Genomic DNA, 56,754 nt, shown 5'->3' with positions numbered 1-56,754 from the left:
TCCAGCAACGCACCCGCGGTATCGCCCGTGGTGCCGCCCAAGCGCTGCATCATCACCCGGCGCAGCCACACAAAGCCCAACGCCGCCAGCAGCAAGGCCCACACCCCGGCAGTACCGGCCATCACCACACAGGCCACTGCACTGAAGCCCAGCACCCACCAACCGGCCTTGCGCGGCAAGTGGTCGGCCAAGGCCTGGCCCAAGCCGCCCGCCCGAACGTAAGGCGTGGTCAGGAACACCGCCAGCAACGCACTGCGGCCAATCAGCGGCGCGATCAACAACACGGCCGTGTGCTGCTGCTCGATCAACGCCAGCAAGGCACAGAACTTGAGCAACAACACCAGCACCAGCGTGACCACGGCGATCGGGCCGCTGCGCGGGTCTTTCATGATGGTCAGGGTGCGCTCGCGATCCCCGAAGCCGCCCAGCCAGGCATCCGCGCTGTCGGCCAGACCGTCCAGGTGCAAGCCGCCACTGAGCAACACCCAGGCGCTCAGCAATAGTGCCGCATGCAACAGCAACGGCGCCCCGGCCAACAGACCGTTCAGCGACCACAACAGCACACCAAACAACAGCCCGACCAGCGGGTAGAACAACAACGAACGCCCAAGCTCCTGGGGTTGCGGCATGCCGGGCAAGCGGATCGGCAAGCTGCTCAGGAACTGCAAGGCAATCCAGAACGGCAACATGTTCAGCGCCCCTCGCTCAAAACGCCGTGTGCGTCGACCTGCAACTCGAATAGCGCCCCATTAACCACCTGAATGTTCAGCAACTGCTCACGGGGCAGACCACGGGCCTGCGCCAGCAGCAACTTCATCACGCCTCCATGGCACACCACCAGCACCCGCTCACCCGCGTGGGCCTGCTGCAAGCGCGTGACCGCCGCCAACACCCGCTGCGAGAACTCAAGCACCGGCTCGCCCTGAGGCGGGGTGAAGCGGTAAGGGTCTGCCCAAAACAGGCCCAGTGCCTGCTCATCGGTTTGCATCAGCGCGGCGGCGCTCTGCCCTTCCCACTCGCCAAAGTGCAGCTCTTGCAGGTCTTTGTCGAACGTCACTGGCAGCGCCAGTTGCCCGGCCAGTTCTTGGGCGAACAAAGCACAGCGCTGCAACGGCGAGCTGACAATCCGGTCCCACGGGCCCCGGCCCTGAACGGCTGCGCGCATTTGCTCCCAGCCCACGGGCGTCAGCGCATCATCAAGGCTGCCGCGCAGCCCGCCGCCCAGCTCGGTTTCACCGTGGCGCAGCAAGTCCAGAGTCACGCTCATGCCGGACGATCCGCGACAGCCGCCTCAGCAAACGTTGCCATCTGCCCGTGCAGGTCGCAGGCCAGACGCACCAACGGCACCGCCAATGCAGCGCCACTGCCTTCACCCAAACGCAAACCGAGGTCGAGCAACGGCTCAGCCTGCAAGCTTTGCAGGACACGGCGATGCCCGTGCTCAGCACCGCGATGGCCGAACACCAGCCATTCCCGGCACTCAGGGTTCAAGCGCACGGCAACCATGGCGGCAACGGTGCAAATAAAACCGTCGACCAATGCCACGATGCCCGCTTGCGCGCACGCCACATAGGCACCGGCCAGGGCCGCGATTTCAAAACCGCCCAAGCGGAACAAGGTTTGCAGCGGGTCGTCCAGGTAGCCGTCATGAAACGCCAGCGCTTGCTCAATCACCCGCGCCTTGTGGCTCACGCCCGCAGCGTCCAGCCCGGTCCCCGGCCCGGTCAGCTCAGACGCCGGGCATTGCAGCAGCGCACTGGCCACGGCACTGGCCGAGGCCGTGTTGCCAATGCCCATCTCGCCGCCCACGAACAACTCGCAGCCCAGCTCTTGTGCCCGCACCACGCTGTCACGACCGGCCGCCAGGGCTTTCAGGCCCTGAGCATCAGACATGGCAGGGCCTGCGGCGAAATTGGCGGTGCCCGCGCCCAGCTGTAAATGCCGCACACCCGGCAAGTTGAGCATCGGCGTTACCGTGCCCAGGTCGACGACATCCAGGTGCGCACCCAATTGACGGGCCAGCACGCTGATTGCCGCCCCACCGCTGACAAAGTTGGCCAGCATCTGCCCGGTCACTTCCTGCGGGTAGGCCGACACGCCCTCGGCGACCACGCCATGATCTCCGGCAAAAATCGCAATCCACAGCTGATCGACACGCGGTTTCAAGCGCCCCTGCAACCCGGCCAGTTGCACAGCCAGGGTTTCCAGTTGCCCCAGCGAACCCGCCGGTTTGGTCAACTGCTGCTGGCGCTCGGCCGCCGCCGCTTGCACCTCACGATCAACCGCTTTGCACGGGTTCAGCCACCACGGGGTATTCATAGCGCAGTTCCTTTCAATGTCAGGGGCAGGCCCGCCACGGTCAGTACGACTCGCTGGCAACGTTCGGCCAAGGCTTGATGCAACCAACCGGCTTCATCGACGTAACGGCGAGTCAATTCGCCCAGCGGCACGACACCCATTCCGGTTTCGTTGCTGACAAATACAATGTGCCCCGGCAATCCAGCCAGGCACTCAAGCAGCGCCTCACGCTCGGCGCTCAAGCGCTGCGGGTCTTCAAGCATCAGCAGATTGGTCAGCCACAAGGTCAGGCAATCCACCAGCAGGCAGGTCTCTGTACCGGCGTTTTCACGCAGCACGCGGGCAAGTTCAATCGGCTCTTCGATCAAGCCCCACTGTGCGGGGCGGCGCTCACGGTGCAGGCGAACCCGCTCGTTCATTTCGCCGTCCAGCGGCTGGCTGGTGGCGATGTAGATGACAGCGCAGCCAGAGTCGGCCGCGAGCTTCTCGGCCAAGCGGCTTTTACCCGAGCGGGCGCCACCCAAAATCAGTTGCTGCATGTTTAAAAACCTCTAAAGGGTGATCCCTGTAGGAGCGAGCTTGCCTCGCGATCTTTTAGAAGATCAAAAGATCGCGAGGCAAGCTCGCGCCTACAGTCAGATACCGCAAAGCTCGCGCAAGTACGCCGTGTCCAGGTGCTTCTCGACCAGATCGGCCAGGCGCTCGATGTCGCGCTCGCGCAGCGCGTGGTAGTCGACGTGCTGCACGTTCTGCAACCCGGCCCAGCGCAGCAACGCGCCGCAGGCCTCAGGCGACTCGAACAAGCCGTGCAGGTATGTGCCTAGAATGTGCCCGTCAGCACTCTGCGCGCCGTCATAACGGCCGTCATCCAGACGCACCGCCGGCTGCTCCAGCGCCGCCCCCGTGGTGACTCCGGCGTGGATCTCGTAGCCGTTGACCTCGGCGTCTTCCAGCAGCAAATGCCCGCGCACGTTGCGCAGTTGCTTCTCGGCGGCCAGTTCGGTGCTGAAGCCCAGCAAGCCGAAACCAGCGCTCGAACCGGGCGCCCCTTCCAGCCCCAACGGGTCATGCACCTGCTCACCGAGCATCTGCAAACCACCGCAAATACCCAGCACCTTGCCGCCGTAGCGCAGGTGGCGATTGATCGCCGTGTCCCAGCCATTGGCGCGCAAATACGCTAGGTCACTGCGCACGCTTTTTGAACCCGGCAGGATGATCAAGTCAGCCGGCGGGATCACTTGCCCCGGCCCGACAAACTGCAAATCCACCTGCGGGTGCAAGCGCAGCGGGTCGAAGTCGGTGTGGTTGCTGATGCGCGGCAATACCGGCACCACCACTTTGAGCACGTGTTCGACCTTGTCGGTCTGGCGCTGGTCGATGCCGTCTTCGGCCTCAAGGTGCAAATCCAGCACGTAGGGCAACACGCCAATCACCGGCTTGCCGGTGCGCTCTTCCAGCCAGTCGAGGCCCGGTTGCAGCAAGGCAATGTCACCGCGAAAACGGTTGATGATGAAGCCTTTGACCCGTGCCTGCTCCGTCTCGGAGAGCAACTCCAGGGTGCCGACCAAGTGCGCGAAAACGCCGCCCCGATTGATGTCGGCAATTAGCACCACCGGGCAATCCACCGCTTCGGCAAAACCCATGTTGGCGATGTCACCGGCGCGCAGGTTGATCTCGGCCGGAGAGCCCGCCCCTTCAACCATGACCACCGGGTACGCGGCACTCAGCCGTTGATGCGAGGCCAGCACCGCTTGCATGGCGATGGCCTTGTAGTCGTGATACGCCACCGCGTTCATGGTAGTGACGGCGCGGCCATGGATGATCACTTGGGCGCCGGTGTCGCTGTTGGGCTTGAGCAACACCGGATTCATGTCGGTATGCGGCGGCAAACCGGCGGCCTGCGCCTGTACGGCCTGGGCGCGGCCAATTTCGCCGCCTTCAGCGGTCACGGCACTGTTGAGCGCCATGTTCTGCGGCTTGAACGGCACCACGCGCACGCCCTCGCGGGTCAGCCAGCGGCACAACGCCGTTACCAGTGTGCTTTTGCCCGCATCGGAAGTGGTGCCCTGCACCATCAATGTGCTCATGAAACGTCCTTGGTTCGCGACTGGGTATAAGCCTGCAAAGCCTCTTGCAGCTTCAACCAGTCGGCTTCATCGGCAGGCAGGCCAAAACGCACGCTGCTGTTGCTGGTAAACAGGCGCAGCAAAATCCCGCGCCGGGCCATAAAGTCGTAAAGCTGCTCGGCCTCTGGGGTGATCAGCCACTGGAACAAGGCGCAGCCGCCCTGCGGGAGCAAGTCATGCTGGCCCAGCAAGTGCTGCAAGCGGGCACTGGCCAACTCACTGCGCTCACGCTGCCGGGCATGGCCTTGGGTATCGAGCAGGCACGCCTGGCCGACAATCCGCGTCGGGCCGCTGACGGCCCACGGGCCGACTTGCTCTGCCAGCAGCTTGAGCAATTTAAGCTCCGCCAGCACAAAGCCCAACCGCACCCCGGCCAGGCCGAAAAACTTGCCGAACGAACGCAGCACAATCAATCCGCTGCGCCCGCTCTCGGCAGCCAGGCTCAACTCGGGGGTGTTGTCCATAAAGGCTTCGTCCACCACCAGCCAGCCGCCGCGCTGGGCCAGCCGTGCGTGCCAGTCGAGCAAACGCTCGGGGGGCAGGTTAAGGCCCGTGGGGTTGTTGGGGTTAACCACCACCAGCACATCGAGGGTGTCGAGGTAGATGTCGACTTCCTGCTCCAGAACTTCACGCACGATGAAGCCATTGCGCCGCCATGATTCGGCATGTTCTGCGTAGCACGGTGACAGCACGCCGACCTTGCCACTGCGGCGCAGACGCGGCAGCAACTGGATCGCGCATTGCGAACCCGGCACCGGCAATACGTGGGGGGCGCCGTAATACTGGCAGGCCGCCTGCTCCAGCCCGTCATCGGTTTCGGGCAAACGCGCCCAGGCCCGCTCGGGGATCGCCGGGATTGCAAAAGGCCAGGGCGCGAGGCCACTGGACAAGTCCAGCCATTGCGACTCGGCGATGCCGTAGTCGAGGGCCGCCTGACGCAAACGTCCACCATGCTCAAGCAAAGAACTCACTCCCCACGCACAAGATCAGTAACCACAGCCACACACCGCGCTGCACCAACTGCCAGCCCCGGCCAATCGAATCGGCATCGGCGGGCACGCCTTCACCCAACTGCGGGCGCTCATGCACTTCACCGTGATAAATCGCTGCGCCACCCAACTCGACCCCCAGCGCACCGGCACCGGCCGCCATCACTGGCCCGGCATTGGGGCTGTCCCATTGCGGCGCCTGCTTGCGCCAGCAGGTCAACGCCAAGCGGGTTTTACCGAGCAAGGCGTAGGTCAGTGCCACCAGCCGTGCAGGAATGTAATTAAGCAGGTCGTCGATGCGGGCAGCAGCCCAGCCAAAACGCTCGAAGCGCTCGTTGCGATACCCCCACATCGCGTCCAGGGTGTTGCTCAAACGGTAGAGCACCACGCCCGGCGCACCGGCAACGGCAAACCAGAACAGCGCCGCGAACACTGCATCACTGCCGTTTTCCAGGACCGACTCAGTAGCGGCCCGGGCCACTTCGGTTGCATCCAGCTCGCTGGTTTGCCGGCTGACCAGATAACCGACCCGCGTACGCGCCTCGTCCAGATCATTGGCGCGCAGGGCCTCGGCCACCGGCTGCACGTGCTCACCGAGGCTGCGCATGCCCAGCGCGCAGTACAGCGCCAGTATCTCCACCAGCCAGCCGATATACGGCAGCCACGACAAGGCCGTGGCCAGAATCGTCAACGGCAACACCGCCAGTACCCAGGCGGTCACGCCATGGCTGCGCCAGCCACGGCCACCGGAATTGAAACGCTGTTCGATACGGTCAGCCATGCGGCCAAACGCAACCAGTGGATGCCAGCGTTTAGGCTCGCCGAGCAGCGCATCCAACGCCACACCGGCAACGCACAACAACGCCACACTCATGGCTTTACTCCCCAATAATTCTCGTACACCAACTCACTCAGCGGACGCGCCTGCGCCCACCCTTCCAGCACCAGCATCGGCGCCGGATAAAATTGCTCGACCGGCCCCAGGCACAACACCGCCAGCGGTTTGGCCCCGGTAGGCAGGCCCAGCAGATCGGCCAGCGCCTGAGGCTCGAACAACGACACCCAGCCCATGCCCAGGCCTTCGACCCGCGCTGCCAGCCAGAGGTTTTGAATCGCGCAGGACAGCGACGCCATGTCCATTTCCGGCAATGTCCGACGGCCGAAAATGTGCTTTTCGCGATCATCCATCAACGCGGCCACCAGCACTTCGGCGCAGTCATTAATGCCTTCGACCTTGAGCGTCATGAACTCGTCGGAGCGCTCGCCCAAGGCTTCAGCGGTGCGTACCCGCTCGGCCTCGACCACGGTTTGAATCTTGCCGCGCAGCTCACGGTCGGTGATGCGGATAAACCGCCACGGCTGCATCAGGCCCACGCTCGGCGCCTGATGCGCGGCTTCGAGCAAGCGGGCCAACAACTCGGGCGCCACTTCACCACCGCTGAAGTGGCGCATATCGCGGCGCTCAGCAATGGCGCGGTAAACAGCGGCCTTTTCTTCAGGGCTAAATGCGTTGTCGCTCATGGCACCTTCACGGCGCACGGCGCGAACAACGCGGCAATGGCCTGGGGATTGGACGGAAAGTAAAAGTGCACATAAGACGCCGTCATACGCCCTTCGCGATACACCGCTTCGGCACCGCGCCCGCCATTGGGGCTAAGGCCCCGCGCAATGGGCTCAAGTTCGGTGCTGGTCAGCGAGTGATGATAGGTGTGACCCCGCAGCAGGCCTTCGGGCATTTCGACGGCTTGCAAGGCCAGCGCAGCCAGGCGCTTTTGCATCGTCGCCTCGCCCTTGAGCAAGCCCACCAGCGCTTCACGCTGGCCCTCGACATCGGTCAAGGCGTCGAGCAGATAAAGCATGCCGCCGCACTCGGCCAACAGCGGTTTGCCCGCGTGATGGTGGGCACGAATCGCTTCAAGCATCGAGGTATTGCGCGCAAGGGCCTGGTGATGGAGTTCCGGGTAACCGCCGGGCAAATACACACTGTCGGCTTGCGGCAGATGCGTGTCGCGTATCGGCGAGAAAAACACCAGTTCAGCGCCCATATCACGCAATAGCGCCAGGCTCGCGCCATAGGTAAAGGCAAACGCTTCATCGCGCGCCACGGCAATCCGCACACCTGCCAGCAAGGGCTCAATGGCCACCGGCTCAGGCGCGGCGAATTCCACCGGCGGTGGCAGCGCTACCTCGCAGGTGCTGGCCAAGGCATTGGCGGCGGCGTCCAGACGCATATCGAGATCGTTCAACTCGCTGGCTTGCACCAGGCCCAAATGGCGGCTGGGCAGCTCGATCCCGGTTTCGCGGGACAACGCGCCGTACCAGCGCAAGCCTTCGGTCAGGCTGCCTTCCAGCAACTGCGCATGGCGCACAGTGCCCACCCGGTTGGCCAACACCCCGGCAAACGGCAGGTCCGGCTGATAGCGCGCCAGCCCCAACGCCAACGCGCCGAAGGTCTGGGCCATGGCCGTACCGTCAATCACACCCAATACCGGAACACCAAAATGACGGGCCAAATCGGCGCTGGACGGCGTGCCGTCAAACAGGCCCATGACCCCTTCGATGAGGATAAGGTCCGATTCACCCGCCGCTTCCCAGAGCAAGCGCCGGCTTTCGTCGGCGCCGACCATCCACAAGTCCACCTGATACACCGGCGCACCGCTGGCGCGCTCGAGGATCATGGGGTCGAGAAAATCGGGGCCACATTTAAAGACCCGCACCTTGCGCCCCTGATTGCGATGCAATCGGGCCAAGGCGGCGGTGACGGTGGTCTTGCCCTGACCGGAGGCCGGTGCGGCGATCAATACCGCCGGGCAATGACGCGACTCTCTCATGCTTCAACACTCACAATTCAATGCCTTTCTGGGCTTTGATACCGGCCTGGAAGGCATGTTTGATCACGCCCATTTCAGTCACGGTATCGGCCAGGTCAATCAGTTCAGGTTTAGCGCCTCGCCCGGTGACCAGCACATGCTGCATCGGCGGGCGGGCTTGCAGATCGCTCAACACTTGCTCCAGGTCGAGGTAGCCGTGCTTGAGCGCAATGTTCAATTCATCCAGCACCACCAGGCCAATGGCCGGGTCGCGCAGCATCTCGCGGGATACTTCCCAGGCGGCTTCGGCGGCGGCGATGTCACGCTGGCGGTCCTGAGTTTCCCAGGTAAAGCCTTCGCCCATCACGTGATAGCGCACTTGTTCAGGGAAACGACGGAAAAAGATCTCTTCGCCGGTGCTGTTACGCCCCTTGATGAACTGCACCACGCCGCACTGCATGCCGTGGCCCATGGCCCGGGCCAACATGCCGAAAGCCGAACTGCTCTTGCCTTTGCCATTGCCGGTCAACACCAGCAGCAAGCCGCACTCATTGGGAGCGCTGGCAATGCGTTCGTCCATAATCGCTTTTTTACGTTGCATGCGCGCCAGGTGACGTTCGTCGCGCTCGGGGGATTCATTCATGGCAGCTCTCCGTTGGGGCTAAAAAATGCAAACGGGAGGCGGGGGAATTCATTAACAATCGACACACCTTCGCCCGCCGCAAGGGTGCTGGATGGATCAGGCCGGTCTCCGGGCTCATGAGTGGGCGTTCCTGAATAAGGAACAGCACCGGGCCACGCGCCTTCCCGTGCAGTAAACACAGTGGCATTGAGCGTGAAGTTGACTCATTTACCGTTGCGGGGGCAGCCCCGGGATCAAAGCGGTTGTGTGGGTAAAACGCGCCCTCACCGGCTTCCCTGTTTCACTCTGCCAACCTGAGGTTGCAGAGCACCTGAAACACGCCGCGAAGGTTAGAGGGTTGGGGGTGGAGCGTCAATTAAAGGTGCCGGGCTGCGCAGCAAACAAACCCGTCGGCCTGAACCTTTGAACGGCTACGCTTCTCTATGACTACACGCCTACTGTTTTCATGGAGATCCCTATGTTCAAGCGCCAGCACGCTGTTGTCATCGTTTTAGCGGCAGGGTTGGCTGCCTGCGGTGAAAGCTCGACCCTGCAAGTCACCGACGGCACAGGCCCCACGCCTACTCTGCCAGCACCCAACAAAACGCTGATCCCCACCGTCAACATCGCCCCGGCAGTGGGCTGGGCGGAGGGCGCCAAGCCGGTTGCCGCGCAAGGTTTGCAGGTGCAAGCCTTTGCCGAAGGGCTCGACCACCCGCGCTGGCTCTATGTATTGCCCAATGGCGATGTGCTGGTGGCCGAAAGCAACGCACCGGCCAAACCGGATGGCAGCCAGGGGCTGCGCGAGTGGATCGCCAGCAAGGTCATGGGCCGCGCCGGTGCGGGCGCGCCGAGCGCCAACCGCATCACTTTGTTGCGCGACACCAACCACGATGGCAAAGCCGACACCCGCACAGTGTTTCTAGAAAACCTGAACTCGCCCTTCGGCATGACCCTGGTGGGCAATGACCTGTACGTGGCGGATGCCGACAAGTTGCTGCACTTCCCGTATCAACCGGGCGAAACCTCCATCAGCGCGCAGCCGACCAAGATCATTGATTTGCCCAGCGGCCTGAACCACCACTGGACGAAAAACGTCATCGCCAGCCCTGACGGCAAAAAACTCTACGTGAGTGTCGGCTCGAACAGTAACGTCGGCGAAAACGGCATGGACATCGAAGAAGGCCGCGCGGCGATCTGGGAAGTCGACCCGGCCACCGGCAGCCACCGCATTTTTGCCTCCGGGCTGCGTAACCCCAACGGCATGGACTGGGAACCCAAGACCGGCAAACTGTGGACCGCTGTGAACGAGCGTGACGAAATCGGCAGCGATTTAGTGCCCGACTACATCACCTCGGTAAAAGACGGCGGCTTCTATGGCTGGCCCTACAGCTACTACGGGCAACACGTCGACGTCCGGGTCAACCCGCAAAACGCCGAGCTGGTGGCCAAAGCCATTGCCCCGGACTATGCCGTCGGCCCGCACACCGCCTCACTGGGCCTGGCCTTTGCGCAAAACAGCACACTGCCGAACTTAACCGACGGCGTATTTATCGGCCAGCACGGCTCATGGAACCGCAAACCGCACAGTGGCTACAAAGTGATCTTCGTCCCGTTTGCCGACGGCAAGCCCAACGGCATGCCGATTGACGTGCTGACTGGCTTCCTCAACTCCGATGAAAAAGCCATGGGCCGCCCGGTGGGGGTCGTCATTGATAAACAGGGGGATTTGCTGGTGGCCGATGATGTCGGCAACAAAGTGTGGCGGGTGTCGGGGGAGTAAACCTTTAAATCCTGTCACGACAGAACTATGCGCTTTTCGAGCTGCCGCAGGCTGCGATCTTTTGATCTCTAAACCCTAAAGATCGCAGCCTGCGGCAGCTCCTACAGAGGCCTCATCAAATTAGAGAGATTAAGGCAACCGCGCCAAATGCTGCTCGGTTGGCAAGACGCGCTTGGCGTTCAGGTAGGCTTTCTGCCAATAGGCTTTGCTGAGACTGTCCAGCTTGACTGTGCCGCCGGTGGCAGGCGCATGCACAAAACGGCCTTCACCGACGTAGATGCCGGCATGGCTGACCTGGGTTCCACCATTAGTTGCGAAGAACAACAGGTCGCCGGTTTGCAGTTGGTCTTTGCCGACATTTTGCCCGCGCATCACGATCATTTCGCGGGTGGTGCGCGGCAACGAAATACCCGCCATGTCGTTGTAGACGTACTTGATCAAGCCGCTGCAATCAAAACCCGAGTCCGGTGTATTGCCGCCCCAGCGATACGGCGTGCCCACCAGGCCCAACGCACGAAACAGTACGTCTGCCGCCAATGGCGATCCATCGTCGATCGGACTTGACGACACAACCGGTTTGACTTCAACGGGAGCAGGTGCAGGACGGTTTGCGCAGGCACTGAGCAGTGCGGCGAAGGTGATGAGGGCAACGCGGGCCAGGGTCGACATAAACAGAACGTTCCTGATTCTGGATACGGCTACTGGGCCGCGAAACCCGAAGCCGCGACAGGGGGTACCTTCGCGGCTTCAGGAATTTAACATTGCGACTGAATTCTAGCGCTTAGAAGCCAAACTTCAAGTAAGACTTTAACTTTACTTACGGGCCACTACGCTGGTTGGCGCCATGGCCAAAGCACGCTTGGCTTCAATAAAGGTCTTGTTCCAGTAGGTGTCGCCCAGGCTATCAATCCTTACACCACCGCTGCGGCGGCTGCTGGAGTGAATAAACTGGTCATCGCCCAGGTAAATGCCAGCGTGGCTGACACGTCCGCGACCATTGGTGCTGAAGAACAGCAGGTCACCCGGCTTGAGGTTGTTTCGCGCGACCAACGGTGCATTTACGTTGATCATTTCGCGGGTGGAGCGCGGCAATTGCATGCCCGCTTCCTCTTTGAACAGATAGCCGATAAAGCCACTGCAATCGAAACCAGCTTCAGAGGTGCCGCCAAAACGGTAACGGGTACCGATCAGGGACATTCCGCGCTCAAGAATGCTGTCAGCCAGGGCCGGCAGTTCGTAAGGCTTGCTGTTTTCGGAAAATTGAGCCAGTTCTTTTTCAGTGGCCAGTTCTTCCTGATAAAGAGCGGAAGACTGCGACGAAGATGACTTTTGAACCTGTGAATCGACAACTTGCTGGGACACTGGCGAGTGAGCAGCGCAGCCGAAAAGCAGGGTAACGAGTGCGAGAGGCACGAGGGGTGCGAAGCGCTTTAGCATGGGCACGACCGTGGCTGTAGGAAAAGTTACCGCGACTATGCCCTCTATGATCCTCATTTGCAAATTCAATCGAATTAAATGTGACTTAGTCGATTTCACGTGACATCTAAGGTTTTACACCCCTGACAATCGATTTTGCGTAGACGCCCGTCTGACACGCAGGTTTTCTGGCGCCTGAATACTGCCTAAACCTTGTAGGAATGCGCTTTTACAGCAAAAGATCGCGAGGCAAGCTCGCTCCTGCATAAAAAGGGGATGGAGGGTATTTACCAGCCGAGGGTTTCTTTCAGGAAGGGGATGGTCAGCTTGCGTTGCGCCTGCAACGAGGCCTGATCGAGGCGCTCAAGCAATTCAAACAATGCGCTCATGCTGCGTGTACCGCGCGTGAGGATGAAATGCCCGACTTCGTCGGTCAGGTGCAGGCCACGGCGCGAGGCGCGTAACTGCAAGGCACGCAGTTTGTCTTCATCAGACAAGGGGCGCATTTGAAAAATCAGCGCCAGGGTGAGGCGTGATTTAAGGTCGGCCAGCTTGATCGGCAATTCACGCGGCGAGGCCGAGGCGGCAATCAGTAAGCGTCGACCGCTGTCACGCAGGCGATTAAACAGGTGAAACAGCGCTTCTTCCCAATCAGCCCGACCGGCCACGGCCTGCAGGTCGTCCAGACACACCAGCTCGTATTGCTCAAGGTTGTCGAGGATCTCGATACCGCGATCCAGCAACTCCGCCAACGGCAAATACACCGCAGGCTCGCCCAGTTGCTCGAAACGCAAGCACGCGGCCTGCAACAAATGCGTGCGCCCTACGCCGTGCTTGCCCCACAGATAAATCAGGCTTTCTGTCCACCCGGCGTCGGCTTCGCACAGACGTTCGACGTAGCCGAGTGCAGCGGCATTGGCGCCTGGATAGTAATTGATGAAGGTAGCGTCATCTCGCAGACGCACACCTAGGGGCAGCTGAATCGGTTTCATGCTGACTGAACAGTTCAAACGAACCGTTAGTGGCCTCTGTGTAAAGTTTGCAAAGTTTATACCCGTGTAGCCGGGCGCACAATGTAACAGACCACGAGCAAAATCAAAGGTTTGCGTTAACGCATTGGATTGAATCAAGTTTTTCTGACAGACACGCTCGCGCCCGGCCATAAAAAAAGGCCGGTTCATCGCCACATGAACCGGCCTCTCATTCATTCGCTCACCTGCCTACAACTCAGGTTCTTCATCACCTCTATAGGCCTGCGAATGTTTATACAAATCGTGCATATGGCGCACCAGCACCATGATCACGGCCGCGACCGGCAAGGCCAGCAGTACGCCGGTGAAGCCGAACAGCTCGCCGCCCGCCAGAATCGCAAAGATCACCGCCACCGGATGCAGGCCGATGCGGTCGCCCACCAACAGCGGGGTCAAGACCATGCCTTCCAGCGCCTGCCCGACCATAAACACCGCGACAATCCCCAGCATCGGGTACAAGTCACCGCCAAACTGGAACAGCCCCGCAATCAGCGCGGCGCCGATACCGATGATAAAGCCCATGTACGGCACGATAGCCGCCAGGCCTGCCATCAAACCGATCAACAGCCCCAGCTCCAGGCCCAGCAGCATCAAGCCGGCCGAATAGATGATGCCCAAAGCGACCATCACCAATAGCTGCCCACGAACAAAAGCGCCGAGCACGTCGTGACATTCCTTGGCCAGCGACACGATCCGCTCTTCGCGATCGCGCGGCAGCAGGCCACGAATCTTGGACAGCAACACATCCCAGTCGCGCAGCAAGTAAAAAGCCACCACTGGAATCAGCACCAGGTTCGCCAAAAAGCCAAACAGCGCCAGGCTTGAAGCGGTGGCCTGGGACAGCACCACCCCGGCGATATCCCCGGCCTGCCCCATGTGCTCGGTAATGGTGGCTTTGATCTTATTAAAGTTCCAGAAGCCATCCCCCAGACCGAACCGGGTTTGCACCCACGGCAAGGCGGTATTCTGCAACCAGTCCAGCACCAGCGGTGCCAATTGGTAGAGCTTGACCAACTGCTTGGCCAGCATCGGCACCAGCACCACCAGCAACGTCACCAGAATGACCGTAAACAGGGTAAAGACCGTGATCGTGCCCCAGGTTCTGGACAGGCCGATTTTTTCGAGGCGATCAACCACCGGGTCGAACATGTAAGCAAGAACAATCGCAATCAGAAAAGGCGTCAGTATCGCGTGCAAGAAATACACGAATAGCACCGCGGCCAGCGCTACACCCCACCAAACCCACCGTCGCGAATCCCGCATAAATGCCTGTCCTTATATATAGAAGAGAAAAACCTACCAGCTAAAGCGCAACTGCGCCGCCTGAGGTGTAGCCGACGCCTGATCTGCAGGCACTTCATGCATTTGCGCCAACGCCAACTGCGAACGCAATTGTTCAGCACTGCCGTTGACCTGATAAACGATTCGGTTGCCGTCGACGCTCACCAACTGACCGCCAAACGGTTCAAGCAAGCGGCTCAACTGAGCATAGCGCTCCAGGGTCATGCCCTGTACTTCAAGCAACTGATCGGTCGACACGCCCGGCTTGACGGCGTAGCGCGGAGCCAGACGCTGGCTGACTTGCAGCATCACGTCATCCGCCAGTGCCGCCTGATCAGCGCCGGCTGCGCTGCCTTGCTCTTGTTGATCGCCTATCCACAGGCGCCATTTGGCCTGCCACTGGCCGCTGTCTTCGTGGGCATGAACGGCCAGCAGCGCGTCTGCGCCGTAACGCTCGGACGCTTCTTTCAGGGGCGCTGGATTAGAGCCTTCAAGGTTTTCGGCAGTGCCCACCAACTGCTCGCTCAAGTCAGCCAGCGGCAAACGCAGCGGCAAACCACGGTGTTGGGCGGCGCGGCGCAATGGCTCGGCAACGGATTGACCGTCACCCACCAGGCTGGAGCCGTCTACCGAATCATTCAGCCACCAGCCCAGCAACGCCGGGCGGTTGCTGCCCCACAGAGACAAACCGGCTTGGCGCAAGGCGCGGTCGGTGCTCACCGGGTCGAAATCGACTTGCAGGGATTCTGGCGGGCCTGCGTCATAGCCATACTGGCTGATGATTTGCTGAGGGTCTTTGCGAATGGGCTCCAGCGCCGGGTTCTGTACCGCCTTGGCGTCCCCCGTCAGGCGCAACACCAGGGTTTCCAGGGCTTTTTGCGTGGCTTGTGCGCGCTCATCAGGCGACTGACTGGTGACCGGCTCACGTACTTGATACAGGCCCGTCAGGATTTCGGCATGACTCGCCAGGCTGAAAAAAGACAAACAGCCCACAGCTATTAATTGATGAAAACGCATGAAAGATTCCCAACGGCAAAAAAGGGCATTAAAAGGCCGTATAAACACACTCGATAACACCTCAGACAGGCGCGCAGCCAAATCATTCAGGTGCAGCTCGCAGATTTCACACGGTCATAAAAAATCAGAATTTAGCGGATATACCTTATACAGCGTCGCGCCAAGCAGCCAGTACGACTAAAAAAGGTTTTTTTCGACAGATATAACCCTGCCTGTCGGCCCGAGGATGGCCGCTGCCCTTCAAGCCTGATAAAATCGCGCGCCTTCGCAGACCGGCGACAGCCGGGCACTCTGCAAATGCTCTGTTTCACACCCTGAGCACTTGCAAGCAGGCCCGCTGAGATCGGTCGATACCCCCGAATCCCCCCTAAAGGCCTGGATTATGAGCAAGCAACCCTCCCTGAGCTACAAGGACGCCGGTGTAGACATCGACGCCGGTGAAGCATTGGTCGAACGCATCAAGAGCGTAGCCAAGCGCACTGCGCGCCCTGAAGTGATGGGCGGCCTCGGCGGTTTTGGTGCCCTCTGCGAAATCCCGGCCGGTTACAAGCAACCCGTTCTGGTTTCCGGCACCGACGGTGTGGGCACCAAGCTGCGTCTGGCGCTGAACCTGAACAAGCATGACAGCATCGGCATCGACCTGGTCGCCATGTGCGTTAACGACCTGATCGTGTGCGGCGCAGAGCCCCTGTTCTTCCTCGACTACTACGCCACTGGCAAGCTCAACGTAGAAACCGCAACCCAAGTGGTTACCGGTATCGGCGCTGGCTGCGAATTGTCCGGTTGCTCGCTGGTAGGCGGCGAAACCGCAGAAATGCCTGGTATGTACGAAGGCGAAGACTACGACCTGGCCGGCTTCTGCGTTGGCGTGGTCGAGAAAGCCGACATCATCGACGGCTCCAAAGTGGCTACCGGTGACGCCCTGCTCGCCCTGCCATCTTCGGGCCCGCACTCCAACGGTTACTCGCTGATCCGCAAGATCATCGAAGTATCCGGTGCCGACATCGAAAACACCCAGCTCGACGGCCAGCCGCTGACCGACCTGCTGATGGCGCCGACCCGTATCTACGTCAAGCCGCTGCTCAAGCTGATCAAAGACACCGGCGTAGTTAAAGCCATGGCCCACATCACCGGTGGTGGCCTGCTCGACAACATCCCGCGCGTGCTGCCAAAAGGCGCTCAAGCGGTGGTTGACGTGGCCAGCTGGCAGCGCCCTGCAGTCTTCAACTGGCTGCAAGAAAAAGGCAACGTGAACGAGACCGAAATGCACCGCGTGCTGAACTGCGGCGTGGGCATGGTGATCTGCGTGGCTCAGGCTGACGTTGACACCGCGCTGAACGTGCTGCGTGAAGCGGGCGAGCAACCTTGGGTGATCGGCCACATCGCCACGGCCGCCGAAGGCGCGCCGCAAGTTGAGCTGCAAAACCTCAAGGCGCACTAATGCCCGATACCTGTGATGTAGTGGTGCTGCTTTCCGGCACCGGCAGCAACTTGCAAGCCTTGATCGACAGTTGTGCGATCAAGGACAGCCCGGCCAGAATCCGCGCGGTGATCTCCAACCGCGCAGACGCCTACGGCCTGCAACGCGCCAAAGACGCGAGTATCGACACCCGCGTACTGGATCACACAGCATTCGAGGGCCGCGAGGCCTTCGATGCTGCACTGATCGACGTCATTGATACGTTCAACCCGCAACTGGTAGTCCTGGCCGGATTCATGCGCATCCTCAGCGCAGGCTTCGTGCGTCACTATCAGGGCCGCCTGCTCAACATCCACCCTTCCTTGCTGCCCAAATACAAAGGCCTGCACACGCATCAGCGTGCACTGGAAGCCGGTGACAGCGAGCATGGCTGCAGCGTGCACTTTGTCACCGAGGAACTCGATGGCGGGCCTCTGGTCGTACAAGCAATCATTGCGGTAGAGTCCGATGACTCGCCGCAGAGTCTGGCGCAACGGGTTCACGCCCAGGAGCACCAGATTTACCCGCTTGCAGTGCGCTGGTTTGCCGAAGGTCGCTTGTCACTTGACGAGCAAGGCGCATTATTAGACGGTCAATTACTCGCGGCCAGCGGCCACTTGATACGAACCTAGGAGACATTATGCGTCGTGCCCTGCTCCTCGCCTTGAGCCTGCTGGCTGTCCCAGCAGTGCAAGCGGCTGAACTTCATCCTTTCCAGGCCAGCTACACGGCCGACTGGAAACAGTTACCCATGAGCGGTTCTGCCGAGCGCAGTCTGGTCAAGAATGACAATGGCACCTGGACCTTGAACTTCAAGGCCTCGATGATGATCGCCAGCCTGTCCGAATCCAGCACCTTCGCGTTCAAGAACGACAGCCTGATCCCTCAGTCCTACCGTTTCGAACGTGGCGGCCTGGGCAAAGCCAAGAACATAAACCTGGACTTTGACTGGACCACCAACATGGTCACCGGCACGTTCAACAAAGAGCCGGTCAAGGTGACATTGCTCAGCGGCATGCTCGACAAGTCCACTTACCAACTGGCGTTGCAGCGCGATGTCGTGGCGGGCAAAAAGAGCATGAGCTACCAGGTCGTTGACGAAGATGGCGTAGACACCTACGACTTCCGCGTCATAGGCCCGGAAGTGGTCGAAACCAAGGCGGGCAAGGTAGACGCCATCAAGGTTGAGCGCGTACGCGACCCGACACTGGACCAGAACCAGAACAAGCGCATCACCGAAATGTGGTTCGCCAAGAGCTGGGACGGTTTGCTGGTCAAACTGCGTCAGGTTGAAAAAGACGGCAAGGAATACAACATCATGCTGCAAGACGGCACGGTGGATGGCAAAGCCGTCAAGGGCAACTGAGGCTCGACATGCCTTAAGCAGCACGCTTCAAGAAAACCTCGCTCCGGCGAGGTTTTTTTTGCCCCAAAAACGCCTTCAATCATGAAACTTTTGTCATAAAACTATTGGCAAAATCCGTAAACACCGCGTCGTACAAGGGCTGCAGCGTTTTGCGCTTTTTTCCAAGATGACAGAGCGACAATTAGCTATTTACTTAGGAAGCTAACAAATTCTATAAAGAAGTCCTGCGACGTCTTGCCGCAGGTCCTTATCAGAATTTGGAGCAAGCAGATGACTATCACAGTAACTGAACGCGACGATTCACGTATGTTCCACCAGCTTGTAGCCCATGGCGTACACCTGTGGGATGTTCATCAGGAAAACATCTTGGTTGGCATGTTTCACCGCGAGAGCGACGCTCATAACTACAAAGCCGAGCTGGAAAAGCTTGAAGCGCAGAAACTCAAAGCCTGAACCACTGCAACGACAGTCTTGAAAAACACAAACCCCGCCGAAGCGGGGTTTGTTTATTGCCTTGCAGGAGCGAGCTTGCTCGCGATCTTTTGATCTTTAAAAAGATCGCGAGGCAAGCTCGCTCCTACAGTCTGTTTAATTTTTTACCACATCAGATCATCAGGGATCTGGTACGCCGCGTACGGATCATCCTCTTCCGGCGTTTTCGACTCGACCAGCACGTTCAACTGAACGATACGGCGCGGGTCGCGCTCCTGGATCTTCAGCGCTGCCTCACGCGGGATCACTTCGTAGCCGCCCTGGTGCTGCACAATCGCCAATGAGCCATTGGCCAGCTTGTTGCGCATCAAGGTGTTGACCGACAGGCGCTTGACCTTCTTGTCATCCACAAAGTTGTAGTAGTCCTCGGTGTTCAGCTTGGGCAGGCGCGACACCTCGATCAATTGCTTGATCTGTGCAGCGCGGGCTTTTTGCTCGGCCTTTTCTTGCTGCTGACGATTGAGCTCCTGATCACGCTTGATCTTCTCGGCCTTGGCTTCAGCCGCCAGGCGCTGTTGCGTGTCATCCAGCTCGATCTGGCCTTTATGGGCCAGACGCTGCTGCTTTTGCTTTTCTTTGCCGGCCTGCTTGGCCTGCTTCTCGTTGACCAATCCGGCTTTGAGCAATTGGTCGCGTAGGGAAATGCTCATTGTCTTACTCACTTAGGCAAACTCAGCCGCAGCTGGGCAAATTCTTTTCCTGGCGCTTGGCTTCACCCCACAGGGCATCCAGGTCTTCAAGGGTGCAATCTTCAATGGGACGCAGGGTATCGCGCAATGCTTGCTCGATAAACCGGAAACGTCGGTCAAATTTGGCATTTGCACCGCGCAAGGCGGTTTCCGGGTCAACTTTTAGATGCCGCGCCAGGTTCACCACCGAAAACAATAAGTCGCCCACTTCATCGTGGATCGCCGCCGAGTCGTTATCCGCCATGGCTTCCAGCACTTCGTCCAGCTCTTCACGCACCTTGTCCAGCACCGGCAAGGCGCCAGGCCAGTCAAAGCCGACCTGAGCCGCACGTTTTTGCAACTTGGCCGCACGGGACAACGCAGGCAGCGCCACCGGCACATCATCAAGCAACGACAACTGCTGCGGCGTGGCCGATTTCTCTGCGCGCTCTTCGGCCTTGATTTCGTCCCAACGCTCCTTGACCTGCGCTTCGCTCAAGCGCGGCACGTCCAGCGGCGCGTACAGGTCGCCGGTGGGGAACACATGGGGATGGCGGCGGATCAATTTGCGGGTAATGCTGTCGATCACCCCGGCAAACTCAAAGCGCCCTTCTTCGCGGGCCAACTGGCTGTAATACACCACCTGGAACAGCAAATCGCCCAATTCGCCCTGCAAGTGCTCAAAGTCGCTGCGCTCAATGGTATCGGCCACTTCGTAAGCTTCTTCGAGGGTATAAGGCACGATCGTCGCGTAAGTTTGTTTGATATCCCACGGGCAGCCGAACTGCGGGTCACGCAGGCGGGCCATGAGATTTAGCAAGTCGTCGAGGGTGTACATCATTAATCCTTGTGCAGAATGATGTAGGAGCGAGCTTGCCTCGCGATCTTTTAAAGGTCAAAAGATCGCGAGGCAAGCTCGCTCCTACAAGAGATCAACGCGGCTCGCTACGCCCGATACGGCGGGTTTCGATGATGTTCGGCAGTTGCGAAATACGCCCCAGCAAACGCCCCAATGCATCCAGCCCCGGGATCTCGATGGTCAAGGACATCAACGCAGTGTTGTCCTCTTTGTTCGAGCGGGTGTTGACCGCCAGTACGTTGATGCGCTCGTTCAGCAGCACTTGCGACACATCACGCAGCAAGCCGGACCGGTCGTAGGCACGGATTTCGATATCGACCGGGTACGTCGACACCGGGATCGGTCCCCAACTGACCTGGATGATCCGCTCCGGCTCACGGCCGCCCAACTGAAGCACCGAGGCGCAGTCCTGCCGGTGAATGCTCACGCCACGCCCCTGAGTGATGTAACCGACAATCGCATCGCCCGGCAGCGGTTGGCAGCAGCCGGCCATTTGGGTCAGCAGGTTGCCCACGCCTTCGATCTGGATGTCGCCGCGCTTGCCCGGTTTGTAGCCCTGGGCCTTGCGCGGAATCAGCTCGATCTGTTCGCTGCCGCGTTCCGGCTCGACCAGTTGCTGCGCCAGGTTAATCAACTGGGCCAGACGCAAATCGCCCGCCCCCAGCGCCGCGAACATGTCCTCGGCGGTTTTCATGTTGGCTTTGTCGGCGAGCTTTTCGTAGTCCACCGCAGGCAAGCCCAGGCGGCCCAGCTCACGCTCTAGCAAGGTTTTACCGGCCGCGACGTTTTGGTCACGGGCCTGCAACTTAAACCAATGGACAATCTTCGCCCGCGCCCGCGAGGTGGTCACGTAACCCAGGTTGGAGTTCAGCCAGTCGCGGCTCGGCGTGCCGTGCTTGCTGGTGATGATCTCGACTTGCTCGCCGGTTTGCAGGCTGTAGTTGAGCGGCACAATGCGCCCGTTGATCTTGGCGCCACGGCAGTTATGGCCGATTTCGGTGTGCACCCGGTAGGCGAAGTCCAGCGGCGTCGCACCCTTGGGCAGGTCGATGGCATGCCCGTCCGGGGTAAAGATGTAGACCCGATCCGGTTCGATATCGACCCGCAATTGATCGGCCAGGCCACCGATATCGCCCAGCTCTTCGTGCCACTCCAGTACCTGACGCAACCACGAGATTTTCTCTTCGTACTGGTTGGACCCGGCTTTAACGTCGGTACCCTTGTAGCGCCAGTGCGCGCACACCCCCAGTTCGGCCTCTTCGTGCATGGCATGGGTACGGATCTGTACTTCCAGTACCTTGCCTTCCGGCCCGATCACCGCCGTGTGCAACGAGCGATAGCCGTTCTCTTTGGGGTTGGCGATGTAGTCGTCAAACTCTTTGGGGATGTGCCGCCACAGCGTGTGGACGATGCCCAGCGCGGTGTAGCAATCGCGCATTTCCGGGACCAGCACCCGCACGGCGCGCACGTCATAGATCTGACTGAAGGCCAGACCCTTGCGCTGCATTTTGCGCCAGATCGAATAGATGTGTTTGGCCCGGCCGCTGATGTCGGCGTCGACCACCCCGGTGGCTTCAAGCTCGGTGCGCAACTGGTTCATCACATCGCTGATAAAGCGCTCGCGGTCCAGCCGGCGCTCGTGCAGCAAGGTGGCGATCTGTTTGTACTGCTCAGGCTCCAGATAGCGGAAGGACAAGTCCTCCAGCTCCCACTTGATGTGGCCGATGCCTAAACGGTGCGCCAGCGGCGCATAAATATCGAAGACCTCGCGGGCAACGCGGATGCGCTTCTCGTCCGAGGCACTTTTGACTTCGCGGATGGCGCAGGTACGTTCGGCCAGCTTGATGAGTGCAACGCGCACGTCATCAACCATCGCCACAAGCATTTTGCGCAGGTTTTCGACCTGCCCCTGAGAGCCCATCACCATGGATTGGCGGGGGCTGAGGCTGGCGCTGATCGCGGCCATGCGCAGCACGCCATCAATCAGCTTGGCGACCACCGGGCCGAAGCGCTGGCTGACCGCAGGCAGTTGAATCTGCCCTTCGCGTACGCCGCGATACAAAATCGCCGCGACCAGCGAGTCTTGATCGAGCTTGAGATCGGCGAGGATTTCAGCAATTTCCAACCCGGTTCGAAAGCTCGACGCGCCTTCGGCCCACAGGTTTTTTGCTGCATTGGCTTGCTGTTCCGCCTCACGTGCGTACTCACACGCTTCTTTCAAGGCTTCACGGTCCAGCGCCACATCGACACTCACCGCATGATCAAGCCATGCCTCGAGGTTGAGACTGCCGTCAGTGTTGATCGGCTGGTGTGCTCTGACCTGTACCATCTTGCTTACCTTCCCTACGGCGCAGGTTTGATGCGCCGATATACCGACCCGAATCCCAACCCCATGCTCCAGGGTTTAGTGGCATGGGATTGCGGGCCCGTCGAAATAGACAGACCATCCTAGTCTGCTTCAAATAACGCCATCGCCTCGACATGCGCGGTTTGCGGGAACATATCGAGGATTCCGGCACGTTTTAACCGATACCCCTGTTTCATCAACTCAACCGTGTCGCGGGCCAGCGTAGCCGGGTTACACGACACATAGACCAAACGTTTGGCCCCCAGCCCCGACAGCTTGCGCACCACCTCAAAGGCCCCGTCACGCGGCGGGTCAAGGAGGACAGCGGCAAAACCCTGCGAGGCCCATGTTGCATCCACCAAGGGCTGCGACAGGTCGGCCTGAAAAAACGCTGCATTATGCAGCTTGTTACTGACCGCGTTTTGCGCGGCGCGTTCGACCATCGTCGTAACGCCCTCGACGGCCACCACTTCGCGTACCTGACGCGCCAGGGGTAATGCGAAATTACCCAGCCCACAGAACAAGTCAAGAACCCGTTCGTCAGCCTGCGGCGCCAGCCAGTCCAGCGCTTGCGCAACCATGGCTTCGTTGACCCCGGCGTTGACCTGAACAAAGTCACCCGGCCGGTAGGCCAGTTCCAGGTCCCACTGGTGTAAACGGTAGCCCAAGGTCTGGGTCAAATCGACCGGTTGCGGCTCGCCATCGCCCTGTAGCCACAACTGGGCATGATGGGTGGCGCAAAAATTCTGTAAAACCTGCACGTCGGCTGCGCTGAGCGGCGCCATATGGCGCAGCAACACGGCATTCGCCGAACCGCTGAACAACTCGACATGCCCCAGGGCTTTCGGATTGCTCAATTGGCGCAGCATGGCCGGCAGCCCGCTCATGATAGGTTGCAAAGCCTGTACCAGCACCAAACAGTGGTCGATGGCGATGATGTCCTGACTGCCGGCAGCCCGAAAGCCAACGTCCAGTCGCTTGGCCCGTGTGTCCCAGCGCACCGCGATGCGGGCCCGGCGCCGATAGCCAAACTCTGGCCCGGTCAACGGCGCTGCCCATTCGTCGGGCTCAACACCGGCCACGCGGGTCAGTTGCTCGGCGAGCATGCGCTGTTTCAGTGCAAGCTGTTCGTCATGGGGCAGATGTTGCACGCTGCACCCACCGCACTTGCCGGCAAGCTTGCACGGCGCCTCGCGACGGCTGGCGCTGGCGGTGAAGACCCGCTCAGTGCGCGCCTCGACCACTTTGCCGTGTGCCCCCAGCACCCGGGCTTCGACTTCTTCACCGGCCAAAGCTCCCGACACAAACCAGGTGCGCCCTTCAATAAAGGCAATACCACGGCCGTCGTTCGCCAGGCGTTCGATACTCAAACGCTGCTTTTTACCCGTAGGCACTTGCGGGGCCTTGGTGCCGCCAGCGGGCTGGAAGCGCAGGCCTCTCTCTTGCTTAGCCATCAGTTGGGCGCATCGTAAAGGCCAGTCGACAGGTAACGGTCGCCACGGTCGCAGATGATGCCGACAATCACGGCGTTTTCGACTTCTTGCGACAGGCGCAGCATGGCGGCTACCGCACCACCCGAGGACACGCCGCAGAAGATGCCTTCTTCGCGGGCCAGACGACGCATCACGTCTTCGGCTTCGCGTTGGGCCATGTCGACAATCCGGTCAACCCGTTCGGCTTGATAGATTTTCGGCAGGTATTCGGTCGGCCAGCGGCGGATGCCCGGAATGGCCGCGCCTTCCATCGGCTGTAAGCCGACGATCTGCACGTTGGGGTTTTGCTCTTTGAGGTAGCGCGAAACACCCATGATGGTGCCCGTGGTGCCCATCGAGCTGACGAAATGGGTGATCGTGCCCTGGGTCTGACGCCAGATCTCCGGGCCTGTGCTGGTGTAGTGCGCCTCAGGGTTGTCACCGTTGGCGAACTGGTCGAGGACCTTGCCACGGCCTTCGGCCTGCAGCTTGTCGGCGAGGTCGCGAGCCCCTTCCATGCCCTCTTCCTGGCTGACCAGAATCAGCTCGGCGCCGTAGGCGGTCATCCCGGCCTTGCGCTCGGCGCTGGAGTTGTCCGGCATGATCAGGATCATCTTGTAACCCTTGATCGCAGCGGCCATGGCCAAAGCAATCCCGGTGTTGCCCGAGGTGGCCTCGATCAAGGTATCGCCGGGCTGGATCTGCCCACGCGTTTCGGCGCGGGTGATCATCGACAGCGCAGGACGGTCCTTGACCGAGCCCGCCGGGTTATTCCCTTCGAGCTTGAGCAATAACGTATTGGTGGTGTTGCCAGGCAGGCGCTGCAAGCGCACCAGCGGCGTGTTACCGATGCAATCGGCGATAGTTGGGTACTGCAAGGTCATGGCGTATTCGCAATCCAGACTGCGGGGTCGCACATCATACCGACAAACACCGAGAGCCCATATCACGCAAAGTGTGAAGCTTATGGCTAAAGGCTATAAGCAGAAGAAATAGTATTTGTAGGAGCGAGCTTGCCTCGCGATCTTTTGATCGTGAAAAGATCGCGAGACAAGCTCGCTCCTACAGGTGGGGCGGGTCTGCGATGGGCAGGCGCAGGTGCACGCGCAGCCCGTGTTCGGTGTTTTGCGCCCATAAGCGGCCGCCCTGCAGGCGCAAGGCGTTGCGTGCGATGCTCAGGCCCAGGCCAAAGCCGCCATCACCAGGGCGTGAACCGTCGAGACGGGTAAACGGGGCAAAGATGCGCTCAAGGGCTTCTGGGGCCACACCGCCGCCCTGGTCGTCGAGCCACAGGTGCCACTCATCGCCTTCACGCTGGCCATTGAGGCTAACGGTGCCTTCTGCCGGGGAATGCCGAATGGCGTTGCGCAGGATGTTTTCCAGCGCCTGCGCCAGGCTGTTGAGGTGGCCTTTGACCCAGCAGTTGGCGTCGAGGTTGCACGGCAGCCGCGCCTGGGGCCAGCCGCTTTCAAAACGCGCGTTTTCGGTGAGCATCTCCCACAACGCCTGGATCTGGATGTCTTCGACCGGCAGTGGCCCGCGCTCGGCATCCAGCCAGGCCAGTTGCAAGGTGTCTTCAACCAGCCGTTGCATGCCGTCCACTTCGCGGCTCAAGCGCTCGCGCAGAGCTTCAACAGCCTGTTCGCTGTCGCAGGCCACGCGCAATCGGCTCAACGGTGTACGAAGTTCGTGGGACAAATCGCGCAGCAACTGTTGCTGCTGGTTGACCGTGGTCTGCAAGCGTTCGGACATTTGATCAAACGCGCGGCCCAATTCGCCCAGTTCGTCCTGACGGCTGGTGGTCTGGCTCGACAGCCGCACGCCCAACTGATCGGCCCGCCAGGCATTGGCCTGCTCACGCAACTGGTTCAGCGGCACGATCAGCAGTCGGTACAGCCCCACGCACAGCAGCAGGGTGAACACTCCGGGGATCACGCCATTGATCAAAAAGCGCCAGACCAGTTGCGAAAGCCCCGGCATGTAGCGCTGCGGCAGTTCAATCACCAGGTAACCGGCAGACGGGTCTTTGGGGAACGGTACTTTGATCCACGGGCGCACGCGGTTGATATGGCTGATGGGCCAGTCCAGCCCGCGCAAAAAGGTCATGCGCTGCGCTTCCTGGTCTCTCAACGGATAACTGCTCAGCGACTGCAAATCCGGGCCGAGCACGCCGACCCAGCCCCGCTCGGTTTTGCCGAAGGCTTGCAGCCATTGATCGACGCCGGTTTGCTGGCCGCGGTTCCAGGCCTGTTCGGCTTCACCGGCATAACCAATCAGTGTGCTCTTGGCCTCATCGGTTAAATAGCCGGTGCGTTTGTCCATGTAGCGGCCCCAGGACCAACTGAGCCAGATCATCAACAAGCAGAAAGCCACCAGCAAACACGCCAGCTTCCAGAATAACGAGTGTTTACCGGGCAACTTAGAGCGCATCGCTGGCGCTCAACACATAGCCTTTGCCCCACACCGTGCGCACTTCCCGCTCGTGATAGCCGATGGCCTTGAGCTTGCGACGGATTTGGCTGATGTGCATGTCCAGGCTGCGGTCATGGGCTGAATAGCCACGCTGCAACACTTGCTGATAAAGGAACGGCTTGCTCAACACCTCGTCGGCGTTGCGTTGCAGGGTGTCGAGCAAACGGTACTCACTGCGGGTCAACCCGGCCCACTGCTGGCCGTAACGGGCGTCGGCCGCGTCTTCATCGAGCACCAACGCGCTTTCGGCCAACACCGGCGCTTGCGGCGGCATGCGGTCCAGCGCCACCCGGCGCAAGATGGCCTGAATTCGTACACGCAACTCGGCCATGCTGAACGGCTTGGGCAGGTAGTCATCGGCGCCCAGTTGAAACCCGCTGATGCGGTCGGCCTCCGCTCCCAGCGCCGACATCAAAATCACCGGCAGGGCATGGGTCTGGCGCAACTGCGTGAGCACTTGCAGGCCATTCATGCCCGGCAACAAGATGTCCATCAACACCACATCAAAGTGTTCATCTCTGGCGCGGCTCAAGCCTTCCTGGCCGTTTTGGCACCACACCACCTCAAACCCGCAGCGCACCAATTGCTCATGCAAATAGGTGCCCAGAACGGGGTCGTCTTCGATGGCCAAAAGGCGCGAGGGCTGAACGGCTACGGGATTCATTAACGTCTGCTAGTCATTCTCAATCGCTGATTATTCAAGATTGAGCCTGCACGAGCAACCGGCATGGCCGTTGCATTGCCTTTAAGTGGGCGCTGTTCGCCCTGGAGATAAATTTACAAAGATTTGCCACGTATCAAATGGCTACACTGCGAGCTGATCTATAACGAACGTCATAAGGATGCATTGATCAATGCCGGGCTGGAGAGTGGTGTGCTGACAAACCTCGGGATAAAAGGCCGCGTATTGCTGCTGACCTTGCTGCCCGTCACCTTGATGGCGGTCGTACTGGGGAGCTACTTCACATGGCTGCAGCAATCAGAGCTGGAGTCGCAGTTGCTGCAACGCGGTGAAATGATCGCCGAGCAACTCGCGCCGCTGGTTGCGCCTGCCATGGGTCGGCATGACACGGCCTTGCTGCAACGTATTGCCAGCGAGTCCCTTGACCAGCAAGACGTGCGCGCCGTGGCGTTTTTGAGCGCCAATCACGAGCCGCTGGCCCACGCCGGGCCGACCATGCTCAATCAGGCGCCGATGGGTAACAGCTCGCAATTGCTGCAACGCACCGACAGCGATGCCACGCGCTATTTGCTCCCGGTATTCGGCCGCCATCGCAACCTGGCGGGCGACGTCATCCCCAATGAAGCCCACCGCCTGCTGGGCTGGGTCGAACTGGAGCTGTCGCACCACAACATGCTGCTGCGCGGCTACCGCAGCCTGTTCGCCAGCCTGCTGTTGATCGCCACCGGTCTGGTGCTGACCACCCTGCTGGCCTTGCGCATGAGCCGCACGATCAATTCACCGCTGGACCAAATCAAGCAAGCCGTGTCCCAACTCAAGGACGGCCAGTTGCAAACCCGCCTGCCAGAACTGGGCAGCCAGGAGCTGAACGAGCTGGCCTCGGGCATCAATCGCATGGCCGAAACCTTGCAGAACGCGCAGGAAGAGCTGCAACACAGCGTCGACCAAGCCACCGAAGACGTACGCCAAAACCTCGAAACCATCGAAATCCAGAACCTGGAACTCGACCTGGCACGCAAGGAAGCCCTTGAAGCCAGCCGCATCAAGTCAGAATTTTTGGCCAACATGAGCCACGAAATCCGTACGCCGCTCAATGGCATTCTGGGCTTCACCCACCTGCTGCAAAAAAGCGAACTCACCCCTCGCCAGTTCGATTACCTGCACACCATCGAAAAGTCGGCCGACAACCTGCTCGGCATCATCAACGAGATTCTCGACTTCTCGAAAATCGAAGCCGGCAAGCTGGTGCTCGACAGCACCCCGTTCAACCTGCGCGATTTGCTCCAGGACACCCTGACCATGCTCGCCCCCTCGGCCCACGAGAAAGGCCTGGAGCTGGTCAGCCTGGTGTACCGCGACACGCCGCTGTCGTTGGTGGGCGACCCGCTGCGGCTCAAGCAGATCCTCACCAACCTGGTTAACAACGCGATCAAGTTCACCCGCGAAGGCACGATCGCCGTGCGGGCCATGCTTGAAGATGACGACGACAACAAAACCAGCGGCGGCGTACAACTGCGCATCAGCGTGCAAGACACCGGCATCGGCCTGACCAATCAGGATGTGCGGGCGCTGTTCCAGGCCTTCAGTCAGGCTGACAATTCGTTGTCGCGCCAAACCGGCGGGACCGGTTTGGGCCTGGTCATTTCCAAGCGTCTGGTGGAGCAAATGGGCGGCGAGATTGGCGTCGAAAGCCAGCCGGGTGAAGGCTCTGTGTTCTGGATCAGCGTCAACCTGCCCAAAGCCCATGATGATATTGAAGACCTGCCCGTTGCGCCGTTGCTCGGCCACCGCGTGGCCTTGCTGGAAAAACACGACCTGGCCCGCCAGGCCATGCTCCACCAGCTTGAAGATTGCGGCTTGAGCGTGACCCCGTACCTGACCCTGGACAACCTCACCAACGGCGTGACCACCGCCCACCAAACCGAAAACACGATTGAGCTGGCGGTGCTGGGGGTGACGGCCCATGACATCCCGCCAGAGCGCCTCAACCAGCACATCTGGGACCTTGAGCACCTGGGCTGCAAGGTCATGGTGCTGTGCCCGACCACGGAGCTGGCGCTGTTCAATACCGCCGTGCCCAACCCCCACAACCAGCTCCAGGCCAAGCCGACCTGCACGCGCAAATTGCGTCGCTCGCTCATCGAACTCATCAACCCGCAGCAACCCCGTCACGAGCCCGGCGAGATACTGGCCAGCCGGGCGCCGCGAATTTTGTGCGTGGATGACAACCCCGCCAACCTGCTGCTGGTACAAACCCTGCTCGAAGACATGGGTGCCAAGGTCACGGCCGTTGACAGCGGTTACGCCGCCGTCGATGCGTTCAAGGCCGAAGACTTCGATCTGGTCCTGATGGACGTGCAAATGCCCGGCATGGATGGCCGCGAAACCACCGAAGTGCTGCGCCAGTGGGAGCAACAGCGCCAATCTACGCCGGTGCCGATTGTCGCGCTGACCGCCCATGCGATGGCCAACGAGAAGCGCGCCTTGCTGCAAAGCGGCATGGACGATTACCTGACCAAACCCATCAGCGAACGCCAACTGGCGCAAGTGGTGCTGAAGTGGACCGGCCTGGCCTTGCGCAATCAAGGCAGCGACGGCCCCCAGGAGCCCGTACGCCAGGCCAACAAACTGGCGGTGCTCGATGCCGAGGAAGGCTTGCGCCTGGCGGCGGGCAAGGCCGATCTGGCTGCCGACATGCTGTCGATGTTGCTGGCGTCGCTGGAAACCGACCGCCTGGCCATCCTTCAGGCTCGTGAAGACAACGACACCGTGGCCTTGATCGAGCGCGTACACCGCTTGCACGGCGCGACCCGTTACTGCGGCGTGCCACAATTGCGCGGCGCCTGTCAGCGCAGCGAAACCCTGCTCAAGCAAGAAAGCCCGGCCGCCGACGCTGCCCTTGAAGAACTCGACCAGGCAATTTTGCGTCTGGCGCAAGAAGCGCGCAGCTCGGCGTAACCTCTGTTTGCGGTATCACCCATTGCCAAGGAAGCACTGATGCGCACGATTCTTTTCAGCAGCCAGACCTACGATCAGGACAGTTTTATCGCCGCCACACAGCCCGGCGACCTTGAACTGCACTTTCAACCGGCGCGCCTGAGCTTCGATACCGCCGCGCTGGCCCATGGCTATGAAGTGGTCTGCCCGTTTATCAATGACGACTTGAGCGCCCCGGTGCTTGAGCAACTGGCGGCTGCAGGCACGCGCCTGATCGCCCTGCGTTCCGCCGGTTACAACCATGTTGACCTGGCGGCGGCCAAACGCCTGGGGCTGAGCGTGGTACGGGTACCGGCGTACTCGCCGCACGCCGTGGCGGAACACGCCGTGGCGTTGATTCTGGCGCTCAACCGACGCCTGCACCGCGCCTACAACCGCACCCGCGAGGGCGACTTCACCCTGCACGGTTTGACCGGCTTTGATCTGGTGGGCAAAACCGTCGGCATCGTCGGTACCGGGCAGATCGGCGCCACCTTCGGCAAAATCATGGCCGGCTTTGGCTGCAAGCTGCAGTGCTTTGACCCGTACCCCAATGCCGAACTGGTAGCTCTGGGCGCCGAATACGTGAGCCTCGCGCAGTTGCTCGCCAGTTCGCACATCATCAGCCTGCATTGCCCGCTGACTGCCGATAACAAGCACCTGATCAACCGCGAGTCACTGGCCACCCTGCAACATGGCGCCATGCTGATCAACACCGGGCGCGGTGCGCTGGTTGATACGCCGGCCCTGATCGAAGCGCTGAAAAGCGGCCAGTTGGGCTATTTGGGCCTGGACGTGTACGAAGAAGAAGCCCAGTTGTTCTTCGAAGACCGCTCCGACCTGCCCTTGCAAGACGACGTACTGGCGCGCCTGCTGACCTTCCCGAATGTGATCATCACCGCGCACCAGGCCTTTCTGACCCGCGAGGCGCTGAGCGCGATTGCCAGTACCACGCTGGACAATATCGCCGCCTGGCGTGAAGGCACCCCACAAAACCTGGTCGAAGGTTGATAGCATAGCGGCCTATTTGGAGGACCCATGGTCGAACACGATTTCCGCTACAACCTGCTTAGCCCGCAGCACACCTTGATTGAATGCCGCGCATTGATGCCGGGCCGTTATCAAGTCACCGGCAACGGCGGCTCCATTCAGCACGGCGACGTACTGATCGTGACCCTCAAAGGCAGCAAGGACTTGTCCATGCGCCTGAACGTCGAAAAAGTGCGTCACTTGATCAACCCGCGCGGTCAGTGGGTGGCCGTGGCCAACGGCCCGGTATTCGGTGAGCTGGCGATTCATGAATGGCAAGTCAACTGTGACGGCTGCGCCAAAGAACTGAAATTCGAGTTCGCGGTCGACGCCAAACTGGGCACCAAGGCCCAGAAACCTGCAGCCAGCGCGCGGATTGCCGAGTTGGGCTGGAGCACTGAAGGCAGCAAGCACCTGTGCCCGCAATGCCAAAAGGCTGCGCTATGAAACGCGGGTTCCTGCTGGCCATGCTGGGCGCCAGCCTGGTGGGTTGCGCAGGGCACTCCGCGCAATTGCAGCGCAACCATGCTTACGTGGTCGAATGGATTGGTGAGCGTCCGTTGATGGACTACAGCCACCTGACCGTGACCTTCGACGAAAGCGGCCGCGCCTATGGCAATGGCGGTTGTAACCACTGGTTTGCGTCGTACACCCTGGACGGTGACAAGCTGACCTTTGGCCCGGTCGGCAGCACCCGCAAAGCCTGCGCCCCGGCGTTGATGGAGCAAGAACAACGGTTCTTCAAGGCCTTGCAGACAGTCGAACGCTGGGACATCTCGCCGATTGAGCAAGTACGTTTCTGGCCGGCTAATGGCCTGCCGTTGCGGCTGTGGCCTGAAGATAGCTGACCCGTAGGCTGCGATCTATTAACCTTCAACATCAAAAGATCGCAGCCTGCGGCAGCTCCTTGTATCGCGTCACCCTGTAGTCGCTGACGAGGCACGAAGGCTGCGATGGGTTGCGCAGCGACCCCAAAACCCTCTCAACCCCCAAGATCAAAAGATCGCGAGGCAAGCTCGCTCCTACAAGGGCACTGCCTAGCCCTTCAATTCCTTGAGCTTGGCCAGGATCCCCGCCGCGGTTTGTTCGCCCAGCAACTGGGCGCGGACTTTGCCCTTGTCATCGATGATGTAGGTCACCGGCAAGGCTTCACTGCGCGGCAGGTCAAAGGTGTCGGCCGGGTCTTGGGCCAAGACGGTAAAGGTGATGCCCAGCGCGGTGCTGGCATCGTTCAGTTCTTTGCCCTGCAGACCGTCAAAGTTAACCCCGAACAAACCCACCGATTGCCCCTGCAACTGGCCTTCCAGCGCATTCAGCTCGGGGATTTCAACGCGGCACGGCCCGCACCATTCGGCCCAGTAGTTGATCACTTTCCATTGTTTGTCCAGACGTTCGGACGCGACCTTCTCTCCATGTTGATCGACCCCGTAATCATTCCCGCACCCGGCGAGCAATAACGTAGCGGCGACGGCAGTGGCCGCCAACAGTCGCTTGAACATGTGCTGTTCCTTCTCATTTAAGCCAACAAAAGACATTAACAGGCGACCAATGACCGCACACGGTTCAGACACGCCTGTGAGGCGGGTAGAATACCCGCCACCTTACGCAAGAAGCGACCCGCTCATGACTGATCTGACGCTTTATCACAATCCGCGCTGCTCTAAATCACGCGCTGCACTCGAAATTCTCGAAGCCCGTGGCCTGGCACCGACCGTGGTGCGCTACCTTGACACCCCGCTGGAGGCCACGCAACTGCGCAGCCTGCTGGGCAAACTGGGCCTCAGCGCACGCCAATTGCTGCGCTCTGGCGAAGACGAATACAAAGCCTTGAACCTGGCCGACGACAGCCTCAGCGAAGAGCAACTGATCGCGGCAATGGCAGCCCACCCCAAGCTCATCGAACGGCCGATTCTGGTTGCCGGTGACAAAGCAGTGATTGGCCGACCACCGGAAAAGGTTCTGGAGATCCTGCCATGAGCGCGCCTTATATCCTGGTGCTGTTTTACAGCCGCCACGGTGCCACCGCCGAAATGGCCCGACACATTGCTCGCGGCATTGAGCAAGGCGGCATTGAAGCGCGCCTGCGCACCGTACCGGCGATCTCCACCGAGTGCGAAGCCGTGGCCCCGAGCATTCCTGAGGACGGCGCGCTGTACGCCAGCCTCGATGACCTGAAAAATTGCTCAGGCCTGGCGCTAGGCAGCCCCACCCGCTTCGGCAACATGGCTGCGCCGCTCAAGTACTTTCTGGACGGCACCAGCAACCTGTGGCTGACCGGCGCGCTGGTGGGCAAACCCGCAGGCGTGTTCACCTCCACTGCCAGCCTGCACGGCGGCCAGGAAACCACGCTGCTGTCGATGATCATGCCGTTGCTGCACCACGGCATGCTGATCACCGGCCTGCCATACAGCGAGTCGGCGCTGCTCAACACCACCGGTGGCGGCACGCCGTACGGCCCGAGCCATCACGCAGGGGCTGACGGCAAGCGCAAGCTGGATGAACACGAAATCGCCCTGTGCCGGGCGCTGGGGCTGCGCTTGGCGGCTACCGCCCAGAAGCTGGAGAGCCCGCGTGGCTAAAAAGCCCAAGGTGTTGCCGCCGATCGAGTGGCTCACGCCCCGCGTGCGGTTGATGCGCGGGGTCAGCCTGGCGTGCTTTTTAGGCCTGATCGGTTTGTTGTGCGTGTATTACCTGGTATTCGCCAACCTGCACGGCGCACGCCCTTGGGTGATCTTGCTGATTGAGCTGGTGCCACTGCTGATCCTCGTGCCCGGCATGCTCAAGGGCAGCCCCCGCGGGCACTCGTTCACCTGCTACGTGGTGAACTTGTACCTGCTCAAAGGCGCGCTGGCGGCATTCGATCCGAACCGGCAACTGTTCGGCCTGCTGGAAATCGCCGCCAGCGTGGCGGTGTTCGTCAGTGCGCTGCTGTTTGTGCGCTGGCGCTACCAGTTGGATCGCCGCCTGGCGGGTGAGTAAGCGCCAAATACTCACCAGCCGTTGTGGCGGGGCCATGGGCGGGCCTCGCCGCGTTCATCCAGCGCCTGATAAGCCGAATACTGCGCGCCTGTCGCGCAGGCATGGTTGGGCAACACACGCAGGCGGGTGCCGATCGGGAAGCGCTGCTCAATGTCGACGTTCTGGCCTTTTTCGAAAGACGCCACGCCGTGTTCCTGGTTGGCCGAGCGCAATTGCAGCCCTTCGATAAGTTCGCCCGCGCTGTCGCACACCAGCCCATAGCCATAATCGCTCGCCTGGGACTGCGTGCCACGGTCGCGGCTCATGGCCATCCAGCCGGAGTCGGTGATGATCCAGCCCTTTTCTGCCTGATGGCCGATCACCGTGGTCAGCACGCTCAAGGCCAATTCGTCGAGGCGGCACACGCCGACGTTATGCATCACCAGATCAAAAAACACGTACACCCCGGCCCGCAGTTCGGTCACGCCCTCCAGGTGCAGCGCCGACAAAGCCGTCGGCGTCGAGCCCACGCTCACCTCCGGGCAGGGTAAACCCGCAGCGCGAATAGCCTCGGCGGCCTTTACGCATTCAGAGCGTTCAAGCTCGGCAATCGCCTGCAAGGCCTCCAGGGTGTTCAGGCTGTAGCTCTCCCCGGCATGGGTCATCACCCCTTTGAGCACCGCGCCCCCTGTGTGCAGGATGCGCGCAATCTCGACCAGCACCGGGTCATCGCTGCGTACACCAGAGCGGTGGTGATCGCTGTCTATTTCGATAAAAACGTCAAACGACTCGCCCTGCGCACGACCGAACTCGGTGATCGCCTTAGCCCCGGCCACGCTGTCGGTGATTATCGTCAGCCCGCAGCCCGCGCGGCGAAGGGCCAGGGCTTGGGTGAGTTTGCCCGGCGCCATGGCCACGGCGTAGAGAATGTCGGTGATGCCCTGCTGAAAAAACGCCTGGGCCTCTTTGAGTGTGGACACCGTTATGCCCTGGGCGCCCGTCGCAACTTGCGCCTCAACCACCGCCGCGCACTTGCTGGTTTTGACATGCGGGCGCAAGCGCACCCCCAAACGGTCAGCTTGCGCCTGCATGCGCTGAATGTTGCGCTGCATGCGGGTGACGTCGATCACTGCTGCGGGGGTATCGAGGGTGTCAATGCAAGCCGTCATTAAAGTGCTCTCTTGGGTGTCTGTGAGCGTGCAACTGTAGGATGTACGGTATATTTTTGGTTAACGTTCACTTAATCACTTATTAAGAATTGCTTAATGATCACATTCTCCGACCTGGAACTGGTGACCACCCTTTGCGACTCCGGCTCGTTAAGCGAAGCGGCGCGCAAGCTGCGGGTCACCACGGCGGCGCTGTCCATGCGCCTGCGCAAGCTGGAAGCGCAACTGGGCCTCAAGCTTGCCAGCCGTGACGCAAGGCGCCTGGTGCTGACTGAAGAAGGTGAACGCATGGCCGAGGAAGGGCGTCGGCTGCTGAGGTCCCTTGAAGAGCTGTCGGATTCGATGGTGGCCGACGACGAACGCCTGCAAGGGGTGATCCGCCTCTCGGCGCCGTTTGGCTTTGGCCGGTTGCGCATTGCTCCGTTGCTGGCCCGGTTTGCCAAACTGCACCCCAAGCTGCGGGTTGAGCTGGACCTGCAAGAAGCCCCCTGGCCTGACCGTAACCATTGCGATGCAATCATCCATATCGGTCCGGTCAGTGACAGCTCATGGACCGCCCACACGCTGGCCTCCAATGAACGCTGGCTGTGTGCCAGCCCCGCGTACTTGAAGCAGCACGGCACACCGCAAACGCCGGAAGACTTGCTGGCGCATCGCTGTATTTGTATTCGTGAAAATGCCGATCACGCCACGCTCTGGCACCTGAGCCAGGGCCAGCAACACAAGTCGCTGCGCATTCTGGCGGCCATGGTCAGCAATGACGGGGCTGTGGCGCGGCGCTGGGCCGAGCAGGATCTGGGCCTGGTGTTGCGCTCGCAATGGGACGTGGTCGACTCGATAGCCCAAGGCAGCCTGACCCACGTGCTGAGCGACTGGGCGTTCGACACCGCGCCGATTTTGCTGCTTATCCCGCCGCGTAAAAACAGGTCGCGCAAAGTCCAGGCGCTGGCCTCGTTCCTGAATGAGTCATTCAAATCCAAAGGCCCGGAGAAAAGCCGCGCCTAGGCTGTTATCGTCCCCTCATTGAAACCGTTTATTGACGCTGGAAATCTTCGACATGAAGCGCACTACCCCCGAGCAACTGGCGCTCATCAGTCAGATGGAGCACATCGCAGAAGGCTTGAGCCAAACGTTCAGCCCCTTTTGCGAGGTGGTTTTGCATGATCTGCGCGACCCCGAGCATGCCATTCTGGCCATTCACAACAACCTGTCCGGCAGGGCCGTCGGGGACCCGGCAACCGAGCTGGGGCTGGCGCGCATTGCCGACCCCGCCTACCCGCAGGTGATTGCCAACTACCCCAATCAGTTCAAGGACGGTCGCCAGGTCAAGAGCACCTCGATCGGCATAAAGGATTCTTCGGGGCGTTACGTGGCCGCGCTGTGCATGAACATCGACCTGACCCTGTTCAAAGGGCTGCAGAGCATGCTCGAGCAGTTCGGCGCCTTTCACGGCGAACGCCCGCACGAAACCCTCGAGCCCAGCGGCGCAGAGACCATCCGGGCACGGATTGATCAGTTTGCTGCGCGCCTGGCCACCACGCCCCGCACCCTCAAGGCGGCTGACCGCAGAGTGCTGCTACAGGAACTGAAAGACGCGGGCCTGCTGGACATCAGAAAAGCCATGGAGACCGTGGCTTCACACCTCGGCGTGTCCCGCGCCACTGTTTACAGCGACACGCGCTAAGGCCTCAATTTCGACCAAGTAACCATGATGCAACTCGGGCACCGGCACCACGGCACGTGCCGGGCGGTGGCTGCCCAACCGCTGCGCGTAGACCTGATCAAAGGCCGGCCAGTGCTGCACACCGGCAACGTAAACGGTCACTTTGAGCAAATCACTCGGCTCGCCGCCCGCCGCCTTGAGAATGGCCAGCAGGTTATTCAGCGCAATCTGTGCCTGCTCAGCAAACGACGCGTCGAGGTTGTGAGCGCCAGAGGGGCTAACCGGCAGTTGCCCCGAGATATACAGCGTGCCTTGGTGGCTTATGGCTTGCGAATAATGGCCAGCCGGGGGCGACGCCGCATCAGTGCTTATGATGTTCATGAATCACCTGCGTGAGAGAGCGTTGGGGGTTCAGGACTGCAGAAGTGTGCCGAGTTTCTCGATGTCGATATTGCCGCCCGTAATCATCACGCCGACACGCTGCCCCTGAAGCTCAGCCTTGTATTTTCTGACGGCCGCCAACCCCAGGCAGCCGGTGGGTTCGACCACCATCTTCATGCGCTCAGCAAAGAACTTCATGGCCCAGACCAGCTCTTCATCGGTCACCGTGACGATCCGGTTAACACCGTTGAGGATAATCGGGAACGTGTACTGCCCCAGGTGCTGGGTTTGCGCACCATCGGCGAGGGTGTCGGGGGTATCAATGTGAACAATCACCCCTGAATTGAACGACTGCTGACCGTCATTGCCGGCCAGCGGCTCAACCCCGATCAGGGTGCAATCGGGTGACAGCGCGCGAGTCGACAGCGTGGTACCCGAGAGCATGCCGCCACCGCCCAGGCCGACAAACAGCGCGTCCAGTGGGCCGACACTGTCGAACAGTTCCTTGGCCGCCGTGCCCTGCCCGACCAATACGTCCGGGTGATCGTAGGACGGGATCAACGTCATGCCGCGCTCAGCGGCCAACGCCTTGCCGATCGCTTCGCGGTCCTGGGTGTAACGGTCGTAGAAAATCACCTCGGCGCCGTAGCCCTTGGTTGCCGCCACCTTGGCTGCGGGGGCATCCGTGGGCATGACAATGATCGCCGGGACCTTCAGCAACGACGCTGCCAGCGCGATGCCTTGGGCGTGATTGCCCGAAGAGAACGCAACCACGCCGCCCTGGCGCTGAGCCTCAGTGAATTTAGCCAGCGAGTTGTAGGCGCCCCTGAACTTGAAAGAGCCGGTGCGCTGGTAGTTTTCGCATTTGAAAAACACCTGCGCGCCGATGTCGTTATCAAGCGTGCGCGAGGTCAGAACAGGGGTCACGTTGGCGACCCCTTCGAGCCGCTTCGACGCGTCGATGACCGCTTGATAGGTGGGCAGAGTGATTGGCATAGCGGCAGGTCCTCGACGAGTGAGCAGACCCAGACATATTATCCAGAATCAGACAAACCGTAAACAACCTGACAAACCGTCTATCACTACCCCATGGTCAGTGATTCACGGTAAACGCCAGCATCTGCGACAACTGGCACATCGGCCGACCGCTTTCAGCGTGCCACTGGTTGAAAGCATCTTGCACAATCGCCAGGTCGCGCAGGCTGGTCGGTACTTTATCGACCAGCTTCTGTGCATTGAGCGCCGCCACAACGTCATAGCTCGGCACAAAAGTGTCTTTGCCGACCATGCGCAAGAAGCGTGGCGCCGACAGGCCGCCCAACTGGTTACCGTGTTTGGACAGGTACTTCCACAAGCCAACAATGTCGGTCACCGGCCAATCGGCGATAAACGCGCCGAAGCTGCCGTGTTCGTGGGCAATGTCGAGGATCAGCTGGGCATTGCGCGGCACGCTCTTGAGCTTGCCCAAGTGGCGAATGATCCGCGCGTCCTGCATCAGCCGCTCCAGGTGCTCAGCGCCCATCAGCACGACTTTTTCCGGGTCGAAGCCAAAGAACACTTCTTCAAACACCGGCCACTTGGCGTCCACCACGCTGTGCTTGAGCCCGGCACGAAACACCCGCAGCGCCAGGGTCGACAGGTAACGGTCGTCCGGGATCTGGCGCAGTTGAGCAGGCGTGCGAGGAACGGGCAACTCGGCTTCCAGCGCGGCGGACGAACCAAAACGGTTCAAACAATATTCGTGCAGCCATTTGTAGTCGCGCATGCCCTCTCCTCTGGGTCAGTGGGGTGTCACATGGGGTTCAGAGCCGTGAGCGGGCTTAGAGGTTCAACAGATTAACGAAACGCGGGGTCGCGGTTTCGTCGATCTTCAGGCTGGCAAAGTCGAACAGGTTGCGGTCCGCCAGTTGCGACGGGTTCACGTGTTGCAGGCTGCGGAAGATGCTTTCGGTGCGGCCCGGGTTCTTGCGTTCCCACTCTTGCAGCATGTCTTTGACCACCTGGCGTTGCAGGTTTTCCTGCGAGCCGCAGAGGTTGCACGGAATAATCGGGAACTGCTGCAAATCCGAGTAGGCCTGAATGTCCTTCTCGTTGCAGTACGCCAGCGGGCGAATCACCACGTTACGCCCGTCGTCGGAGCGCAACTTGGGCGGCATCGCCTTGAGGGTGCCGTTGAAGAACATGTTGAGGAAGAACGTCTCGACGATGTCATCACGGTGATGACCCAAGGCCATTTTGGTCGCGCCGATTTCGTCGGCGAAGGTGTACAAGGTGCCACGGCGCAGGCGCGAGCACAGCGAACAGGTGGTCTTGCCTTCCGGAACCAGTTCCTTGACCACCGAGTAGGTGTCTTTTTCGACGATGTGGTACTCAACGCCCAGCGACTTGAGGTACGCCGGCAGAACCTCTTCCGGGAAGCCCGGCTGTTTCTGGTCCATGTTCACGGCCACGATCGAGAACTGGATCGGCGCGACCTTTTGCAGGTGCAGCAGCATATCCAGCAACGTGTAACTGTCTTTGCCGCCCGACAGGCACACCATCACCTTGTCGCCGTCTTCAATCATGTTGAAGTCAGCCACCGCCTCACCGGTCAATCGGCGCAGGCGTTTCTGGAGTTTAAGTTGAGAGACCGAGAGAGTGCCCATAGCGCTTCAATTCCGCGAGTTAAGACCAAAAGCCGGGCATTTTACTTAAAAAAACCGCGCACACGAACCCCCGCCCCCACTTAGACCACATCGCGATAAGCCTGGACCTAACAAAGTGATTAGCGCTAAAGGACTAGGGCGGTCCGGTACAAGGGTTTCTATACTCAATTCAAGGCCCTGCACGGGCACACCAGAGACGTGTGTGCCCGTGCGCGGCTGCGGGAACCCCTACCAAGGACGATGCGTTTGAAACAGGAGTGAGCGCCATGATCCATCACGTTCTAGGTCTCTTTATCCACCCTGATCAAGAGTGGCGCGAGATCCGTGTCGACGCCGAAAAAAGCGTCAGCCGCATGTACTTCACCCACACCTTGATCCTGGCGGCGATCCCGGTGGTTTGCGCGTTTATCGGCACTACTCAGGTGGGCTGGAAGATCGGCGGTAATCCGCCGGTCATGCTCACCCTCGACAGCGCGCTGTGGATGAGCGCCTTGTCTTACCTGGCGATGCTGGTGGGCGTTGGCGTCATGGCGAGTTTTATCCACTGGATGGCCCGCACCTACGATGCCGTGCCGAGCATGGCCCGCTGCGTGGCGTTTGCCACCTACACGGCAACGCCCTTGTTTATTGCCGGGCTCGCGGCGCTGTACCCGCAAATGTGGTTGGCGCTGCTGGTGGGCACGGCGGCCATTTGCTACACGGTGTTCCTGTTGTTCGTGGGCGTACCGACCGTGATGAACATCGACCCGGATGAAGGTTTTTTGTTTTCAAGCTCGATCCTGGCCGTGGGTCTGGTGGTGTTGGTGGCGATTATCGCGTTCAGCGTGATCGTTTGGGGGCTGGGGATTGGGCCGACGTATATCTCCTGAGCCTGCTTTAAAGGTGCTCGCGATTTTTTGAAGATCAAAAGATCGCGAGGCAAGCTCGCTCCTACAGTGAGGGGGCAGACCATTCAGCGCGAAGCGCTTCGGAACCCTTTCCGCTTGCGGCATAATCGCCGCCTCTGGAGACCCGAACCGCATGCCCGAGTTACTCAACACCCGCGTCGAAGACTGTTTCAAACAGGCCGAAGTGTTTTTCAAGCGGCCCTTCAAGCGCCCTATAGTCAGCTTCAAGCTGCGCGGCCAAAAGGCCGGAGTTGCCCACTTGCATGAGAACCTGCTGCGTTTCAACCCGCAGCTGTATCGAGAAAACAGCGAAGACTTTCTCAAGCAAACCGTCCCCCACGAAGTGGCACACCTGATTGCCCACCAATTGTTTGGCGACCGTATCGCGCCCCATGGCGAGGAATGGCAGTTGATCATGCGCGGGGTTTACGAGTTGCCGCCCAACCGCTGCCACACCTACACGATCAAGCGACGCACCGCAACGCGCTACATCTACCGCTGCCCATGCCCGGACAGCGATTTCCCCTTCAGCGCCCAGCGCCATAACCTGGTCAAGCAAGGCCGGCGCTATCTGTGCCGCCGCTGCCGCCAGACGCTGGTGTTCAGTGGCGAGGCCCGGGTCGAATAAAGCCCATAAAAAAACCCATCCGAAGATGGGTTTTTCAGGCGCTTCGCGTTACTTCATGACCTGTGATGGCATCTGGCCTTCAGCAACCAGTTGATCGTCTTCTGGCAGGGTGTTGTCCAGCGGGCTGCCGCCCGACGCCAGCTCGCGCTGCATCACGTCGACGTCCAGCTCTTTCACCCACTTGGCAACTACCAGAGTCGCTACTGCGTTACCGATCAGGTTGGTCAGGGCACGGGCTTCGGACATGAAGCGATCGATACCCAGAATCAGCGCCAGGCCAGCCACCGGCAAGTGGCCTACAGCCGACAGGGTCGCCGCCAGTACGATAAAGCCGCTACCGGTGACACCCGCCGCCCCTTTGGACGACAGCAACAGCACCAGCAACAGGGTGATCTGGTGGGTGATGTCCATGTGGGTGTCAGTGGCCTGAGCAATAAACACGGCCGCCATGGTCAGGTAGATCGAGGTACCGTCGAGGTTGAACGAGTAACCGGTCGGGATCACCAGACCCACTACCGACTTCTTAGCACCCAGACGCTCCATTTTCACCAGCATGCGTGGCAGTGCCGATTCCGACGAAGACGTACCCAGTACGATCAGCAGTTCTTCACGGATGTAGCGGATCAGCTTGACGACGCTGAAGCCGTGAGCGCGTGCGATGCTGCCCAGCACCAGCAGTACGAACAGTACGCAGGTCACGTAGAAGCAGATCATCAGTTGACCCAGCTGAACCAGCGAGCCCACACCGTAAGCACCGATGGTGAACGCCATGGCGCCCAGTGCACCCAGTGGCGCCAGCTTCATGATCATGTTGATGATGTTGAACATGACGTGAGCGAAGCGGTCGATGAAGTCCAGTACCGGCTTGCCGTAGGCACCCAGGCGGTGCAGGGCAAAGCCGAACAGGACCGAGAACATCAGCACTTGCAAGATGTCGCCATTGGCAAACGCACCGACGATGGTCGACGGGATCACGTTGAGGATGAAGCCAACGATGCTTTGATCGGCGCCTGCTGTCACGTAAGCCGCGACTTTAGAGGCATCCAGCGTGGACACGTCGATGTGCATGCCAACACCTGGCTGCACCACGTTAACCACCACCAGACCAATGATCAGGGCCAGGGTCGAGACAATTTCAAAGTACAGCAACGCATAACCACCGGTCTTGCCAACCGACTTCATGCTCTGCATGCCGGCGATACCGCTCACCACCGTACAGAAAATAATGGGCGCGATAACCATCTTTATCAATTTGATAAAGCCATCGCCCAACGGTTTAAGCGCAACACCGGTTTCAGGGTAGTAATGGCCCAGCAAGATACCGATAGCAATCGCTACGATTACTTGCACATACAGAGATTTGTACAGTGGCTGACGAGTCGTCATTGCAAAGTTCCTCAAGTGCATCACACCGTCGTCATTCCATCCGGGACGGCTGATACCTAAAGCGCGAACCCTCCTGTACTTGGAGGGATTTGTTGTTTCGAGCTGCTCTATCGGCAACTCTCGCAACACTCTTTGCAAGCCACGGGCCACTTTGCACAAAACCGCTGCAATGGCTTATTGCACGGGCATTTGTAGGAAATTGACTATACGCTTTGTAGGACAATGCTTGGCGGATTTCCGCCCTTTGGCGGGTTTTCGGCAGGCGAAATGGCGGATACCCGCCTGATGAATTCGAAGCCCATCTCTGTAGCTACAGTGTGGGAGCGGGCTTGCTCGCGATGCAGTCAACCCGGTATGCCTGTTACACGTTGTCGATCCAATCGCGAGCAAGCCCGCTCCCACACAGGTCAAGTGCGCTTAAATTCACACTGTCGAAAAGCGAATCCGGAACGCAGCGCCACCCAGCGGTGAGTCGTCCAGGGTCAGTTGGGCGTCGTAGCTTTCGATGATGTCTTTAACCACCGCCAACCCGATGCCCTGCCCCGGATGCTGCCGGTCCAGCCGTTCGCCACGCTGCAAAATACGCGCGCGCTGGTCGAGGGGCACGCCCGGCCCGTCATCTTCTACGCACACTTCAATGCCCAGAGCATTTCGATGCAGGCTGACCCGCACTTGCCGCAGGCACAGCCGGTAGGCGTTTTCCAGCAGGTTACCGAGCAACTCCAGCAAGGCGTTCTGTTCAATCGGCACATGGCTGAGCGGGGCAATGTCGTAGCTGACCTTGACCTGCTTGTCGCGATAGACCTTGTCCAGTGTGTTGCACAGGCTTTCAACCACCGGCAGCAGTTCAACCTGATGGCGCACCAGACCACTTTTACGCAAGCTGGCCCGCTGCAATTGATAGCTGATTTGCTGGTTCATGCGTTCAATCTGGGTTTGCAGCACTTTGGCCTGTTCACGCTCGGTGGGGCGTTGCGCCATGCTTTCACTTACACCCTGCAACACCGCCAGCGGCGTTTTCAGGCTGTGGGCCAGGTCATCCAGAGAATCTCGGTAGCGCGAACGCTGCTCACGTTCGCTTTGCAGCAAACGGTTCAGCGAGCCGGTTAAACGCAGCAATTCGCGAGGATGCTGCTCGCTCAAGCTCTCGCGTTCGCCGGTTTCGATTTCATCCAGTTCCTGACTTAAGCGCCGCAATGCCTGTAACCCCCACGTCAGACCGATCCACAACAACGCCAGCAAAACAAATAGCGCCGCGCCAAAGCCCAGGTAAAGGTTTTCGCGCAGTCCGGCGAGTGTCAGGTTGTATTCGCGCATGGGTTGCAACGCCACAAAGCTGAACGCGGCCGTTCGACCACCCAGCGATTTCACCTCAACGTCGTAGACAAAGAACTCTTCGCCGCTGTCTTCACGAATGCTTGCAAACTCATTACCGCGCCCGTCGTAACGAGGCTTGTAATTGATGTTTTCTTCTTGCGTGGCCCGTGAACGCCACACCAGGCGACCGTCGCGGTCATAGATGTAGCCCAGCAAGCGACTGTCCGGCAGATTGAGTTCCTCATCCGGCAACAAGGTCGGCATTTTGAGGTGGTTTTTTTCAACCTTCGCCGCCGAAATCAGCGTTGTCACATCAGAGGCCAGGCGCTGCTCAATGGCATCTTTGAGGGCAAGGCTAAACGCACCTTGCATGGCCGGCAGCAGCGCGAGCATAAAAAGGACGGCCAACAAGGTGGCCGCCAGCATTAACCGAACGCGAAGTGAACGTATCAACGACAGCGCTCAGTAAACAGGTACCCCAAGCCGCGTACCGTGTCGATTGGCTTAAAGCCGCTTTCCCCCTCAAGCTTGCGACGCAGGCGCCCGACCAGCACCTCGATCACATTCGGATCACGTTCCTCGTCATCCGGGTACAGCTGTTCCATCAGTCGGTCCTTGGCCACCACTTGCTGATGATGGCGCATCAGGTATTCCAGAATCCGGTACTCGTAGGCGGTCAGTGGCAACGGCTTGTCGTCCAGCACTGCTTGTTTGCGATTGATGTCGAGCACCAACCCACCCGCGACGATGGTCGACTGGGTGAAACCGCTGGAACGACGCAACAGCGCATTAAGACGGGCCTCAAGCTCTTCGAACTGGAACGGCTTGACCACGTAATCGTCGGCACCGGCCGCCAGCCCTTCGACTTTGTCTTGCCAGTTACCCCGCGCGGTGAGGATCAGGATCGGGAAGGTCTTGCCCCGCGCCCGCAACTGACGAATCAATTCCAGCCCGCCCATACCCGGCAAACCCAAATCAATCATCGCCAGATCGTGATTGAACTGCTCGGTCTGGTACAACGCCTCATCGGCATTGGCCACCGCCTCGACCACATGGCCGCTTTCAGTCAGACGGGTTTGCAAGTGATGGCGCAACAGCGCCTCATCTTCAACCACCAGCAATTTCATCGCGCTCTCCCAAGCCTTTCGCGTCACTAAGGACGTGAGTCCACCACCTATACATTTACCAGCCTAGCCTTTACAGAATAAGGCGTAGGCCCTGAACACACTCTGAACAATTGCACCGCCTGCACAAGGCCAGCAGAATGCACGCCATGAATAAATCTCCAGACTTGCCAGCCTGTTGCACGCCGCTTGGTTGCGACTGGCCATTGCCCCTTGCGCTGCCCGGCAGCGTATGGCGCAGCACCGCGTTCAACCCGGCGCAACTGACCCCGGACGACTTTACCCGCAGCGGCCTGGACGTGCCTGCGAGTATTCAACGATCAGTGGCAAAACGCCAAGCCGAATTTCTGGCCGGCCGCCTGTGTGCCCGTGATGCGGTGCTGCACCTGGACGGCACCCGGGCAACACCGGCCATCGGTGAAGACCGCGCCCCCGTGTGGCCGCAGCACATCAGTGGCGCCATCACCCACAGCCAAGGCCGTGCGGCGGCGCTGGTGGCGCTCAAAAGTGACTGGCGGGGGTTGGGCATCGACCTCGAAAACAGGCTCAGCCTTGATCGCGCTCAACGTTTGGCCAAAGAAATCCTCACCCCCAATGAGCTGCAACGCATGGCCGCAGGCCCGGTTGAGGACCAGGCACTGGTGGTCACGCTGACGTTTTCGATCAAAGAAAGCCTGTTCAAGGCCTTGTACCCGCTGGTGCACAAGCGCTTTTACTTTGAGCACGCCGAAGTGCTGAGCTGGTCAAAAAACGGCCAGGTGCGCTTGCGGCTGCTCACGGACTTGTCTGAAGAGTGGCATCAAGGCAAAGAGCTTGAAGGGCAATTTGCCTTGATGGATGAGCAACTATTGAGCGCCGTTGCGATTAAAGCGTCCTCTGCCCTGTAAACAGGGGGATGGCTCCCCCTGCCACACGATCAACTCGGTGAGTTGTAGGCCTGCAACGTCAATTCTTCAATCAACCGGTTGATCTGTTGATCTCTTGCCAGCGTAAGCTCGCTCCCCCTCTGCAACTCGACCTCATCAGACAGGCCGGTCTCTTCGGTAAGTTTCGTGTAGTCGCGCTGGTAGTCGGCCTCGATGGCGGCAAAACGATCCGCATAGGTGTTAAGCAAAAAGTTTCGCCAGAATTTTTCCTGCATGATGGCGTGCATAAACGCCGGGCTGCCCTCCATCGCCAAGACAGTATCTCGTGCAGCGGTAATTTGCTGAGCTGAGACACCAGCAATGGTCGCATACAGCATCGTCCTCGCCCGGGTCGGCAAATCAAGGGGCTGCGCCAGCTCAACGCGGTAGAACAGGATCACTTCAGCAGCATCAGGATTGCCCCCAGCAGCCACGCGCCGGGCCACTTCAGCGGCTGAGAGCAGATCAACCTGGCGTAACCGGAACAAACGCCTGGCCAGGCTGAACAGCTCGGCGCCCCGCTGCGCCTCGCCCACATTGTTTAACGCCTCATGAACCAGGACTTCCACTTCCATGTTTTCCAGGAGCACCATGGCCCCGTCCCCGCAGCTTCGCTCTTCACGGAAAACCCTGTTCAGCAGGGTTTCGCGCAGCGCAGTATTGGCCAGCATTTGATCAATCAGTGTCCATACCCGGTGCACCAGGTTTGCCCAGTCCTGAGCACTCCTTTGATTGCGACTATCCACAAACAGCGCAAGGGTCTCGAAAAAGTCCCTGACGTTACCCCCTGCACCTTGCAGCAATTGCCATTGCTGCGTTCTGGCCGAGGTTTGAGCTTGTGTCTCGCCGAGTGGCAACCACGGCGAAAGATCACTCGCCGCCCTCTGTAATTGAGCGTTACGGGTAAGCACATTAATGTTGTGCGAAATCGTCGGCCCGTAGCCAAAATCACTGTGGCCTGAGGCTGAATAAGCAATAAGACGATCACGGGTTGGAGCATCAAACGGGTTTCCGGAAATGGAGGTCGAGCGGTTCGCACCAACCGTCCATTGCGGCTCAAACACAGCGTCAGGGATGGTCGTCATCGCATTGTCTCTCAGGTTCGCCCACTCGATATGAGGCAGCGCCCATAAACCATTGGGCCACTGGCTAATACCCGTATTGCTCAGGTCCAGACTGTGCAAATCAAGCATCTGACTGACGTCCGGGCTGATGCCCAGAGGGTTGCCACTCAGACTCAATGCCCGCAAGTTCGAAAGATTCGCCAGTTGCTGTGCCGTTTCTGGCGTGAGGGTGATGCGGTTGTCCATCAGCTCAAGTGAGGTCAGCTGAGACATTTCGGCAATCGCGGCAGGCAAACGGTCGATACGATTATTTGACATGTCCAACAGGCGTAAGTGGATGAAACTGGCGAGAAACTCATTTGAACCACTGCGCAAGTTCATCCCCTCCATCTGCAATGCGCCAACGTGGCTGAAATCACCGCTGATGGCAGGAAGTTCACCGATATCCAGGCCAGACAAATCGAGTTCAAAGCCTACGATGTCACCCGTATCTTCCATCACAGAGAGGTCGCTTTCGCGGCGCCAGGCACTCTCGATCCTCGCCCTCGCCTGCGCACGGTGGCCAGGCGCCGCTACGCCCACGTGGCTCGTGCCGTAGGGATACAGCTGGATTTGTTCCCAGACACTCAGTTCGCCTTGCAGCATTTGAAATTGACTACGCCTTTGTACAAGTGCCGCCTCACGCTCGACTGGCGTTGCGCCTAACGTATCGAGGAAGTTGATCGTGTCTTCATAGTCCATGCTCGGGTACAGGTCCCGCGCCTCGCGGATCAGCGACAAGGGATGAGTGGCGTTATCCAGCGTTACCGTTAACGGGTAAACCGTAAACTCACGATCAACATTCATCGGGGGTTTGCGCGGCGGTGCGAGCGGCTCAAGCCCCAGCAGTTTTTTCAGATTGGCCCGGTGTGCGATAGCCAGCGCCTGAATCTGTTGATTCAGGGTGTGCGTATCACTGGCATCTTTGATACCAATCGCTGACCGTTCAGCGGGCTCCAGCGCATGCAGAATGGACGACAACAAATTATTGCCATTCACAGACTCCGGGTTAACCGGTTGGCCTTCACGTGACCAGGCGCGGTAACGGCCATCGTGCAGGACCAAAACTCGCGGGGCCAAGGCATCGTCAGCACCAATTCGATCAAGCACTTGGCCGGTGACACTGGCGTCACGCACTTCGATACTCACTTCACCCGGCCACCCCGGTAGCGACTTCAACAGATGCAGCGTGAGCTTTTCGCTGTCCGGCGTCGCCGTAGCGTTCAAATACAAGCCTTCGTAGGCGCGAGCCAGCCGGACTTCTTTGGCCGTCCATTGAAGCTGCTCGGTGACACGCGGCGGCACCAGCCCTTTGTCCAGGTAATGAATGCGCTCATGTCGCGAGGCATGAAGGAGCACGTGTTCAATAACGCTTTTGGGTAATTGCGGGTGCTGCTTTTGCACCAGTTGCACGTGCGGATCTGCACTGTGCTCCTGATTCTCGTAGATCGATCTGAACAGATTGGCTTCACGTTTTAACGCGTGGGCGGCGATTTTCTTTGCCAGGGCGAGTATCCGGTTTTCAATGATCGGATCGTACCCCCCCAATAGCGCACGGGAGTCGACCTCATTCAGGTTCATCAGCAAGGTGCGCAGGAACCGGCCATTGCGCTGGGCATCTATTGAAATCCGGATACTCGGCAAGGCGCTGCCCAGATCAGCACCGTACTCCTTCATGACCGCGCCTTGGGCATCGGTAATGTGCAGGACTTTGTCACGGGGCCAGCCCGGCAGGCTTTGAATCAGCAGCAGTTGAAAATCGCCGTTCGCTTCAGACAGCGTGTGATGGGCCTGCATGTTTTTAACAAAGTCATTGATGTCTTCCTCAATCTTGAAACGCTTCCAGGTGTCCATCAATAAAGGCGGCGGCGCGAGGTTATTCATGTGCACACGGCGCAACACCCCTTCATCCGTGTGGCTCACCGTCATAATCTGGCGCCCCACCTCATCGCTGACAGTGGACCGCTCGGCACGCAGGCGGCGCAATAACTTAAGCCCCTCCCACTGTTGCGGCCTCTCGGTTTGCAAACGCCAGGCGCCCTTATAGTTGTGTTCCAAAATAGGGGTGTTCACGCCCGGCTTATCGGGATGCTTCATGCGCCACTTGTGAATCACGTGGTCATACCCAACTTGATAGACCGCGCCATACAAGGCCACGTAAGCCTTGCCCTGGATCTCGTAAAGCCCCAGCTCACCTGGCGGTTGATTACGGGCCAATGACACGCGGCGCTCATACTGGGCCGTGGTGGTGTCCCACAGGTTCACCTCACCATTGGCCTGGCGATTGGCACGCATGGCATCCCCCAGGGTTTGGCGCAAACCGTCGATACCAGCGTCAGTTACACCTACTGTTTGACGCTCTTCATGGCTCAAAAACTGCCTGAGGGCCAGGAAAAAACTATCAGGGGTCTGGGAGTACGTGACTGACTCACCACTGCGCAGATCAGTGGTTTGATAATCCCCATGACCCAGATGGGTCAGTACCACGGTGGTGTCATCTGGCCCAGTGGCAACAGGGGCTGACAATGAGGGCGTACGGGTTGCATCCACGACCACCAACTCGCGACCCAGCTTGTCGTGCAAGACTCCACGGGCAAACTCACGTGCCCAAAGATCACCATCGGGGTTAAAGGCACGACGGTGATACAGCGTGTCCAGGGCCTGATCCACCCGCAGTTTTGTCTTTAAGCGCTCGGCGGCGTAGTCAAACGCCAAAGGCTGGGCGTTATGCTCCAGCGCCCGTGTTACGGCGTAAGCATTGAACGGATGAGCCACCAGCAACATCTCCAGGCTCTCTATCGACAACGACGGGTTGAGCTCGTGCAGCTTGGCCAGCAACGCCGTGGTCGACTCCGACAGCGGGGGGCAGACCAACGGCAAATACTGTTTGGCCGGGGCTGAACTGGCTACCGGATCACTGCGCTTGTGCCCTTCCAGCACGGTGAGGGCTTTGAACAGCAAGGTTTTGTCGTCACGAGCCAGGTTAGCTATTTGCTCACGCACCGAGGCAATTCGCCCGGTGTGACTGATCTCGGGGTTGGCGTTGCGCCCAAGAGCAGAGGTGGCCGGCAGTTGTTCAAGAATCAAGCTGAACATCTGCTCCACCTGGGCGCTGCCCTGGGTGGCATCGTGCCTGGCGACATACGTGCCATGATCCAGACGCTTGAGTTCGACATGGTGCTGAAAGGTTCCGGCCTGCGGGTCCTGGCCATACCTTTCGACCCACTGGCCCTGCTGGTTGAACACATCCAGCACGGTATCGGCCGGCCAGTCAGGCAACTGGGTCAACAGGGCCAGCACGGCACCGTCCGCGTTGGCCGGCATTTCTCCGCGCAGCGGCAACTCGTTGATGATCCTGTCGATCAACTGGTCCGCGTGCAAACGGCGAACGCCTTCGGCCAACGGGCCCGATATCAGCTCGCCTTGCCAGACGTTGAGCAACTGTTCGCGGGTGGTGCCGGTAATGTCCAGCATCCGCTCAATACGCCCTTGAGCCACGTCAGCCACGTCACCGGGCAACATGCGCTGCAACAGCTGTGTGTCGCCCAGCGCTTGAACATCGTCCAGCGCCAGATGCCACACCTGGTGCACGGGGTCGTATTTCACGGCAGGCGTGAAGGCTTGCGCAGTGTCTGCTTTGAGCGCGTAGTGCTGGGCCTTTGGATCGAAGGTGACCTCGACCGCCACCGTCTGATCGCCCTCCTGCACCTTGGCGTAAACCTTGCCATCACGCTCATACAGCCCATCGCTGTTGGGTGTCAGATTATCGAGCGCTGCCAGGTGCGGGTAAGCCGTCAACTGCGGACTCCACAGCTCTGCCGTACCGTCCACTTTGATGACTTTGCGCGGCTGGCCCAAGGTGTTCCACAGCTTGCGCATCCGTTGACGGTGCACCTTGGCGGCCACCCCGATCAACCGCGCATTGATCAGCAGGTCGGCGGTGTCGGCCATCGCACTGGCGAAGGTCGTGGACTCGCCTTTAACGGCCTCTTTCACACCCTGCACAACGCTGTAGGCCAGCGAACCGAACACAGCGACCTGCATAATCGTATTGAGCCCCAACACACCACCCGGCAAGGGTGTGGTCAGCAAGCCGAGTACCTCATTGCCGAGATCGCTCAGGGCCTCTTTGAACGCTTGCCAATCGCGCACGGATTTAGGGGTGGCCAGTTGGCTAAGGTTTGAGCGATAACGCTCCAGATGGCGTTGAGTAATGGCCTGGACAATGGGTAACGAGTCGCTCTCGTACACTTCAACATACAGTTGCAGGCTGTCCAGGTTGGGCTCGGGAAATACACCTTTAAAACCGTCATACAGAATACCCGCCAACCATGTGAGGCCTTTGGGCCTGGGCTCCTGACTCAACAATTGGCTGAAATAGCCCAAATCTTTCAACCCAAGCTGGCGCATAAACCAGCCTAACTGGCCTTTACCATAGTCACTTTTGAGCTGATCACGAAACTGTGTAAACGCGCTGGGTACATCCTGGTGCCAGCGCAGAGCGCCCCCCAAACGCTGCGGAAAATAGCTGAAGACGCCCCTTTCATCCTCCACCTTGATGATGAACAGCGGGAGGGGCACCTCACCTGTACCCACGTAATCGAAGATCTCTACAGTAGGGCCAAACAACAAACTGCGGTTTTCGTTTTCACCTGGTTGCCCATATAAAAGTCTGGATTTCTTGGTCGCACTCATTGATACGGGCCAGATGTGCGGGGCTCTGTCGCCCTTTAACATAGCGGCCAACTTGCCATGCTCACGCTGAAATATTTTTGCATACAAACCGTTTCGTAACGCTTCCAGCAACTCGAATTCAAAACTGGCACGCACCGCCACCTGCGTGCGCAGGGTCAACGACCCATGGGTGCCGACGGCCTCATCCAGTGCGGCATGCAACTGAGTACCTAAATCAAGCTGACGCACAATCGCAATAAACGGCCCCGCCGGTTGCCCTTTTAAATCGCTGTTGTAGTCAATATGGCTCGCCTGTTCATAGCTAAACGGCTTGAGCAGCACGGAATCGGTGCGATAGCTGAAGTTCTCACACGCGGCATCCCACAAGGACACAGACTTCACGTGTTCTTTAAATCTGGACTCGTCCACTGCGCGTTTGGTACGGGGTGGAGTAAAGGTGAATTTGGATTCCTGAGCAGCGCTTTGATGCCCACCGATTCGCGCCAAATACTCTACAAAGTCCTCCTCTACATCTTCACGGTAGCGCGTATAAATCCGCGCCTGTTCGGGGTCGATATCCGCCCCCAAAAGTGTTTTCAGCTCGCGCTTGAGCTGTGCCAAATGAGTGGCCTTGAACGTATCTTTTAGGCGCGCAAGTTCCTGATCCAGGTCCTTTAGCGACTGTTCGCAGCGCTTGAACAGTTCGGGGTAGTGCTTTTTCTGTTCGAGCGTCAGTGAAGCGAAGTTCTCTTCATAAATGGCCGACACATGAGCGAGGGCTTCTTTCTGCGCCCACTGCGTACTGGACAGGAGCAACGGCGCACGTTGGCGAACCGCAGGTGATCGACTGGTCATGGACATGACTCCGTTGGAGGAATGCGCCAACGTAGCAACCCCACCTGCGGGACGTGCTGTACATAAGTAACGGCTTAAAAACGCAGCCTGTAACAGCGATCAATGCTTGGGGTCGGGAATCATTGCGCCTGCAAACGGCGCCCCAGCGCGTCCATCAAATCGCAGCCATCGCGCAACAACAGCGCCGCAGCCTGGGTGATGTGTTTAAGGTCGACGCTGTCAGCGTTAAAGCCCTCAAGGCGGCTCACGCTTTCAAGCAAATGCGTAACGGCCAAAATCCGCGCAGCGGCGTTGGCGTGAATCACATCGGGCGGGGTTTGGGTGTCGATCAACATGCACGGGATCAAGCAGTCGATGGCGGTCATGGGAATAGTAGTGCTCATAGAATGTAACCTCAGTAGTTCGCTAAGAGACCACCACCTCACCGTCGCCAAACGATCAGGTGGCAGCTGTACGCAGGTTGGCGAACCGAGAACTACTGAACCGGCAGACCCGAAGATCTCCCACGCACAGCTGCCATAACAGATTGTGCGCGTACGAAAACACCTGCAAATAGCACAGAGCCTTCGCACATAGTTCTACGAGTCGCCAAACCCGGTCGCCATAGGGGCGACCGGGGGACTATAGGCTTCAGGGTTGCGTGAGGCAAGGTATGAGCCCGAACCGCCGCCATGCTATGGTTTGCGCCCCCCATTCATGCCCCTGCCCCTTATGCCCGTGACTGCTCGCCACCTGCGTCTGGCCCTGTATACCCTGCTGATTGTGATCGGCGCCGCTCTGGCTGGCGGCTGGGCAATGCATCAGGCCGAGCGCCATGCCCTGGAAGAAAGCGCCAGGCGCGGGCCCGAGCAGCTCAACCTGTATGCCAATTCTCTGCACACCTTGATTGAACGCTACCGCGCCCTGCCCGCTGTGCTGGCGCTGGACACCGAATTGATCACGGCCTTGAGTGGCCCGATGACGCCCGAGCTGCAATGCGCACTCAACCGCAAACTGGAGCGCATCAACGGCGCGGCGAAGTCCTCAACCCTTGAGCTCATGGACCATACCGGGCTGGCCGTGGCGGCGAGTAACTGGAACACCGCCAACAGTTACGTCGGACACAATTACGCGTTTCGCCCCTATTTCAAGCAGACCCTGGTCGAAGGCACCGGCAGCTTTTATGCCGTGGGCGTGACCAGCGGCATCCCCGGTTACTTTTTATCCAGCGCCATTCACGATGCCCAGGGTACGTTTTTGGGCGCGATGGTGGTCAAGCTGGAGTTCCCGGAGCTGGAGCGCGAATGGAGCCATGGCAACGACATTTTGCTGGTGAGCGATGCCAAGGGCATTGTCTTTATCGCCAACCAGCCGGGCTGGCGCTATCGCCATTTGCGGCCGTTGTCTGATCAGGACCGCAGCGAAATCACCGTCACCCGCCAGTACCACAAACAGCCGCTGACGCCGCTGAACACCCGCACCTTGCGCAGCTTTGACGACACCAGTTTCCTGACCCGCACCGAGGGCCCGGACGGCTCGCAAGACTATTTGTGGGAGTCGCTGCCGCTCAGCGCCGAAGGCTGGACCTTGCATTTACTGCGGCGCCCGGACATCTCGGCCGAAGACCGCCGCAATGCCGCCCTCGCCGGGGTTGGCCTGTGGCTGACCCTGGTGTTTTTGGGGCTGTTTTTGCTGCAACGCTGGCGCCTGTCGCGGTTACGCCAGCGCAACCGTGCCGAGCTTGAGCAACTGGTTGAAGACCGCACCCGCGACTTGCGCACCGCGCAGGACGGCCTGGTGCAATCGGCCAAGCTCGCAGCGCTGGGGCAGATGTCTGCCGCGCTCGCCCATGAAATCAACCAGCCGCTCACTGCCCAGCGCATGCAGCTGGCGACCTTGCGCCTGTTGCTCGATCATGGCCGCATCGACGATGCCTACCAGGCCCTGGCGCCACTGGACAACATGCTCACGCGCATGGCCGCGCTCACCGGACACCTTAAGACCTACGCCCGGCAAAGCCCCAGCGGTCTGCGTGAAAAGCTCGACCTGGCGACTGTCGTCGACCATGCCTTGCACCTGCTGGAGCCGCGTTTGCAGGAACAAGCCATTGACCTGCACGTGGACCTCACGCGCCCGGCCTGGGTGCGCGGTGACGCGATTCGCCTGGAGCAAGTGCTGATCAACCTGCTGCGCAATGCACTGGATGCCCTGCGCGACGCAACGAACAAACGTTTGCAGATCCGCATCGAGGCCGATCAACAGGTCTGGCAGTTGACCGTCAGCGACAGCGGTGGCGGGATTCGCGAAGAACATTTGGGTAAAATCTTCGATCCGTTTTTCACCACCAAGCCGGTGGGCGATGGACTTGGGCTCGGGCTGGCGGTGTCTTACGCCATCGTTCACGAACTCGGCGGCCGCCTGACCGCCAGCAACCAGGGCGAGGGCGCGCTGTTTACGCTGACGCTGCCGATCGCACAGGACTCTTGAAGCATGCTCAATTCAGTGATCGTGGTCGATGATGAGGCCAGTATTCGCAGTGCCGTGGAGCAGTGGCTAAGCCTGAGCGGGTTTGCGGTGCAGCTGTTCAGTTGCGCCGAAGACTGCCTGCAGAAGCTGCCGCCGCACTTTGCCGGGGTGGTGGTCAGTGATGTGCGCATGCCCGGTATGGGTGGCCTGGCCCTGCTCAGCCAGTTGCAGCAACTGGACCCGGACCTGCCGGTGATTCTGCTGACCGGGCATGGCGACGTGCCGATGGCCGTCGAAGCCATGCGCGATGGCGCCTACGACTTTCTGGAAAAACCCTTCAGCCCCGAGGCGCTGCTCAGCAGCCTGCGCCGGGCCCTGGAAAAGCGCCAACTGGTCCTGGAAAACCGCCGTTTGCATGAACAGGCCGACCTGCGTGAACAGATTGACGGGCGCTTGCTCGGCGTGTCACGCAGCGTGCAGACCTTGCGCCGACAAATCATTGATTTGGCGCCCTTGCCGGTCAACGTGCTGATCCGTGGCGAAACCGGCAGCGGCAAAGAACTGGTCGCCCGTTGCCTGCATGACTTTGGCCCGCGTGCCGACAAACCGTTTGTGGCGCTCAATTGTGCGGCCATCCCCGAGCAACTGTTTGAGGCCGAGCTGTTTGGCCATGAAAACGGGGCATTCACCGGCGCCCAGGGCAAGCGTATTGGCAAGCTGGAATACGCCGACGGCGGCACATTGTTTCTTGATGAGATAGAGAGCATGCCCTTGGCCCAGCAAGCCAAATTGCTGCGGGTGTTGCAGGAACAAAAACTGGAACGTTTGGGCTCCAACCAGAGCATCCCTGTGGATTTGCGCGTGGTGGCCGCGACCAAACCGGATTTGCTCGACGAAGCGCGGGCCGGGCGTTTTCGTGAAGACCTAGCGTACCGCCTGACCGTGGCCGAACTGCGCCTGGCACCGTTGCGTGAGCGCCGCGAAGACATTGCCCTGCTGTATGAGGCGTTCGCCCGCCAGGCCGCAGAACGGCTGGGGCGCAGCGCCCCGCCGGTGTCCGGGCCGCAACTGGCGCATTTGCTCAGCCACCACTGGCCGGGCAATGTGCGCGAACTGGCGAACACCGCAGAGCGCCACGTGCTGGGTCTGGGCGAGCCGCAGTTCGAGGATATCGACGCAAGCCAGTCACTGGTCGCGCAGCAAGAAGCCTTTGAAGCGCAATGCTTGCGCGCTGCGTTGACGCGCCATAAAGGCGATATCAAGGCGGTGCTCAACGAACTGCAACTGCCCCGCCGCACCCTGAATGAAAAGATGCAGCGCCATGGCTTGGTGCGCGAAGCGTTTCTGTAGGAGGGGCCGCCCCGTCTTCGACGCCGCGCTGTCGCGCAGCAAACAGGACAGCGAGTATCTTCAGCATCC

52 protein-coding genes and 1 riboswitch (1 of these 53 only partly in view) are annotated in these 56,754 nt (G+C 59.9%); of the genes, 19 read left to right on the top strand and 33 right to left on the bottom strand.

From position 1 onward, the window contains the following. The 10 genes from GHO32_RS15020 to cobO all read right to left on the bottom strand — a co-directional run. Positions 1-689 carry the 5' portion of an adenosylcobinamide-GDP ribazoletransferase gene (locus GHO32_RS15020; protein WP_153338256.1) on the bottom strand. Its footprint begins 49 nt before the window's first position, so the window shows 689 of its 738 coding nt (coding positions 1-689); the start codon lies at positions 687-689; the stop codon falls past the left edge of the window. A 2-nt stretch (positions 690-691) separates the two neighbouring features. Then, on the bottom strand, positions 692-1,267 hold the full coding sequence (cobC, locus tag GHO32_RS15015) for an alpha-ribazole phosphatase family protein (RefSeq protein WP_153333905.1): 576 nt from the start codon (positions 1,265-1,267) through the stop codon (positions 692-694). Further along, positions 1,264-2,319 carry a nicotinate-nucleotide--dimethylbenzimidazole phosphoribosyltransferase gene (cobT, locus tag GHO32_RS15010; protein ID WP_153333902.1) on the bottom strand — a complete coding sequence of 352 codons (1,056 nt, stop codon included), beginning with the start codon at positions 2,317-2,319 and terminating at the stop codon, positions 1,264-1,266. Before cobT ends, cobC begins: the two co-directional genes overlap by 4 nt. Beyond that, positions 2,316-2,837: a bifunctional adenosylcobinamide kinase/adenosylcobinamide-phosphate guanylyltransferase gene (cobU, locus tag GHO32_RS15005; protein WP_153333900.1), complete on the bottom strand. Its 522-nt coding sequence runs from the start codon at positions 2,835-2,837 to the stop codon at positions 2,316-2,318. Before cobU ends, cobT begins: the two co-directional genes overlap by 4 nt. Before the next feature lie 96 nt (positions 2,838-2,933). Then, positions 2,934-4,385, bottom strand: a complete 1,452-nt coding sequence (locus tag GHO32_RS15000; protein ID WP_048386794.1) for a cobyric acid synthase — start codon at positions 4,383-4,385, stop codon at positions 2,934-2,936. Continuing rightward, positions 4,382-5,386, bottom strand: a complete 1,005-nt coding sequence (gene cobD / locus GHO32_RS14995; protein WP_048386792.1) for a threonine-phosphate decarboxylase CobD — start codon at positions 5,384-5,386, stop codon at positions 4,382-4,384. The genes GHO32_RS15000 and cobD overlap by 4 nt, the downstream gene beginning before the upstream one ends. After that, on the bottom strand, positions 5,379-6,287 hold the full coding sequence (gene cbiB, locus GHO32_RS14990; protein ID WP_153329052.1) for an adenosylcobinamide-phosphate synthase CbiB: 909 nt from the start codon (positions 6,285-6,287) through the stop codon (positions 5,379-5,381). Before cbiB ends, cobD begins: the two co-directional genes overlap by 8 nt. Then, a complete protein-coding gene (gene bluB / locus GHO32_RS14985; protein ID WP_153333897.1) occupies positions 6,284-6,934 on the bottom strand; it encodes a 5,6-dimethylbenzimidazole synthase in 651 nt (216 codons plus the stop codon). Before bluB ends, cbiB begins: the two co-directional genes overlap by 4 nt. Next, the gene (locus GHO32_RS14980; protein WP_153338255.1) at positions 6,931-8,244 is read right to left on the bottom strand and encodes a cobyrinate a,c-diamide synthase; all 1,314 of its coding nucleotides are present in this window, start codon (positions 8,242-8,244) and stop codon (positions 6,931-6,933) included. Before GHO32_RS14980 ends, bluB begins: the two co-directional genes overlap by 4 nt. 10 nt (positions 8,245-8,254) lie before the next feature. Continuing rightward, the gene (cobO, locus tag GHO32_RS14975; protein ID WP_123751852.1) at positions 8,255-8,866 is read right to left on the bottom strand and encodes a cob(I)yrinic acid a,c-diamide adenosyltransferase; all 612 of its coding nucleotides are present in this window, start codon (positions 8,864-8,866) and stop codon (positions 8,255-8,257) included. 81 nt (positions 8,867-8,947) lie between these two features. Beyond that, a riboswitch (cobalamin riboswitch) is annotated at positions 8,948-9,195 on the bottom strand. A gap of 128 nt (positions 9,196-9,323) precedes the next feature. Between cobO and GHO32_RS14970 the strand changes: the two genes are divergently transcribed. Beyond that, the gene (locus GHO32_RS14970; protein ID WP_153333892.1) at positions 9,324-10,628 is read left to right on the top strand and encodes a sorbosone dehydrogenase family protein; all 1,305 of its coding nucleotides are present in this window, start codon (positions 9,324-9,326) and stop codon (positions 10,626-10,628) included. A gap of 129 nt (positions 10,629-10,757) precedes the next feature. Here the strand turns inward: GHO32_RS14970 and GHO32_RS14965 are convergent, their stop codons facing one another. From GHO32_RS14965 to GHO32_RS14945, 5 genes are all read right to left on the bottom strand, one after another. Further along, complete coding sequence (locus tag GHO32_RS14965; protein WP_048369748.1) at positions 10,758-11,297, bottom strand: C40 family peptidase; 540 nt, start codon at positions 11,295-11,297, stop codon at positions 10,758-10,760. Between the two features lie 144 nt (positions 11,298-11,441). Continuing rightward, on the bottom strand, positions 11,442-12,065 hold the full coding sequence (locus tag GHO32_RS14960) for a C40 family peptidase (protein ID WP_048369747.1): 624 nt from the start codon (positions 12,063-12,065) through the stop codon (positions 11,442-11,444). 266 nt (positions 12,066-12,331) lie between these two features. Then, positions 12,332-13,036 (bottom strand): DnaA regulatory inactivator Hda, encoded by a 705-nt coding sequence (hda, locus tag GHO32_RS14955; protein ID WP_048369745.1) that lies wholly within the window; start codon positions 13,034-13,036, stop codon positions 12,332-12,334. Positions 13,037-13,264: 228 nt separating this feature from the next. Then, on the bottom strand, positions 13,265-14,338 hold the full coding sequence (locus GHO32_RS14950; RefSeq protein WP_153333890.1) for an AI-2E family transporter: 1,074 nt from the start codon (positions 14,336-14,338) through the stop codon (positions 13,265-13,267). A gap of 33 nt (positions 14,339-14,371) precedes the next feature. Continuing rightward, on the bottom strand, positions 14,372-15,373 hold the full coding sequence (locus GHO32_RS14945) for a DUF2066 domain-containing protein (RefSeq protein WP_153333888.1): 1,002 nt from the start codon (positions 15,371-15,373) through the stop codon (positions 14,372-14,374). Between the two features lie 382 nt (positions 15,374-15,755). Here GHO32_RS14945 and purM point away from each other — a divergent pair, with 382 nt between their 5' ends. From purM to GHO32_RS14925, 4 genes are all read left to right on the top strand, one after another. Beyond that, a complete protein-coding gene (gene purM, locus GHO32_RS14940; RefSeq protein WP_153333886.1) occupies positions 15,756-16,814 on the top strand; it encodes a phosphoribosylformylglycinamidine cyclo-ligase in 1,059 nt (352 codons plus the stop codon). After that, on the top strand, positions 16,814-17,464 hold the full coding sequence (gene purN, locus GHO32_RS14935) for a phosphoribosylglycinamide formyltransferase (protein WP_153333884.1): 651 nt from the start codon (positions 16,814-16,816) through the stop codon (positions 17,462-17,464). The genes purM and purN overlap by 1 nt, the downstream gene beginning before the upstream one ends. An 8-nt stretch (positions 17,465-17,472) precedes the next feature. Further along, positions 17,473-18,198, top strand: a complete 726-nt coding sequence (locus tag GHO32_RS14930; RefSeq protein WP_153333881.1) for a DUF3108 domain-containing protein — start codon at positions 17,473-17,475, stop codon at positions 18,196-18,198. A gap of 270 nt (positions 18,199-18,468) precedes the next feature. Further along, entirely contained in the window at positions 18,469-18,651 is a 183-nt protein-coding gene (locus GHO32_RS14925; protein ID WP_048369733.1) for a hypothetical protein, read from the top strand. Between the two features lie 143 nt (positions 18,652-18,794). Here GHO32_RS14925 and GHO32_RS14920 read toward each other — a convergent pair whose 3' ends face one another. From GHO32_RS14920 to GHO32_RS14890, 7 genes are all read right to left on the bottom strand, one after another. Beyond that, positions 18,795-19,340, bottom strand: coding sequence for a DUF2058 domain-containing protein (locus GHO32_RS14920; protein WP_048369732.1), 546 nt, complete (start codon positions 19,338-19,340; stop codon positions 18,795-18,797). A gap of 22 nt (positions 19,341-19,362) precedes the next feature. After that, positions 19,363-20,196, bottom strand: coding sequence for a nucleoside triphosphate pyrophosphohydrolase (gene mazG, locus GHO32_RS14915; RefSeq protein ID WP_153333878.1), 834 nt, complete (start codon positions 20,194-20,196; stop codon positions 19,363-19,365). Between the two features lie 94 nt (positions 20,197-20,290). Then, entirely contained in the window at positions 20,291-22,546 is a 2,256-nt protein-coding gene (relA, locus tag GHO32_RS14910) for a GTP diphosphokinase (protein ID WP_153333875.1), read from the bottom strand. A gap of 119 nt (positions 22,547-22,665) precedes the next feature. Further along, positions 22,666-24,018, bottom strand: coding sequence for a 23S rRNA (uracil(1939)-C(5))-methyltransferase RlmD (gene rlmD, locus GHO32_RS14905; RefSeq protein ID WP_153333873.1), 1,353 nt, complete (start codon positions 24,016-24,018; stop codon positions 22,666-22,668). Beyond that, complete coding sequence (gene cysM / locus GHO32_RS14900; RefSeq protein ID WP_153333871.1) at positions 24,018-24,920, bottom strand: cysteine synthase CysM; 903 nt, start codon at positions 24,918-24,920, stop codon at positions 24,018-24,020. The genes rlmD and cysM overlap by 1 nt, the downstream gene beginning before the upstream one ends. A 178-nt stretch (positions 24,921-25,098) precedes the next feature. Then, entirely contained in the window at positions 25,099-26,466 is a 1,368-nt protein-coding gene (locus GHO32_RS14895) for a sensor histidine kinase (protein WP_153333869.1), read from the bottom strand. Continuing rightward, the gene (locus tag GHO32_RS14890) at positions 26,456-27,172 is read right to left on the bottom strand and encodes a response regulator transcription factor (RefSeq protein ID WP_048386768.1); all 717 of its coding nucleotides are present in this window, start codon (positions 27,170-27,172) and stop codon (positions 26,456-26,458) included. The genes GHO32_RS14895 and GHO32_RS14890 overlap by 11 nt, the downstream gene beginning before the upstream one ends. Positions 27,173-27,382: 210 nt before the next feature. On the opposite strand from GHO32_RS14890, the gene GHO32_RS14885 reads away from it, so the two are divergent. From GHO32_RS14885 to GHO32_RS14870, 4 genes are read left to right on the top strand one after another with little or no spacing between them, the layout of a single operon-like run. Then, entirely contained in the window at positions 27,383-30,148 is a 2,766-nt protein-coding gene (locus GHO32_RS14885) for a response regulator (RefSeq protein WP_368668470.1), read from the top strand. Positions 30,149-30,187: 39 nt separating this feature from the next. Continuing rightward, positions 30,188-31,177 carry a 2-hydroxyacid dehydrogenase gene (locus GHO32_RS14880; protein WP_153333866.1) on the top strand — a complete coding sequence of 330 codons (990 nt, stop codon included), beginning with the start codon at positions 30,188-30,190 and terminating at the stop codon, positions 31,175-31,177. A 27-nt stretch (positions 31,178-31,204) separates the two neighbouring features. Continuing rightward, entirely contained in the window at positions 31,205-31,642 is a 438-nt protein-coding gene (locus tag GHO32_RS14875) for a hypothetical protein (protein WP_048369716.1), read from the top strand. Further along, a complete protein-coding gene (locus GHO32_RS14870; protein ID WP_153333864.1) occupies positions 31,639-32,043 on the top strand; it encodes an META domain-containing protein in 405 nt (134 codons plus the stop codon). The genes GHO32_RS14875 and GHO32_RS14870 overlap by 4 nt, the downstream gene beginning before the upstream one ends. Before the next feature lie 189 nt (positions 32,044-32,232). On the opposite strand, the gene GHO32_RS14865 is transcribed toward GHO32_RS14870, so the two are convergent. Continuing rightward, complete coding sequence (locus GHO32_RS14865) at positions 32,233-32,694, bottom strand: TlpA disulfide reductase family protein (protein WP_048369713.1); 462 nt, start codon at positions 32,692-32,694, stop codon at positions 32,233-32,235. Between the two features lie 124 nt (positions 32,695-32,818). On the opposite strand from GHO32_RS14865, the gene arsC reads away from it, so the two are divergent. From arsC to GHO32_RS14850, 3 genes are read left to right on the top strand one after another with little or no spacing between them, the layout of a single operon-like run. Then, positions 32,819-33,172, top strand: coding sequence for an arsenate reductase (glutaredoxin) (arsC, locus tag GHO32_RS14860; RefSeq protein ID WP_153333862.1), 354 nt, complete (start codon positions 32,819-32,821; stop codon positions 33,170-33,172). Then, entirely contained in the window at positions 33,169-33,774 is a 606-nt protein-coding gene (gene wrbA / locus GHO32_RS14855) for an NAD(P)H:quinone oxidoreductase (protein ID WP_048386760.1), read from the top strand. The genes arsC and wrbA overlap by 4 nt, the downstream gene beginning before the upstream one ends. Then, positions 33,767-34,174, top strand: coding sequence for a DUF2069 domain-containing protein (locus tag GHO32_RS14850; RefSeq protein WP_368668469.1), 408 nt, complete (start codon positions 33,767-33,769; stop codon positions 34,172-34,174). The genes wrbA and GHO32_RS14850 overlap by 8 nt, the downstream gene beginning before the upstream one ends. An 11-nt stretch (positions 34,175-34,185) precedes the next feature. Here GHO32_RS14850 and GHO32_RS14845 read toward each other — a convergent pair whose 3' ends face one another. Continuing rightward, positions 34,186-35,322 carry a DSD1 family PLP-dependent enzyme gene (locus GHO32_RS14845; protein WP_153333858.1) on the bottom strand — a complete coding sequence of 379 codons (1,137 nt, stop codon included), beginning with the start codon at positions 35,320-35,322 and terminating at the stop codon, positions 34,186-34,188. Positions 35,323-35,418: 96 nt separating this feature from the next. On the opposite strand from GHO32_RS14845, the gene GHO32_RS14840 reads away from it, so the two are divergent. Both GHO32_RS14840 and GHO32_RS14835 read left to right on the top strand, forming a co-directional pair. Next, a complete protein-coding gene (locus tag GHO32_RS14840) occupies positions 35,419-36,327 on the top strand; it encodes a LysR family transcriptional regulator (protein ID WP_153333856.1) in 909 nt (302 codons plus the stop codon). A 52-nt stretch (positions 36,328-36,379) separates the two neighbouring features. Continuing rightward, entirely contained in the window at positions 36,380-37,006 is a 627-nt protein-coding gene (locus GHO32_RS14835) for a transcriptional regulator (RefSeq protein WP_153333854.1), read from the top strand. Here the strand turns inward: GHO32_RS14835 and GHO32_RS14830 are convergent. The 4 genes from GHO32_RS14830 to ttcA form a co-directional block, all read right to left on the bottom strand. Next, a complete protein-coding gene (locus GHO32_RS14830) occupies positions 36,959-37,366 on the bottom strand; it encodes a RidA family protein (RefSeq protein WP_153333852.1) in 408 nt (135 codons plus the stop codon). The two genes, GHO32_RS14835 and GHO32_RS14830, sit on opposite strands and share 48 nt — an antisense overlap. A 30-nt stretch (positions 37,367-37,396) precedes the next feature. Beyond that, on the bottom strand, positions 37,397-38,362 hold the full coding sequence (locus GHO32_RS14825) for a threo-3-hydroxy-L-aspartate ammonia-lyase (protein ID WP_153333850.1): 966 nt from the start codon (positions 38,360-38,362) through the stop codon (positions 37,397-37,399). A 97-nt stretch (positions 38,363-38,459) separates the two neighbouring features. Next, positions 38,460-39,131 (bottom strand): DNA-3-methyladenine glycosylase I, encoded by a 672-nt coding sequence (locus GHO32_RS14820; RefSeq protein ID WP_153333848.1) that lies wholly within the window; start codon positions 39,129-39,131, stop codon positions 38,460-38,462. Between the two features lie 55 nt (positions 39,132-39,186). Then, a complete protein-coding gene (ttcA, locus tag GHO32_RS14815; RefSeq protein ID WP_153333846.1) occupies positions 39,187-40,011 on the bottom strand; it encodes a tRNA 2-thiocytidine(32) synthetase TtcA in 825 nt (274 codons plus the stop codon). Between the two features lie 266 nt (positions 40,012-40,277). Here ttcA and GHO32_RS14810 point away from each other — a divergent pair, with 266 nt between their 5' ends. Then, positions 40,278-40,880, top strand: a complete 603-nt coding sequence (locus GHO32_RS14810; RefSeq protein ID WP_153333844.1) for a Yip1 family protein — start codon at positions 40,278-40,280, stop codon at positions 40,878-40,880. A gap of 151 nt (positions 40,881-41,031) precedes the next feature. Then, positions 41,032-41,526, top strand: a complete 495-nt coding sequence (locus tag GHO32_RS14805) for a SprT family zinc-dependent metalloprotease (protein WP_153333842.1) — start codon at positions 41,032-41,034, stop codon at positions 41,524-41,526. Positions 41,527-41,574: 48 nt separating this feature from the next. Here the strand turns inward: GHO32_RS14805 and GHO32_RS14800 are convergent, their stop codons facing one another. From GHO32_RS14800 to GHO32_RS14790, 3 genes are all read right to left on the bottom strand, one after another. Further along, positions 41,575-42,912: a dicarboxylate/amino acid:cation symporter gene (locus GHO32_RS14800; RefSeq protein ID WP_153333840.1), complete on the bottom strand. Its 1,338-nt coding sequence runs from the start codon at positions 42,910-42,912 to the stop codon at positions 41,575-41,577. A gap of 423 nt (positions 42,913-43,335) precedes the next feature. Further along, on the bottom strand, positions 43,336-44,682 hold the full coding sequence (locus GHO32_RS14795; RefSeq protein ID WP_153333838.1) for an ATP-binding protein: 1,347 nt from the start codon (positions 44,680-44,682) through the stop codon (positions 43,336-43,338). Continuing rightward, on the bottom strand, positions 44,679-45,356 hold the full coding sequence (locus tag GHO32_RS14790; RefSeq protein WP_048369693.1) for a response regulator: 678 nt from the start codon (positions 45,354-45,356) through the stop codon (positions 44,679-44,681). The genes GHO32_RS14795 and GHO32_RS14790 overlap by 4 nt, the downstream gene beginning before the upstream one ends. Positions 45,357-45,502: 146 nt before the next feature. On the opposite strand from GHO32_RS14790, the gene GHO32_RS14785 reads away from it, so the two are divergent. Then, complete coding sequence (locus GHO32_RS14785; RefSeq protein WP_153333836.1) at positions 45,503-46,240, top strand: 4'-phosphopantetheinyl transferase; 738 nt, start codon at positions 45,503-45,505, stop codon at positions 46,238-46,240. A gap of 29 nt (positions 46,241-46,269) precedes the next feature. Here GHO32_RS14785 and GHO32_RS14780 read toward each other — a convergent pair whose 3' ends face one another. Continuing rightward, on the bottom strand, positions 46,270-52,890 hold the full coding sequence (locus tag GHO32_RS14780) for an NEL-type E3 ubiquitin ligase domain-containing protein (RefSeq protein ID WP_178113894.1): 6,621 nt from the start codon (positions 52,888-52,890) through the stop codon (positions 46,270-46,272). A gap of 119 nt (positions 52,891-53,009) precedes the next feature. After that, a complete protein-coding gene (locus tag GHO32_RS14775; RefSeq protein ID WP_153333832.1) occupies positions 53,010-53,273 on the bottom strand; it encodes a short-chain dehydrogenase in 264 nt (87 codons plus the stop codon). Between the two features lie 328 nt (positions 53,274-53,601). On the opposite strand from GHO32_RS14775, the gene GHO32_RS14770 reads away from it, so the two are divergent. Both GHO32_RS14770 and GHO32_RS14765 read left to right on the top strand, forming a co-directional pair. Further along, complete coding sequence (locus GHO32_RS14770; RefSeq protein ID WP_153333956.1) at positions 53,602-55,356, top strand: ATP-binding protein; 1,755 nt, start codon at positions 53,602-53,604, stop codon at positions 55,354-55,356. 3 nt (positions 55,357-55,359) lie between these two features. Then, on the top strand, positions 55,360-56,685 hold the full coding sequence (locus tag GHO32_RS14765; protein WP_153338254.1) for a sigma-54 dependent transcriptional regulator: 1,326 nt from the start codon (positions 55,360-55,362) through the stop codon (positions 56,683-56,685). The last annotated feature ends 69 nt before the right edge of the window (positions 56,686-56,754 follow it).

It is taken from the genome of Pseudomonas sp. FSL R10-2189, from assembly GCF_009600325.1.
GTDB lineage: Bacteria > Pseudomonadota > Gammaproteobacteria > Pseudomonadales > Pseudomonadaceae > Aquipseudomonas > Aquipseudomonas helleri.
This window is presented reverse-complemented; position numbering and strand designations above follow the sequence as displayed.

Excerpts from the sequence above, each read along its gene's own strand:
- GHO32_RS14780 (WP_178113894.1), bottom strand. The coding sequence starts at position 52,890 with ATGACCAGTCGATCACCTGCGGTTCGCCAACGTGCGCCGTTGCTCCTG.
- cysM (WP_153333871.1), bottom strand. The coding sequence starts at position 24,920 with ATGACCTTGCAGTACCCAACTATCGCCGATTGCATCGGTAACACGCCG.
- GHO32_RS14890 (WP_048386768.1), bottom strand. The coding sequence starts at position 27,172 with ATGAATCCCGTAGCCGTTCAGCCCTCGCGCCTTTTGGCCATCGAAGAC.
- relA (WP_153333875.1), bottom strand. The coding sequence starts at position 22,546 with ATGGTACAGGTCAGAGCACACCAGCCGATCAACACTGACGGCAGTCTC.
- GHO32_RS14845 (WP_153333858.1), bottom strand. The coding sequence starts at position 35,322 with ATGACGGCTTGCATTGACACCCTCGATACCCCCGCAGCAGTGATCGAC.
- GHO32_RS14870 (WP_153333864.1), top strand. The coding sequence starts at position 31,639 with ATGAAACGCGGGTTCCTGCTGGCCATGCTGGGCGCCAGCCTGGTGGGT.
- GHO32_RS14930 (WP_153333881.1), top strand. The coding sequence starts at position 17,473 with ATGCGTCGTGCCCTGCTCCTCGCCTTGAGCCTGCTGGCTGTCCCAGCA.
- GHO32_RS14945 (WP_153333888.1), bottom strand. The coding sequence starts at position 15,373 with ATGCGTTTTCATCAATTAATAGCTGTGGGCTGTTTGTCTTTTTTCAGC.
- GHO32_RS14835 (WP_153333854.1), top strand. The coding sequence starts at position 36,380 with ATGAAGCGCACTACCCCCGAGCAACTGGCGCTCATCAGTCAGATGGAG.
- cobU (WP_153333900.1), bottom strand. The coding sequence starts at position 2,837 with ATGCAGCAACTGATTTTGGGTGGCGCCCGCTCGGGTAAAAGCCGCTTG.
- GHO32_RS14765 (WP_153338254.1), top strand. The coding sequence starts at position 55,360 with ATGCTCAATTCAGTGATCGTGGTCGATGATGAGGCCAGTATTCGCAGT.
- GHO32_RS14925 (WP_048369733.1), top strand. The coding sequence starts at position 18,469 with ATGACTATCACAGTAACTGAACGCGACGATTCACGTATGTTCCACCAG.
- GHO32_RS15000 (WP_048386794.1), bottom strand. The coding sequence starts at position 4,385 with ATGAGCACATTGATGGTGCAGGGCACCACTTCCGATGCGGGCAAAAGC.
- GHO32_RS14865 (WP_048369713.1), bottom strand. The coding sequence starts at position 32,694 with ATGTTCAAGCGACTGTTGGCGGCCACTGCCGTCGCCGCTACGTTATTG.
- GHO32_RS14790 (WP_048369693.1), bottom strand. The coding sequence starts at position 45,356 with ATGAAATTGCTGGTGGTTGAAGATGAGGCGCTGTTGCGCCATCACTTG.
- mazG (WP_153333878.1), bottom strand. The coding sequence starts at position 20,196 with ATGTACACCCTCGACGACTTGCTAAATCTCATGGCCCGCCTGCGTGAC.
- GHO32_RS14895 (WP_153333869.1), bottom strand. The coding sequence starts at position 26,466 with ATGCGCTCTAAGTTGCCCGGTAAACACTCGTTATTCTGGAAGCTGGCG.
- GHO32_RS14950 (WP_153333890.1), bottom strand. The coding sequence starts at position 14,338 with ATGCGGGATTCGCGACGGTGGGTTTGGTGGGGTGTAGCGCTGGCCGCG.
- GHO32_RS14875 (WP_048369716.1), top strand. The coding sequence starts at position 31,205 with ATGGTCGAACACGATTTCCGCTACAACCTGCTTAGCCCGCAGCACACC.
- cobO (WP_123751852.1), bottom strand. The coding sequence starts at position 8,866 with ATGAATGAATCCCCCGAGCGCGACGAACGTCACCTGGCGCGCATGCAA.
- rlmD (WP_153333873.1), bottom strand. The coding sequence starts at position 24,018 with ATGGCTAAGCAAGAGAGAGGCCTGCGCTTCCAGCCCGCTGGCGGCACC.
- GHO32_RS14980 (WP_153338255.1), bottom strand. The coding sequence starts at position 8,244 with ATGAGAGAGTCGCGTCATTGCCCGGCGGTATTGATCGCCGCACCGGCC.
- GHO32_RS14810 (WP_153333844.1), top strand. The coding sequence starts at position 40,278 with ATGATCCATCACGTTCTAGGTCTCTTTATCCACCCTGATCAAGAGTGG.
- GHO32_RS14825 (WP_153333850.1), bottom strand. The coding sequence starts at position 38,362 with ATGCCAATCACTCTGCCCACCTATCAAGCGGTCATCGACGCGTCGAAG.
- GHO32_RS14970 (WP_153333892.1), top strand. The coding sequence starts at position 9,324 with ATGTTCAAGCGCCAGCACGCTGTTGTCATCGTTTTAGCGGCAGGGTTG.
- GHO32_RS14920 (WP_048369732.1), bottom strand. The coding sequence starts at position 19,340 with ATGAGCATTTCCCTACGCGACCAATTGCTCAAAGCCGGATTGGTCAAC.
- GHO32_RS14840 (WP_153333856.1), top strand. The coding sequence starts at position 35,419 with ATGATCACATTCTCCGACCTGGAACTGGTGACCACCCTTTGCGACTCC.
- purN (WP_153333884.1), top strand. The coding sequence starts at position 16,814 with ATGCCCGATACCTGTGATGTAGTGGTGCTGCTTTCCGGCACCGGCAGC.
- GHO32_RS14965 (WP_048369748.1), bottom strand. The coding sequence starts at position 11,297 with ATGTCGACCCTGGCCCGCGTTGCCCTCATCACCTTCGCCGCACTGCTC.
- GHO32_RS14960 (WP_048369747.1), bottom strand. The coding sequence starts at position 12,065 with ATGCTAAAGCGCTTCGCACCCCTCGTGCCTCTCGCACTCGTTACCCTG.
- bluB (WP_153333897.1), bottom strand. The coding sequence starts at position 6,934 with ATGAGCGACAACGCATTTAGCCCTGAAGAAAAGGCCGCTGTTTACCGC.
- GHO32_RS14800 (WP_153333840.1), bottom strand. The coding sequence starts at position 42,912 with ATGACGACTCGTCAGCCACTGTACAAATCTCTGTATGTGCAAGTAATC.
- cobC (WP_153333905.1), bottom strand. The coding sequence starts at position 1,267 with ATGAGCGTGACTCTGGACTTGCTGCGCCACGGTGAAACCGAGCTGGGC.
- arsC (WP_153333862.1), top strand. The coding sequence starts at position 32,819 with ATGACTGATCTGACGCTTTATCACAATCCGCGCTGCTCTAAATCACGC.
- ttcA (WP_153333846.1), bottom strand. The coding sequence starts at position 40,011 with ATGGGCACTCTCTCGGTCTCTCAACTTAAACTCCAGAAACGCCTGCGC.
- hda (WP_048369745.1), bottom strand. The coding sequence starts at position 13,036 with ATGAAACCGATTCAGCTGCCCCTAGGTGTGCGTCTGCGAGATGACGCT.
- GHO32_RS14820 (WP_153333848.1), bottom strand. The coding sequence starts at position 39,131 with ATGCGCGACTACAAATGGCTGCACGAATATTGTTTGAACCGTTTTGGT.
- GHO32_RS14805 (WP_153333842.1), top strand. The coding sequence starts at position 41,032 with ATGCCCGAGTTACTCAACACCCGCGTCGAAGACTGTTTCAAACAGGCC.
- GHO32_RS14770 (WP_153333956.1), top strand. The coding sequence starts at position 53,602 with ATGCCCGTGACTGCTCGCCACCTGCGTCTGGCCCTGTATACCCTGCTG.
- GHO32_RS14880 (WP_153333866.1), top strand. The coding sequence starts at position 30,188 with ATGCGCACGATTCTTTTCAGCAGCCAGACCTACGATCAGGACAGTTTT.
- GHO32_RS14830 (WP_153333852.1), bottom strand. The coding sequence starts at position 37,366 with ATGAACATCATAAGCACTGATGCGGCGTCGCCCCCGGCTGGCCATTAT.
- purM (WP_153333886.1), top strand. The coding sequence starts at position 15,756 with ATGAGCAAGCAACCCTCCCTGAGCTACAAGGACGCCGGTGTAGACATC.
- GHO32_RS14785 (WP_153333836.1), top strand. The coding sequence starts at position 45,503 with ATGAATAAATCTCCAGACTTGCCAGCCTGTTGCACGCCGCTTGGTTGC.
- cbiB (WP_153329052.1), bottom strand. The coding sequence starts at position 6,287 with ATGAGTGTGGCGTTGTTGTGCGTTGCCGGTGTGGCGTTGGATGCGCTG.
- GHO32_RS14775 (WP_153333832.1), bottom strand. The coding sequence starts at position 53,273 with ATGAGCACTACTATTCCCATGACCGCCATCGACTGCTTGATCCCGTGC.
- cobT (WP_153333902.1), bottom strand. The coding sequence starts at position 2,319 with ATGAATACCCCGTGGTGGCTGAACCCGTGCAAAGCGGTTGATCGTGAG.
- wrbA (WP_048386760.1), top strand. The coding sequence starts at position 33,169 with ATGAGCGCGCCTTATATCCTGGTGCTGTTTTACAGCCGCCACGGTGCC.